Origin of the sequence: Pseudomonas trivialis, assembly GCF_001439805.1 — a bacterium.
GTDB classification, from domain to species: domain Bacteria; phylum Pseudomonadota; class Gammaproteobacteria; order Pseudomonadales; family Pseudomonadaceae; genus Aquipseudomonas; species Aquipseudomonas trivialis.
The window spans coordinates 679623-735854 of sequence record NZ_JYLK01000001.1; the positions used below are offsets into that span (position 1 = coordinate 679623).

At 60.5% G+C, this 56232-nt stretch carries 53 protein-coding genes, 1 tRNA gene and 1 pseudogene (2 of these 55 running past the window's edge); 19 read left to right on the forward strand and 36 right to left on the reverse strand.

The window, feature by feature from the left end; translation table 11 throughout:
* From TU79_RS03110 to TU79_RS03135, 6 genes are all read right to left on the reverse strand, one after another.
* A protein-coding gene (locus tag TU79_RS03110; RefSeq protein ID WP_057006655.1) for a carbon-nitrogen hydrolase family protein crosses the window boundary here: on the reverse strand, positions 1–159 show its start. Its footprint begins 636 nt before the window's first position; the window shows 159 of its 795 coding nt (coding positions 1–159); the start codon lies at positions 157–159; its stop codon lies off the left edge, out of view.
* 24 nt (positions 160–183) lie between these two features.
* Positions 184–1887 carry a flavin monoamine oxidase family protein gene (locus TU79_RS03115; RefSeq protein WP_057006656.1) on the reverse strand — a complete coding sequence of 568 codons (1704 nt, stop codon included), beginning with the start codon at positions 1885–1887 and terminating at the stop codon, positions 184–186.
* A 146-nt stretch (positions 1888–2033) separates the two neighbouring features.
* A complete protein-coding gene (locus tag TU79_RS03120; protein WP_057006657.1) occupies positions 2034–2480 on the reverse strand; it encodes an Lrp/AsnC family transcriptional regulator in 447 nt (148 codons plus the stop codon).
* Between the two features lie 82 nt (positions 2481–2562).
* A complete protein-coding gene (locus TU79_RS03125) occupies positions 2563–3282 on the reverse strand; it encodes a glutamine amidotransferase-related protein (protein WP_057006658.1) in 720 nt (239 codons plus the stop codon).
* The gene (locus TU79_RS03130; RefSeq protein WP_057006659.1) at positions 3279–4184 is read right to left on the reverse strand and encodes a dihydrodipicolinate synthase family protein; all 906 of its coding nucleotides are present in this window, start codon (positions 4182–4184) and stop codon (positions 3279–3281) included. The genes TU79_RS03125 and TU79_RS03130 overlap by 4 nt, the downstream gene beginning before the upstream one ends.
* Positions 4185–4225: 41 nt before the next feature.
* Positions 4226–5008 (reverse strand): aldolase, encoded by a 783-nt coding sequence (locus tag TU79_RS03135; protein WP_057006660.1) that lies wholly within the window; start codon positions 5006–5008, stop codon positions 4226–4228.
* 133 nt (positions 5009–5141) lie between these two features.
* On the opposite strand from TU79_RS03135, the gene TU79_RS03140 reads away from it, so the two are divergent.
* The gene (locus TU79_RS03140) at positions 5142–5678 is read left to right on the forward strand and encodes a helix-turn-helix domain-containing protein (RefSeq protein WP_057006661.1); all 537 of its coding nucleotides are present in this window, start codon (positions 5142–5144) and stop codon (positions 5676–5678) included.
* 218 nt (positions 5679–5896) lie between these two features.
* Here the strand turns inward: TU79_RS03140 and TU79_RS26785 are convergent, their stop codons facing one another.
* Together TU79_RS26785 and TU79_RS25945 are read right to left on the reverse strand one after the other, a co-directional pair.
* A complete protein-coding gene (locus TU79_RS26785) occupies positions 5897–6058 on the reverse strand; it encodes a cupin domain-containing protein (protein ID WP_331716182.1) in 162 nt (53 codons plus the stop codon).
* Positions 6059–6360: 302 nt separating this feature from the next.
* Complete coding sequence (locus TU79_RS25945; protein ID WP_139136737.1) at positions 6361–7254, reverse strand: hypothetical protein; 894 nt, start codon at positions 7252–7254, stop codon at positions 6361–6363.
* Between the two features lie 149 nt (positions 7255–7403).
* Between TU79_RS25945 and TU79_RS25000 the strand changes: the two are divergent.
* Positions 7404–7682: pseudogene (locus tag TU79_RS25000) on the forward strand (tyrosine-type recombinase/integrase); the annotation flags it as partial.
* Between the two features lie 161 nt (positions 7683–7843).
* Here TU79_RS25000 and TU79_RS03150 read toward each other — a convergent pair.
* The 5 genes from TU79_RS03150 to rpsU all read right to left on the reverse strand — a co-directional run bounded on the left by TU79_RS03150 (position 7844) and on the right by rpsU (position 16363).
* A tRNA-Ile gene (locus tag TU79_RS03150) sits at positions 7844–7920 on the reverse strand.
* Between the two features lie 15 nt (positions 7921–7935).
* Positions 7936–11679: an EAL domain-containing protein gene (locus tag TU79_RS03155; RefSeq protein ID WP_057006662.1), complete on the reverse strand. Its 3744-nt coding sequence runs from the start codon at positions 11677–11679 to the stop codon at positions 7936–7938.
* Between the two features lie 135 nt (positions 11680–11814).
* On the reverse strand, positions 11815–13665 hold the full coding sequence (gene rpoD / locus TU79_RS03160; protein ID WP_057006663.1) for an RNA polymerase sigma factor RpoD: 1851 nt from the start codon (positions 13663–13665) through the stop codon (positions 11815–11817).
* A gap of 67 nt (positions 13666–13732) precedes the next feature.
* Complete coding sequence (gene dnaG / locus TU79_RS03165) at positions 13733–15703, reverse strand: DNA primase (protein ID WP_057006723.1); 1971 nt, start codon at positions 15701–15703, stop codon at positions 13733–13735.
* 444 nt (positions 15704–16147) lie between these two features.
* Positions 16148–16363, reverse strand: a complete 216-nt coding sequence (rpsU, locus tag TU79_RS25005) for a 30S ribosomal protein S21 (protein ID WP_002551877.1) — start codon at positions 16361–16363, stop codon at positions 16148–16150.
* A gap of 203 nt (positions 16364–16566) precedes the next feature.
* Here rpsU and tsaD point away from each other — a divergent pair, with 203 nt between their 5' ends.
* Positions 16567–17592: a tRNA (adenosine(37)-N6)-threonylcarbamoyltransferase complex transferase subunit TsaD gene (gene tsaD / locus TU79_RS03175; protein ID WP_057006664.1), complete on the forward strand. Its 1026-nt coding sequence runs from the start codon at positions 16567–16569 to the stop codon at positions 17590–17592.
* A 33-nt stretch (positions 17593–17625) separates the two neighbouring features.
* Here the strand turns inward: tsaD and plsY are convergent, their stop codons facing one another.
* Positions 17626–18195 (reverse strand): glycerol-3-phosphate 1-O-acyltransferase PlsY, encoded by a 570-nt coding sequence (gene plsY / locus TU79_RS03180; RefSeq protein ID WP_057006665.1) that lies wholly within the window; start codon positions 18193–18195, stop codon positions 17626–17628.
* A 74-nt stretch (positions 18196–18269) separates the two neighbouring features.
* Here plsY and folB point away from each other — a divergent pair, with 74 nt between their 5' ends.
* Entirely contained in the window at positions 18270–18623 is a 354-nt protein-coding gene (gene folB, locus TU79_RS03185) for a dihydroneopterin aldolase (protein WP_057006666.1), read from the forward strand.
* On the forward strand, positions 18614–19138 hold the full coding sequence (folK, locus tag TU79_RS03190) for a 2-amino-4-hydroxy-6-hydroxymethyldihydropteridine diphosphokinase (protein WP_057006667.1): 525 nt from the start codon (positions 18614–18616) through the stop codon (positions 19136–19138). Before folB ends, folK begins: the two co-directional genes overlap by 10 nt.
* Before the next feature lie 6 nt (positions 19139–19144).
* Here the strand turns inward: folK and TU79_RS03195 are convergent, their stop codons facing one another.
* The 11 genes from TU79_RS03195 to TU79_RS03245 form a co-directional block, all read right to left on the reverse strand.
* Positions 19145–20371 carry a multifunctional CCA addition/repair protein gene (locus TU79_RS03195; RefSeq protein ID WP_057006668.1) on the reverse strand — a complete coding sequence of 409 codons (1227 nt, stop codon included), beginning with the start codon at positions 20369–20371 and terminating at the stop codon, positions 19145–19147.
* Between the two features lie 63 nt (positions 20372–20434).
* Positions 20435–22000, reverse strand: coding sequence for a SpoVR family protein (locus TU79_RS03200; RefSeq protein WP_057006669.1), 1566 nt, complete (start codon positions 21998–22000; stop codon positions 20435–20437).
* The gene (locus TU79_RS03205) at positions 21997–23268 is read right to left on the reverse strand and encodes a YeaH/YhbH family protein (protein ID WP_057006670.1); all 1272 of its coding nucleotides are present in this window, start codon (positions 23266–23268) and stop codon (positions 21997–21999) included. Before TU79_RS03205 ends, TU79_RS03200 begins: the two co-directional genes overlap by 4 nt.
* Positions 23269–23372: 104 nt before the next feature.
* Entirely contained in the window at positions 23373–25295 is a 1923-nt protein-coding gene (locus TU79_RS03210; protein ID WP_003232611.1) for a PrkA family serine protein kinase, read from the reverse strand.
* Between the two features lie 284 nt (positions 25296–25579).
* Positions 25580–25909 (reverse strand): thiosulfate sulfurtransferase GlpE, encoded by a 330-nt coding sequence (gene glpE, locus TU79_RS03215; protein ID WP_057006671.1) that lies wholly within the window; start codon positions 25907–25909, stop codon positions 25580–25582.
* 9 nt (positions 25910–25918) lie between these two features.
* Positions 25919–26761 (reverse strand): symmetrical bis(5'-nucleosyl)-tetraphosphatase, encoded by an 843-nt coding sequence (locus TU79_RS03220; RefSeq protein ID WP_057006672.1) that lies wholly within the window; start codon positions 26759–26761, stop codon positions 25919–25921.
* Positions 26761–27141 carry a Co2+/Mg2+ efflux protein ApaG gene (gene apaG / locus TU79_RS03225; RefSeq protein ID WP_057006673.1) on the reverse strand — a complete coding sequence of 127 codons (381 nt, stop codon included), beginning with the start codon at positions 27139–27141 and terminating at the stop codon, positions 26761–26763. The genes TU79_RS03220 and apaG overlap by 1 nt, the downstream gene beginning before the upstream one ends.
* A gap of 178 nt (positions 27142–27319) precedes the next feature.
* On the reverse strand, positions 27320–28132 hold the full coding sequence (rsmA, locus tag TU79_RS03230) for a 16S rRNA (adenine(1518)-N(6)/adenine(1519)-N(6))-dimethyltransferase RsmA (RefSeq protein ID WP_057006674.1): 813 nt from the start codon (positions 28130–28132) through the stop codon (positions 27320–27322).
* A complete protein-coding gene (pdxA, locus tag TU79_RS03235; protein WP_057006675.1) occupies positions 28129–29118 on the reverse strand; it encodes a 4-hydroxythreonine-4-phosphate dehydrogenase PdxA in 990 nt (329 codons plus the stop codon). The genes rsmA and pdxA overlap by 4 nt, the downstream gene beginning before the upstream one ends.
* Positions 29115–30449: a peptidylprolyl isomerase gene (locus TU79_RS03240; RefSeq protein WP_057006676.1), complete on the reverse strand. Its 1335-nt coding sequence runs from the start codon at positions 30447–30449 to the stop codon at positions 29115–29117. The genes pdxA and TU79_RS03240 overlap by 4 nt, the downstream gene beginning before the upstream one ends.
* Positions 30430–33207, reverse strand: a complete 2778-nt coding sequence (locus TU79_RS03245) for an LPS-assembly protein LptD (RefSeq protein ID WP_057006677.1) — start codon at positions 33205–33207, stop codon at positions 30430–30432. Before TU79_RS03245 ends, TU79_RS03240 begins: the two co-directional genes overlap by 20 nt.
* Before the next feature lie 130 nt (positions 33208–33337).
* Here TU79_RS03245 and TU79_RS03250 point away from each other — a divergent pair, with 130 nt between their 5' ends.
* From TU79_RS03250 to TU79_RS03260, 3 genes are read left to right on the forward strand one after another with little or no spacing between them, the layout of a single operon-like run.
* Positions 33338–34363 (forward strand): aminoglycoside phosphotransferase family protein, encoded by a 1026-nt coding sequence (locus TU79_RS03250; protein ID WP_057006678.1) that lies wholly within the window; start codon positions 33338–33340, stop codon positions 34361–34363.
* Complete coding sequence (gene murU, locus TU79_RS03255; protein WP_057006679.1) at positions 34360–35034, forward strand: N-acetylmuramate alpha-1-phosphate uridylyltransferase MurU; 675 nt, start codon at positions 34360–34362, stop codon at positions 35032–35034. The genes TU79_RS03250 and murU overlap by 4 nt, the downstream gene beginning before the upstream one ends.
* A 1-nt stretch (position 35035) precedes the next feature.
* Complete coding sequence (locus TU79_RS03260) at positions 35036–35803, forward strand: TerB family tellurite resistance protein (RefSeq protein ID WP_057006680.1); 768 nt, start codon at positions 35036–35038, stop codon at positions 35801–35803.
* 143 nt (positions 35804–35946) lie between these two features.
* Here the strand turns inward: TU79_RS03260 and TU79_RS03265 are convergent, their stop codons facing one another.
* Positions 35947–36921 (reverse strand): alpha/beta hydrolase family protein, encoded by a 975-nt coding sequence (locus tag TU79_RS03265; protein ID WP_057006681.1) that lies wholly within the window; start codon positions 36919–36921, stop codon positions 35947–35949.
* 252 nt (positions 36922–37173) lie between these two features.
* Between TU79_RS03265 and TU79_RS03270 the strand changes: the two genes are divergently transcribed.
* The 4 genes from TU79_RS03270 to trpE all read left to right on the forward strand — a co-directional run bounded on the left by TU79_RS03270 (position 37174) and on the right by trpE (position 41448).
* Complete coding sequence (locus TU79_RS03270; protein ID WP_057006682.1) at positions 37174–38322, forward strand: iron-containing alcohol dehydrogenase; 1149 nt, start codon at positions 37174–37176, stop codon at positions 38320–38322.
* Between the two features lie 84 nt (positions 38323–38406).
* Positions 38407–39081 (forward strand): ribulose-phosphate 3-epimerase, encoded by a 675-nt coding sequence (gene rpe, locus TU79_RS03275; RefSeq protein WP_057006683.1) that lies wholly within the window; start codon positions 38407–38409, stop codon positions 39079–39081.
* The gene (locus TU79_RS03280) at positions 39078–39896 is read left to right on the forward strand and encodes a phosphoglycolate phosphatase (RefSeq protein WP_057006684.1); all 819 of its coding nucleotides are present in this window, start codon (positions 39078–39080) and stop codon (positions 39894–39896) included. Before rpe ends, TU79_RS03280 begins: the two co-directional genes overlap by 4 nt.
* 70 nt (positions 39897–39966) lie before the next feature.
* Positions 39967–41448: an anthranilate synthase component I gene (trpE, locus tag TU79_RS03285; protein WP_057006685.1), complete on the forward strand. Its 1482-nt coding sequence runs from the start codon at positions 39967–39969 to the stop codon at positions 41446–41448.
* 76 nt (positions 41449–41524) lie between these two features.
* Here trpE and estP read toward each other — a convergent pair whose 3' ends face one another.
* On the reverse strand, positions 41525–43447 hold the full coding sequence (gene estP, locus TU79_RS03290; RefSeq protein WP_057006686.1) for an esterase EstP: 1923 nt from the start codon (positions 43445–43447) through the stop codon (positions 41525–41527).
* Between the two features lie 418 nt (positions 43448–43865).
* Between estP and TU79_RS03295 the strand changes: the two genes are divergently transcribed.
* The 4 genes from TU79_RS03295 to TU79_RS03310 all read left to right on the forward strand — a co-directional run bounded on the left by TU79_RS03295 (position 43866) and on the right by TU79_RS03310 (position 47185).
* Positions 43866–44459 (forward strand): aminodeoxychorismate/anthranilate synthase component II, encoded by a 594-nt coding sequence (locus TU79_RS03295; protein ID WP_057006687.1) that lies wholly within the window; start codon positions 43866–43868, stop codon positions 44457–44459.
* A gap of 9 nt (positions 44460–44468) precedes the next feature.
* Positions 44469–45518 carry an anthranilate phosphoribosyltransferase gene (gene trpD, locus TU79_RS03300; RefSeq protein ID WP_057006688.1) on the forward strand — a complete coding sequence of 350 codons (1050 nt, stop codon included), beginning with the start codon at positions 44469–44471 and terminating at the stop codon, positions 45516–45518.
* Positions 45515–46351, forward strand: coding sequence for an indole-3-glycerol phosphate synthase TrpC (gene trpC / locus TU79_RS03305; RefSeq protein WP_057006689.1), 837 nt, complete (start codon positions 45515–45517; stop codon positions 46349–46351). Before trpD ends, trpC begins: the two co-directional genes overlap by 4 nt.
* Positions 46352–46489: 138 nt before the next feature.
* Positions 46490–47185: a lipoyl protein ligase domain-containing protein gene (locus TU79_RS03310; RefSeq protein WP_057006690.1), complete on the forward strand. Its 696-nt coding sequence runs from the start codon at positions 46490–46492 to the stop codon at positions 47183–47185.
* Here TU79_RS03310 and crp read toward each other — a convergent pair.
* The gene (gene crp / locus TU79_RS03315; protein WP_057006691.1) at positions 47182–47826 is read right to left on the reverse strand and encodes a cAMP-activated global transcriptional regulator CRP; all 645 of its coding nucleotides are present in this window, start codon (positions 47824–47826) and stop codon (positions 47182–47184) included. The two genes, TU79_RS03310 and crp, sit on opposite strands and share 4 nt — an antisense overlap.
* A gap of 216 nt (positions 47827–48042) precedes the next feature.
* Here crp and TU79_RS03320 point away from each other — a divergent pair, with 216 nt between their 5' ends.
* Positions 48043–48465, forward strand: a complete 423-nt coding sequence (locus tag TU79_RS03320; protein WP_003210947.1) for an OsmC family protein — start codon at positions 48043–48045, stop codon at positions 48463–48465.
* Positions 48466–48494: 29 nt separating this feature from the next.
* On the opposite strand, the gene coq7 is transcribed toward TU79_RS03320, so the two are convergent.
* The 6 genes from coq7 to hemJ form a co-directional block, all read right to left on the reverse strand.
* Positions 48495–49142 (reverse strand): 2-polyprenyl-3-methyl-6-methoxy-1,4-benzoquinone monooxygenase, encoded by a 648-nt coding sequence (gene coq7, locus TU79_RS03325; protein WP_057006692.1) that lies wholly within the window; start codon positions 49140–49142, stop codon positions 48495–48497.
* Positions 49143–49260: 118 nt separating this feature from the next.
* Positions 49261–49599: a histidine triad nucleotide-binding protein gene (locus tag TU79_RS03330; RefSeq protein WP_057006693.1), complete on the reverse strand. Its 339-nt coding sequence runs from the start codon at positions 49597–49599 to the stop codon at positions 49261–49263.
* 45 nt (positions 49600–49644) lie between these two features.
* On the reverse strand, positions 49645–50433 hold the full coding sequence (locus TU79_RS03335) for an SDR family NAD(P)-dependent oxidoreductase (protein WP_057006694.1): 789 nt from the start codon (positions 50431–50433) through the stop codon (positions 49645–49647).
* Between the two features lie 61 nt (positions 50434–50494).
* Positions 50495–51451, reverse strand: a complete 957-nt coding sequence (locus TU79_RS03340) for a DUF805 domain-containing protein (protein ID WP_057006695.1) — start codon at positions 51449–51451, stop codon at positions 50495–50497.
* Between the two features lie 69 nt (positions 51452–51520).
* Positions 51521–52471 (reverse strand): NAD(P)H-dependent flavin oxidoreductase, encoded by a 951-nt coding sequence (locus TU79_RS03345; protein WP_057006696.1) that lies wholly within the window; start codon positions 52469–52471, stop codon positions 51521–51523.
* A gap of 24 nt (positions 52472–52495) precedes the next feature.
* Positions 52496–52924, reverse strand: a complete 429-nt coding sequence (hemJ, locus tag TU79_RS03350; RefSeq protein ID WP_003232547.1) for a protoporphyrinogen oxidase HemJ — start codon at positions 52922–52924, stop codon at positions 52496–52498.
* A 134-nt stretch (positions 52925–53058) separates the two neighbouring features.
* On the opposite strand from hemJ, the gene argC reads away from it, so the two are divergent.
* Both argC and erpA read left to right on the forward strand, forming a co-directional pair.
* Entirely contained in the window at positions 53059–54093 is a 1035-nt protein-coding gene (gene argC / locus TU79_RS03355) for an N-acetyl-gamma-glutamyl-phosphate reductase (protein ID WP_057006697.1), read from the forward strand.
* Positions 54094–54257: 164 nt separating this feature from the next.
* Positions 54258–54608, forward strand: coding sequence for an iron-sulfur cluster insertion protein ErpA (erpA, locus tag TU79_RS03360; RefSeq protein ID WP_003176443.1), 351 nt, complete (start codon positions 54258–54260; stop codon positions 54606–54608).
* A gap of 90 nt (positions 54609–54698) precedes the next feature.
* Here erpA and TU79_RS03365 read toward each other — a convergent pair whose 3' ends face one another.
* Positions 54699–55790: an anhydro-N-acetylmuramic acid kinase gene (locus TU79_RS03365; RefSeq protein ID WP_057006698.1), complete on the reverse strand. Its 1092-nt coding sequence runs from the start codon at positions 55788–55790 to the stop codon at positions 54699–54701.
* A 3-nt stretch (positions 55791–55793) separates the two neighbouring features.
* Positions 55794–56232 carry the 3' end of a peptidoglycan DD-metalloendopeptidase family protein gene (locus tag TU79_RS03370; RefSeq protein WP_057006699.1) on the reverse strand. The gene runs 971 nt beyond the window's last position, so the window shows 439 of its 1410 coding nt (coding positions 972–1410); its start codon lies off the right edge, out of view; its stop codon occupies positions 55794–55796.

A 56232-nucleotide genomic window follows, 5' to 3' on the forward strand; every position in this document is an offset into this window, starting at 1 on the left:
GCCTGCCGCTTCGACGCCAATGTTGTAGCCGCTGAGGAACATCTCCGGCAGCACCAGCACATCGGCGCCGGCCGCCTCTTGCGCCACCTGGTGCAGGCGCTTGAGGTTACCGGCCACATCCAGCGGCAGCGGCGGGCATTGATACAGGGCGACACGCATGACGCAGCTCCTTGATTCGGGCAGTTATTCAGGCAGGGCAATCGGTCCGATTTCAGCGAACACGTCACCCGGCCCCGGGTTCTCGGGATGAGTGCTGCCACCAAAGTGATTCATGATGCCCCACACCGCATTGAGGGACGTTTGCACCGCGCCCTCGACCCACGCAGGCGTCCAGGACACATCGTCGCCGGCAATGAAAATCCCACGCTGTTCGGCGGGCATGTCCTTCTGCATGAAATGCGCGTACATCCGCTGGTTGTAGCGATAGTGGCCTGGCAATGCGCCCTTGAAGGCACCGAGGAAGTGCGGGTCGGCTTCCCAGGACACGGTGATCGGATCGCCGATGATGCGCGCCTTGATGTCGACTTTCGGATAGATCTTGTTCAGTGCGTCCAGCGCCAGCTTCACGCGTTTGTCGATGGGCTGCGGCAGCATTTTCAGCGCATCGCTCATCCACGAGTACGACAGGCAGATGACGCCCGGCTTGTCGTCGCCATTGTCGAACAGGTAAGTGCCACGGGTCAGGCGGTCAGTGAGGGTCATGCTCATCAGGTCGCGGCCGGTTTCCGGGTCCTTGTCCTTCCAGAACGGGCGGTCGACCATCACGAAGGTTTTCGACGACTGCATGTAGCGCGTGCGGTCCAGGGCCATCCACATCTTTTGTGAGAACAGGGTTTCGTCGCATTCGATCTGCGTGGTCAGCAGCCAGCTCTGGCAGGTGGTGAGCACCGCAGCGTATTCGCGGGTGTCGCCGTAATTGTCGGTGACCGCGAAACGACCACCCGCCGCATGGGCGATGCGCTTGACCCCGGCCCGTGGTGCGCCGCAGTGCAGCGAGCTGAGGCTGGTGCCGGCTGGCCAGTGGGCGCAACGCTCCGGCACATGGCGCCAGATGCCCATGGGCACCTGCGCCACACCGCCGACCACCAGGTGCTGGTGATCGTCGCAGTTGGTCATGACCACGCGGAAGATTTCCAGCATCGAGTTGGGGAAGTCCGAGTCCCAGCCGCCGGTACCGAAACCCACCTGGCCAAACACTTCGCGGTGGTGGAACGACAACTTGGCGAACGCCTTCGAGGTGGCCACGAAGTCATAGAAGGTGCGGTCGTCCCACAGAGGCACCAGCTTGTTCCACAGCGCTTTCAGACGCGGCACATCGCGGTCGCGGATGGCCTGCTGGATATCGCCGAACTGCGAACCAGCCTCCAGGGCATCGGCCCACGCGTCGGCCACCTCCTGGAACAGCGCCGGCAAGTCCGAGAGTTTCTGCGCGTAATGGGTTTCGCCTTCCAGATCAATCACCGTGCTGCCGGAGGCCGGCGTCAGCGGGTTGGGAAACGGTTTGGTCTCCAGCCCCAGCTTGTCCACATAGTGATAGAACGCCGTGGACGACACCGGAAACCGCATGCCACCCAGCTCCGCAATGATGCCCTCGGCGCCTTCAAACGCCTGGGAGCGCAAGCGGCCGCCCATTTTCGAGGCTTCGTACACCACCGGCTTGAGACCCAGCTTCATCAGTTCATAGGCCGCGACCAGCCCGGCAATCCCCGCGCCGACAATCGCCACCTCGGCGCCATGGTTGGCGGCAGGAATACTGCCCAGGCCCGCCGGATGCTCGATCCAGTCATCAAAGGCAAACGGAAAGTCCGGGCCGAAGATAGTGATTGGTTTTTTACCGTCGGCAGGGTGGCGAATGGTCTTGCTGAGGGTGCTGGACGGAATGCTCATGGCTGACCTTGTTGACGACTCGACGGGAAGCGACCCGCTGAGTATAGGAAAAGATGGTAGCCAGTTTAGGGAGCGCAGAGGTCATTAATAAGACGCAATGTGTCGTCATATTGAGTTAGTTTTAGTCATTATGACGAGTAAAGCGATCAGATTGGTTGTGCGCGATCCAGTTTGTTGCTGAGGATGATCGACGTGGTGGTTTTTTCAACGCCGTCGACACCGCCGATCTGGTCGAGCAACTGGTCGAGTTGCTCGGGGGAATCGGTGCGCAGCCAGGCTACATAATCGAATTCGCCGCTCACTGCGCAGAGTTGCTGTACCTGGGCCATGGCGCTGAGTTTGCGCAGCACTTCCTTGCCGGAGCGCGGTTGCACGGTGATGCCAACATACGCCTGCAAACCCCCATCGGCGACGCGTTGACTGAGGCGCACGCCGTAACCGGTGATCACCTGGGTTTTCTCCAGCCGCGCAAGGCGGGAAGTGACCGTAGTGCGCGCGATGCCGAGCTGGCGGGCGAGCATGGCCACGCTTTCGCGGGCGTTGAGTTGCAGCGCGGCGATGAGTTGGCGGTCGATTTCGTCTAGGGTGGCCAAGGGGGCTCCGGGATGGGGGGCGGTTGGGGGCCATGTTACAGGCTTGGGCGGGCCAGTCAGCCGGAAGGCGCCCCGTTGATCGTTACCCGGCGTTGTAGTCGGCGACAAGTTTATCCAGGAATACCCAGAGCTTGTGGTTCATTTCATCATAATCGTTGGTCCGCAGCGCTGCAGCCTGCTGCACGAAGCGACGGTCTGCGAGCGTTATCAGTTCCGCCTGCGATGCGTGGATCAGCAACTCCACCACGTCCTTGGTGAGTTCCATATGACATTGAAAGCCATAAACCAGAGCGCTGTACTCAATGATCTGGCGCGGGCAGCCCTCGCTGTAAGCGATGATTTTGGCGTCTTGAGTGAGCCCTGGCATGTCATTGTGCCAATGGCCGACTTCCAGGGTTTCCCCAAAGTGCGAAAATTTCGGATTAGCCATACCCTCCTGGGTTAAGGAAATGGGGAATTTGCCTATTTCCTTCTCCGGGCTGTGATCGAAGCCGGCACCCAACGCTTCACCGATCAGCTGTGAACCCAGGCAAACCCCAACCACGGCCCGCCCTGCAATGATGGCTTTGCTGATGAGTTCGCATTCGGCCAACGCATTGAAGTGCGCGCATTGCTCGAGCGTCGTCGCCGGATCTTGCGGGCCTCCCAGCACCACCAAAAGATCGAACGCCTCTGCGCTCTCTGGAAGAACATCCTGTTGGTAGACGCGAGAATAGCTGGCCTGATAACCGCGAGCGGTCACCCAGCACTCAAATGCGCCCGGTGCTTCGAAGGCTTCATGCATCACGAAATGGACGTTCAAGGTGTTACCCCCGGCGTCGGTGCCAGCTCGTCGAGCCGTTGCTGGAGCAAGGTGCAACCGTCGGCATCGAGCGGTTGAAGTGGAAGACGCGGACCTCCGACGTCAAGCCCTTGCAGCTTCAGTCCGGCCTTGATGGTCGTCGGCAGGCCACGACGCGTGATGTATTCCAGCATGTCGTATTGGCGATAAAACAACGTCCGCGCCTGTTCCATCTGGCCATTCTGAACCGCGTCCCACAGAGCCAGATTCAGGTCGGGGATAAGGTTGGGCGCGGCGGTACACCACCCCGCTGCCCCCGCAATCAATGCCTCAAGTGCCAATGGATTACAGCCGTTATAGAAGGCCACCTTGCCATTTGTTGCCTTGAACAGACGGTGCATGCGCTGAATGTCGCCCGTACTTTCCTTGACCATGGTGACGTTCTTGACATCGTCGAGAATCCGCAGGATCAGGTCGACCGACAGGTCGGTACCGCTGGTGGCTGGGTTGTTGTACAGCATGATCGGGATGTTGATCGCGGCACCGACCGCCTTGAAGTGATCGACGATTTCCGTGTCGGTCAGCTTCCAGTACGAGGCCGCAAGCACCATTACCGCCGTGGCGCCGCAGGACTCGGCCAGTCGAGCACGCTGGACAGTGCGCGCAGTGGTCAGGTCCGACACGCTGACCACAGTTGGAACACGACCGGCCACCTGCTGTTGGCTGAATCGCACAACCGACTCCCATTCAGCGTCGCTCAGGTAGGCGCCTTCTCCGGTGCTTCCCAGTGGGGCGATGGCGTGCACGCCGGAGGCGATCAACTTGTCGATCGACCGCCCCAACGCAGGCAGATCCAATGAACCATCGACTGCAAATGGCGTGATGGTATAGCCGATAACGCCGCGAATTACGCGAGTGGACATGCAGGCACCTCTGTCGTTTCGATGAATGAGTGTGGGGCAGATCAGGCCAGGCAGTCGCCATGGGCACGCAGGGCGCGCCGCGAGTAGTAGCTGAAGGCAGCACCGTGACGTTTGGGGGTGCTGATCCAGGCGTGCGCCTCTTTGCCCAGGGCTTCGGGAATAGGGCGAATATCCCCCGCGCTCATGGCCAGCAATTGCATCCGGGCTGCTCGTTCGAATAGCAGCGCGAGCACGCACGCTTCTTCAATCGAGCCACCGGCGATCAGCAAACCATGATGAGAGAGCAGAATGGCACGCTTGTCGCCGATGGCCCTGGAGATCAGCTCGCCTTCTTCATTGCCCACGGGAATGCCCGGCCAGTCCTTGAGAAAGGCGCAGTCGTCGAACAGCGGGCAGATGTCCATATGGGACACCACGAGCGGCACTTCCAGCATTGACAGCGTGGCGCTGTGCAGAGGGTGGGTATGAATGATGCAATTCACATCCGGACGTGCGCGGTACAGCCAGCTGTGAAAGCGATTGGCGGGGTTCGCCATGCCCTCGCCCTTGAGGACCTTGAGGTCCTCATCGACCACCAGCAGATTCGATGCACAAATCTCGTCAAAGCCCAGGCCCAGGCGCTGCGTATAATACGTGCCCGGCGTTTCGGCACGGGCGGTGATCTGCCCGGCCAGGCCTGAGTCGTGGCCACCGTCAAAAAGAATGCGGCAGGTGAGTGCTAGCTTCTGTCTCGGCGTATATTCGTTATCGATCAGCGCCGTCATCATTTGCTTTTCAGCGAGAGCGACGAGTTGATCCTTGGGGGTCAGTAGGGTCGTGGTCACGGTCAATACCTGGTCGAAAACAGTTTGAATTGCCGGAAGCCGCCACCACGGCTATCCAGGACACATGGCAATCATAATGACACGTTGTGTCATATTCAAGTCGAATGACACACTTTTCAAGGAACGGTGTTGGATGGCGGTACAGCTCAGAATTTTGCGCAAGAAGATGGGGATAACCCTGGAGCAGTTGGCCGGGCAAACCGGCTTGACCAAAAGCTACCTGTCGAAGGTTGAACGGGGAGTGAGCTCGCCTTCCATCGCGGTAGCGCTGAAACTGGCCAAGGCACTGAATGCCCAGGCTGAAGAATTATTCAGCAGCGAAGCATTGCCGTCCGAAGGCTACAGCCTGGTGCGCCGCCAGCAGCGCGAGGCCAATGCTGGCGGCGTCCCTGTGGCACACGTGCCGTTGGCGCGCCATATCGGTGATCGGGCATTGCTGCCGTTTCTGGTCTATCCATCACGCTCGTTTGGCCATTCCGCCTTCAAGGAACACTTGGGGGAAGAGTTCATCTACGTTGTGCGTGGCCGAGTGGAAGTCGATTTCGGCAACGAACGGCAAACCCTGGATGAGGGCGATGCCCTTCATTTCAATGCGCAAAAATCCCATCGCTTGCGAACAGTGTCTGACGAGCAGGCGGAATTGCTAGTCGTGGTGCATAGCTCGGAGTAGAGGCGAAATACGTTTGCGAATGTTGAGCTGCTTCCCTGCGCCGTGAGGTAACGGGGTTTATATACCTTCGCTGCGGCGGGGTCGTTCGGCACTAACGAGTCCGGTGCGCCAGGCTTGAGCACCACGCAGCCACGCCTGGTCATCAATCAGATACCAGCGATGCCCGAGCCGGTATTGTCTTTGGTCACCATCACTTCATCGGGATGCAACGTAAACCTTTAGCCACTCCGGGTGGCAAATGCCAGCGTGCCCGAGAGCGAAATGACGTACTGCGGCTCCGGCTCTTTGTGCCAGCCGTAAGAGGTATGCGCTGCAGTTTGTTTGAAGTGAATGGAGGTAACGTCGGTGCGCATGGTTTGGTCGATGCTGCCTTCCAGCACGTGTGACGCGTTGTCTGCAACGGTACAGCGCTTGAGGCTTTGATCGTGGCCGTGGTGGGCGGTGCGGCGTACGCGCAGTTGAGGGTTGCGAGGGCGCTGCTGAGGGTGCGGATGGAGGCGCAGAGGACAATTAACATTTTTATTGCGCAACACATGGCGGCGGCATACGCACCGCATCCAGAGCCAGGCCGAAGACTGGCATCGAACTGTAATGCCGGGCCCAATACCCTATGGGTGATCCAATATTACTCAAGTAGTTGTTGCTTGAGCCGCTGGCCCGGCAGTCTAAATATAATACCTGTCTATTTCGGATAGTATCGATAGTAAGATTCCACTGCGTCCTTCCACAGGCATTTGAAAATGGATGTGTTTTCAGAGACGAAGTCTAAGTACGCTTGTCGGTTTTCAGGAGGGCGCCCAGTATATATTTTTTTTACTGCCAAACTATCTAATTCGACGCTCCAGCGATTCCCGTTGTGGTCGAATTCAACATTGGGTACTTCATCCGGGCTGGCGCAGAAGCAACTTGCCATAGGTATTTCGAACGGTTTTGGGTTTCCCCAGAGACTATTTAGCTTGCTTGTCAATTCCGCAGGCGCTGGATGTATGCCCGATGCCAATAGCTCTGGACGTCCATGCCGCTCAAAGTCAAAAGGCGTGTATACCCCGTCAGCCAACCCCTCGACAGCTGAAATGCATGCCGGCTCTATAGGTCCCACGTGGACATACCAAGTGCTTTCCTTCGTTTTCAGGCCTTGCGCCATTTTAAGAATTTCTGTTCTAGACAGATCTATCAATTCTGGAAATAGCCCGCGCGCGCCTAACGACTTACCGAATGAAGGCGATTCATCCAGGTATTTGCTAAACTCCAAAAAAGGTATCAGTCCACCCGCTTGGGGTTTCTTTTTATTAAATTTTCTAAGTTGATCAGTGTCAATTATTATTTTTATCGCTCTCTTATTATGACTGCTATTGTTTTTAGGTTTTTCACCACTTTTCAACATTGCTTCCAGTTGAGCTTTGCTAAAGTCGGAGCCATCAGGTATGCCGTGACCATTTGCGTTGCCGCTGCTCGTAAGCCATATGACCACCGAATCCAAACGGCCGCCATACTCTGTATGATAATTCCCTATGATGAAACCTCTTATAAATATACTTCTCGCAAGCGTGAATGATGTGTAGTGATTAAGCTTCATTCTGGCTCCTTATATTATGTAACTGTCGTGCCGTATGTTTCCTGCCGTAACTTCAACATCCCGGTAGAAATGCCGTGTAGGTGGATGTTATCTCTACTGGTTCCTGTAATCACTTATCGCGATCATAACGTACCGCAACCCCTCGAGTAATGACCTATCCTGCACAAAGTGGAAGACGAAATTCAACAGGGGTCAATAGTGGCATCTCTGACGCCGTCTACAAACGCTTGAAGAAGGCTCTACCGTTCAAACCCTCCTACGATGCCTTTCGGCGTGCCATTGATACGGTCGGACTCGATCTGCCGCCTGGACAGTTGACGCATGTGCTACGTCATACCTTCGCCAGCCATTACATGATGAAAGGCGGGGACATCCCCACACTGCAAAAAGTGTCGGGTCACTCGACATTGGCGATGACTCAAAAGTGCGCGCACTTCAGTCCTGCGCACATGGCTGACGTCGTAAATCTCAACCCGCTGGCAAATCGAACTGGACACTTTTTGGACACTTTGGCAATTTCAGCGAAAATTCACGCTAAAAATCCAGAGGCCAAAAACGACGAAAGCCGCGCAATGCGCGGCTTTCAAGGTGGTGGGCCCAGTAGGACTCGAACCTACGACCAAGGGATTATGAGTCCCCTGCTCTAACCAACTGAGCTATAGGCCCTCAGTAGGTCGCGGATTATAACGACGGTTTCTTCACTGTGCCATCCGTAAAATTCTCAATCTTCGTACGAAGAAACGCTTCGGCAAAAAGCTCCGGCGGTAATGGCAGGCTCACGATGTAGCCCTGCATCTGTTCACACCCTTCTGCCGCCAGGAAATCCTGCTGCGCTGCATTCTCCACACCCTCGGCGATGATGGTGAATTGCATGCTGTGGCCCAGGGCGATGATGGCGCGGACGATGGCGGCGTCGTGGGGGTCGTCGGGGAGGCCGCGGACGAAGGACTGGTCGATTTTCAGGAAGTCCAGCGGCAGGCGCTTGAGGTAGCTGAGGGAGGAGTAGCCTGTGCCGAAGTCGTCGATTGCCAGTTGCACGCCGAGGTGTTTGAGCTGATGCAGCACGCCCAGGGCTTCTTCGGTCTGGCTCATGATGAAGTTTTCGGTGATCTCCAGTTGCAGGCAGTCCGGCTTGAGGTGGTAGTCGTGCAGCAGTTGTTCGATACGCGCCAGCAGGTTGGGGCTGCGCAGTTGTGCGCCGGCGAGGTTAACTGACAGCGGGCCGAATGTGTCGAAGGTGCCCTGCCAGGCGTGCAGTTGCTGGCAGGCTTGCTCCAGCACCCAGTCGCCGATCTGCAGGATGGTGCCGTTTTCTTCGGCCAGGGCGATGAAGTGTTCGGGCGGCACGTCGCCAAAGGTGGGGTGGTGCCAGCGGATCAGGGCTTCGGCGCCGATCAGCTGCTGGCTCGCCAGGCTCAGCTTGGGTTGGTAATACAGGCTCAGTTCGTCACGTTCGATGGCGCGGCGCAGTTCGTGTTCCAGTGCCACGCGTTCGCTGGCCTGGGTGGTCAGGTCGCTGGTGTAGCTTTCGACCCGGTTGCGGCCTTTTGCTTTGGAGCGGTACATGGCGGCGTCGGCATTCTTGACCAGGGTGGCGACGTCGGTGCCGTCCTCGGGGTACAGGCTGGTGCCGATGCTGGCGCTGATGAAGAATTCATGTTCGCCCGCCTGGAACGGCTGGGTGAAGCAAGCGAGCAGCTTGTTGGCCAGATAGTCGGCGTCGCTGGCGTTTTGCAGGCCGGGCAGCAGGATGATGAATTCATCGCCGCCCAGGCGTGCCACTGTGTCGATGTCGCGCAATTGTTCTTTGAGGCGCACGGCGATGCCTTTGAGCAGCAGGTCGCCGATAGGGTGGCCGAGGCTGTCGTTGATGTGTTTGAAACGGTCCAGGTCGAGGAATAGAACAGCGCCTTGCTGGCCGGTTTCCTGATGGCCGTTGAGAGCGGCCTGCAGACGGCTTTCAAACAGGGTGCGGTTGGGCAGGCCGGTGAGCGGATCGTGGTGCGCCTGGTAATCGAGGCGGGCCTGGGCAAGTTTGAGGCTGGAGATATCGGCGAACACGGCAACGAAATGGGTGATCACGTCGTCGCGATTACGCACGGCGTTGATGGTTAGCCAACTGGGGTACACCTCGCCATCCTTGCGACGGTTGGCGATCTCACCCTGCCAATGCCCGTGGGCGGCCAACTGGTGCCACATCGCAGCGAAAAATGCGCTGTCGTGTTGGCCAGAGGCGAGCAGGCGCGGGGTTTGGCCGAGGGCTTCGGCCTCACTGTAGCCGGTGATTTCGCTGAAGGCGCGGTTGACTGCGCTGATGTTCTGCGAGGTGTCGGTGATCAGCACGCCTTCGGCGGTGCTCTCGAACACGGTCGCGGCCTGTTGCAGTTTCTCCTGCATCAGTTGGCGTTCGGTGATGTCGCGGGCGATGGTCAGTATGCAGGCGTCATCACCGATGGGCAGGGGTCGGCTGGACACTTCGCAGAGCCGGATCTCTCCGTCGCTGCGCCGTATGTGGCAAATGAAGTCACGCACGAAGCCATCGCGTCGTATCAGCTCCAGCATGTGTTTACGTTCATTGAGGTCGACCCAGATGCCCAGCTCCATGGCTGAGTGTTCCAGAGACGTGGCGGAAGTGTAGCCGGTGAGACGGCTGAAGCCTTCGTTGACCTCAATCAACAGGCCGTCTCGCTGGCGACTCAGCAACAGGCCGTCGGGCGAGGCATGGAAGGCCTTGGCGAACTTCTCTTCGGAGGTCTGCAGTTGTTGCTGGGTTTCCTTGAGTTGGGTGATATCGCGCACCACGACGACGATGGCTTCGGTGGTATCGAGCAGGAACGGTTCGGCGGAAATCAGCCCGATAAAAGCCTGGCCATTGTTGCGCCGAAAGGGCAGCTCGAGGTTGCGGATACTGGTGGTCTGGACGCGTTGCAGCAACTCCGATCCGATGCCTGGAATGCCCCAGATGTCCAGCTCTGTGCCGGCCTTGCCGAGCACTTGCTCGGCATTCAGGCCGATCTGGTCTTCGAAGGCTTTGTTCACCTCCAGCAGGCAGCCGTCGGAAAGGCGCGCGATCACCAGGATGTCCGGGCATTGCTGGAACACCGAGGCGAATTTCTGTTCGGAACGCTGCAGGGCTTCTTCCGTGCGCTTGGCTTCGCTGATATCGATCATCAACCCGCGCAGCACGGGTTCGTGCCCGTGTTCGATCAGGCTCACGATGTCACGCACCCACAGGCAACGGCCGTCAGCGGTGATAACCCGGTAATCAATGCTGTGGTCACGGTTGGCGCGCGTTTCACGGTTGCAATAGGCTTCGGCGCGGATCAGGTCGGCGGGGTGGATGATGTTGCGCCAGAACCCCGGGATCAGCCAATGGGCGCGGGGGTAGCCGAGCAAGTCTTCAGCGTGGGGCGACACGTAGCTGTAGGTGAAGTCGGTAATACTGGCTTCCCAGGCGATGGCGGACAGGCTCTCCACCAGGCCGCGGTAGTGGTATTCGCTGCTGCGCAGTTCCTGTTCGAGGGCGACGCGGCGGGAAATTTCCGAGCTGAGCCGGCGATTGATCTGAATTACGATGGCCAATACGGTGATCAACACCAGCACGGCGGGCAAGCCATAGGTCAACAGGTCTTTCCAGAAGGTACGGTGATCGTTGATGCCGCCTACCCAGCGTTCCTGGATGGCTTCTGTTTCGCCTGGGGTGAGGTCGGCGAGCACCTTATCGAGGATGCCTACCAGGATTTTGTGGTCGCGCGGCACACCCATCGCCAGTTGATAGCGGTAGGGCGTTTCGCCACTGACGTACAGGCCTTCGAGCTTGAGTTGGCGCAGGCTCCAGACGCTGGAAGCCAGATCGCCGACTACCGCATCCACCTCGTCCGTGGCCAGTGCTTGCAAGGTCGAGCTGACATTGGGCATGGCCACCAGATTGAGGTCGGGATGCTGGGTGCGCAGCAGCTCATGGGGTGCGTAGTTTTCTACCACGGCGATCTTCAGCCCGTACAGGTCCTGAAGATTACGCGGCTTGGCGCCGCCCTCGTGGGCCAGGATGACGATGGGGAAGTCGAGGTAGGGCCGCGTGAACGCGATGAAGCTCTGACGCTCGGGGGTGGACATGACGCTGGGCAGCAGGTCGAGCTGACTGTCTTTCGTCTGCTCAAGCACCGCCCCCCAGCCTCCGGGCTCGATCAATTCGACCCTGACGCCCAGGCGATCCTGAACCAGGCGGACATAATCAGCCGCCAGGCCTTGGTAGCGGCCATTTTCATCACGGTATTCAAACGGTGGCCATGAAGGGTCCACACCGAGTTTCAGCTCCTGATGGTCCGACAGCCAGCCACGCTCTTCATCAGTAAGCGTCAACGCGCCAGCCGTTGCGGTCCAGGTCAGCAGCGACAGCAGTATCACGGTCGGCAATCTGGGCATAACGGTCTCGTTATGGCACGGGGAATGTTCCGAGTGTAGACGGGCAATGCGGGGGGAGGGAGGTGGGAGGCGGTTAATCTGTAGAAAGAAATGTACAGAAAGCAAAACCCCCGGCCTGGGCCGGGGGTTCTGGTATCACTCGTCGAGGAAGGAGCGCAGGTGCTCGCTTCTCGTCGGGTGGCGCAACTTGCGCAGCGCCTTGGCTTCGATCTGACGGATCCGCTCGCGGGTCACGTCAAACTGCTTACCGACTTCCTCAAGGGTGTGGTCGGTATTCATGTCGATGCCGAAACGCATGCGCAGTACCTTGGCTTCACGGGCAGTGAGGCCGGAGAGTACGTCGCGAGTCGCTTCCTTAAGGCTCTCAACGGTGGCGACATCGATTGGCGACTGCATGGTCGAGTCTTCGATGAAGTCACCCAGATGGGAGTCTTCGTCATCACCAATCGGGGTTTCCATGGAGATCGGCTCTTTGGCGATCTTCAATACCTTGCGGATTTTATCCTCTGGCATTTCCATGCGTTCGCCCAGCTCTTCCGGGGTCGGTTCGCGACCCATCTCCTGCAACATCTGCCGGGAAATGCGGTTGAGCTTGTTGATCGTCTCGATCATGTGCACCGGAATACGGATGGTGCGTGCCTGGTCGGCGATCGAGCGAGTGATCGCCTGACGGATCCACCAGGTGGCATAGGTCGAGAACTTGTAACCGCGACGGTATTCGAACTTGTCCACAGCCTTCATCAAGCCGATGTTGCCTTCCTGGATCAGATCGAGGAATTGCAGACCGCGGTTGGTGTACTTCTTGGCGATGGAGATCACCAGACGCAAGTTGGCTTCAACCATTTCTTTCTTCGCGCGGCGGGCCTTGGCCTCACCGATCGACATGCGACGGTTGATGTCCTTGATCTCGGCAATCGTCAGACCGGTCTCGGTCTCAAGCGCGGTCAGCTTCTGCTGGCAACGGATGATATCGGGCTGCAGGCGACCAATGGCTTCGGCGTATTTCGCCTTGCCCTTGGCCAGCGCATCGGTCCAGCTCTCGTCAACTTCGTTGCCCGGGAACTGGCGCAGGAAGTCGGTGCGCGGCATGCGTGCATCACGCACACACAGCTGCATGATTGCGCGCTCTTGTGCACGCAGACGCTCAAGGGCGCTGCGAACGCGCTCAACCAGGCCTTCGAATTGCTTGGGTACCAGCTTGATCGGCATGAACAGCTCAGCCAGGGCCAACAGCTCGGCAATTGCCTGCTTGTTGGAACGACCATGCTTCTTCAAGGCCTTGCGGGTGATTTCCATTTGATCGGAAACCGCACCGAAACGCTGGGCCGCGATGACCGGATCCGGGCCGCTTTCGACTTCGTCTTCGTCGTCGCTGCTGCCTTCAGTCTCTTCGTCGTCGGTCTCGTCGTCCGCTTTAGGGGCTTTCGGATCGACCGGCGGCGGTACTTCGGCGGCAGGCGGCGCAATGCCGTCGTCCGGGTCGATATAACCGCTCAGAACGTCGGACAGGCGGCCACCTTCGGTGGTGACGCGAGTGTACTCGGAGAGAATGTGGTCAACCGTGCCAGGGAAGTGCGCGATTGCGCCCATCACTTCACGGATACCCTCTTCAATGCGCTTGGCGATTTCGATTTCGCCTTCACGCGTCAGCAACTCGACGGTGCCCATTTCACGCATATACATGCGCACAGGGTCAGTCGTGCGACCGATGTCGGTCTCCACCGCAGCCAGCGCGGCAGCGGCTTCTTCAGCGGCTGCCTCGTCGGTATCGGCGTCGGCCAACATAAGGGCGTCCGCATCCGGAGCACTCTCGTGTACGGGGATCCCCATGTCATTGATCATGCGGATGATGTCTTCCACCTGCTCGGGATCTGAAATATCCTCAGGCAGGTGGTCGTTGACCTCTGCGTAAGTCAGATACTTCTGCTCACGACCAAGGGTGATCAACTCTTTGATACGAGACTGCTGTTGCGCTTTTCCGGACATAACACCCTATCCACTGAAGGTCTTGGCGGGCAAAAAACAAGCCGAGGATTATACCCGAGCTATGACCTCACACGCCAGCTGAGGTCGGGTTTGATGCTGAAACATTCTGTTTTAATAGGTCGCGCATCTGTTTTGCTATCTGAATTTGCTCTTCAGCCGACAATCCTGGCTGCCTTGCTCTCTTGATGAGCTCATCGAGGGTCTGCGTGTGCTGACCCGCGGATAACCTAGTAATGGTGTCTAAAAACTGTTGTTCAAGGTTATCGCCGTCAATTAGCCACTCCTTTTCTGCGAGTGCTTTCAACAAACGGCCTTGTTCGGTGCCATGCCAACGAGCCATCAACTGGATGGAGTTTAGCTTAGGATTTTTCTGCACGGCTTCGATCAGGGCAATCAGTACCTGAGCGTAGGTGTTGCTCTCATTGGCAAAATGCTCGGCACTTTCGACCCTGCCCGCCAGTTCCGGGTGGTGGATGAGCGTGCGCAGGGCAATCAGTGTGGGGGCTTCGACGGCGACCGGTGTGCGCGGGGCATAAGCCTCGTCACGATCACCGCGCTTGAAATTCTTGCTCCAGGGTTTCTTTTCCCATTTCTTGCCGCCGGCGCCGGGCTTTTTTGGCGTCCAGTCCTGCTGCGGCGCATAGGCGTCCTGCGGCTGGTGAAAGTCGGCGTAGTCCGGCATGGCATCGTAGTCCATGCCCGGATCATAGGCCGGTGGTGCGTTCTGCGGCGCGCTGTGCACCAGCTGGCTGACGGCCTCGCCACTCAACCCGGTAATTTCCAGCAGACGCTGGCGCATCAGGGTGCGCAGGTTGGCGCCGGGCACCTTGTCGATCAGTGGTGCGGCGAGGGTGGCCATGTGGGCCTTGCCCTCAAGGGAGCGCGGGTCGGCTTCCTCGGTCAGTTGCTGGAAGAAATAATCCGCCAGCGGCTGTGCATGCTGGTTGATGCGCGCACGAAATGCGTCAGTGCCTTCGGCGCGTACCAGGGTGTCCGGGTCTTCGCCTTCGGGCAGGAACAGGAAGCGCGCGCGGCGCCCGTCCTGCAGGCTCGATAACGTGGCTTCGAGGGCGCGCCAGGCGGCGTTGCGGCCGGCCTGGTCACCATCGAAACAGAACAGCACACTGGGTACCACGCGAAACAGGCGTTTGAGGTGCTCTTCGCTGGTGGCGGTGCCGAGGGTCGCCACGGCGTTGCGCAAACCTTGCTGGGCCAGGGCGATCACGTCCATATAGCCTTCAACCACGATGATCTCATCAAGGTTGCGATTGTTCTTGCGCGCTTCATACAGGCCATAGAGTTCCTGGCCCTTGTGGAACACTGCGGTTTCCGGTGAGTTCAGGTACTTGGGTTTGTCGTCGCCCAGCACGCGCCCACCAAAGGCAATGATGCGGCCACGGCTGTCGCGAATGGGGAACATCACGCGGTCGCGGAAGCGGTCGTAGCGCTTGCCGGTCTCGGCGTTTTCCACCAGCAGGCCGGCATCGATCATGGCTTTTTGCTGGAGCGTGTCGCTGCTCAGGTGCTTGTACAGGTTGTCCCAGCCGGGCGGCGCGAAACCCAGGCCAAAGTCACGGGCGATTTCGCCGGTGAGGCCGCGGCCCTTGAGGTAGTCCACGGCCGCCTTGCGCTGCGGATGGCTCTTGAGCGCCTGACGATAAAAGTCGGCGGCAGCGGTCAGCAGCGGGTACAGCGGCGAATCGGTGGGCTGACGCGGTTTGTGCGGGCGGCCACTCTCTTCGCGGGGGACTTCCATGCCGGCCGCTTTGGCCAGGTCCTCGATTGCCTGGGGGAAGTCCAGGTTGTCGTGGTCCATGAGGAAGCCGAGGGCGTTGCCGCCTGCGCCGCAGCCGAAGCAATAGTAGAACTGCTTGTCGGGGCTGACGCTGAACGACGGGGTCTTTTCCTTGTGGAACGGGCAGCAGGCGGTGTAGTTTTTGCCGGCTTTTTTCAATTGCACGCGTGAGCTGACAACATCGACGATGTCGGTGCGGTTCAGAAGGTCGTCAATAAAGCTCTGGGGAATCAGCCCGGCCATGGCGTTCTCGTCATCACTGCGTGTCAATCGGGGTCCATGAAGTGCTCAAGCGCAGCTATCGAGTGCTCGACCAGCTTGCGTCTGCATGGATTGTCAGGAAGTGTATCTGCCGAACATTCTCTGACGTTAGGTTTCTATCAGGAGTCGGCATGGAAATGTTGCCCCGGTATCCGGTCTCGGCCTGTGGGCGGCCTCGGAACTCGTCAATGGGCACAGCCGACACGGTTGATCGCCTGTTTGAAGAATAAGTGTGCTCGTCAGTAGCCTTGTTAGGCTCGTCAGAAGAGACGCGCACCGCTGGCAAAAGAGCCAGTCCTGACGTGTGAAGCGGTTGTATCGGTCGCGTGTGCGGCGTCAACAGTGAAGCATCAAGCGATATCCGCAAATGCCAACAGCCCGGCTGAGGGCCGGGCTTGGCAGAAGCTTGCTACGAACGTCTGTGTATTAGTACAGACGAACGGCGCGGCGCTGTTCGCGCTGAACTTTCTTGGCGTGACGCTTAACAGCGGCTGCTGCCTTGCGCTTACGCTCAGAAGTTGGCTTCTCATAAAATTCGCGGCTACGAACTTCAGCCAGAACACCGGCTTTTTCGCAGGAGCGCTTGAAACGACGCAGAGCTACGTCGAAGGGTTCGTTCTCTTTTACTTTGACGGCTGGCATCCAGAGCTACCTTCTTTCATTACCGGGATTCAACGTTCTCGTCGCAAAAAATTCGCGGCTGAGGTCGTCGGTTTTTAAGGGTTGCGGATGTTAACCCCTCATTGCCCGGAATGCAAAGCCTCTGATCGAAAACCGCTAGGCGGGAGGGGGAGTGGCGACTATTATGCGCGCCTTCGAATTCAGCCTCTACAAGGCGCAAACCCATGCTAGTACTGGGACTTGAAACCTCCTGCGACGAAACCGGTGTCGCACTTTACGACAGTGAACGCGGGCTTTTGGCCGATGCACTGTTCAGTCAGATCGACCTGCACCGTGCCTATGGCGGCGTGGTGCCGGAGCTCGCCAGCCGTGATCACGTCAAGCGCATGCTGCCGTTGATCCGCCAGGTTCTGGACGAGGCCGGCTGTGTGCCGACCGAGATCGATGCCATCGCCTACACCGCCGGCCCCGGATTGGTTGGAGCCCTTCTGGTTGGGGCTTCTTGCGCCCAGGCGCTGGCGTTTGCCTGGGGCATTCCGGCCCTCGGCGTGCACCATATGGAAGGCCATTTACTGGCACCCATGCTGGAAAAAACACCGCCGCAGTTCCCGTTCGTCGCTTTGTTGGTATCAGGCGGCCATACGCAGCTGGTTCAGGTCGTTGGGATCGGTCAATACACCCTGTTGGGCGAGTCCCTGGACGATGCTGCCGGTGAGGCATTCGACAAGACCGCGAAGATGATGGGGCTCAATTATCCTGGTGGCCCGGAAATCGCGCGTCTTGCCGAAAAGGGTGTGGCCGGTCGCTACACCTTCCCGCGTCCGATGTGTGATCGTCCGGGGCTGATGTTCAGCTTCAGCGGCTTGAAAACCTCGGCACTCAATACCTGGCAACACAGCGTCAACGCCGGGGACGACAGTGAACAAGCCCGTTGCGACATCGCTCTGGCGTTCCAGCAGGCCGTGGTGGAGACTTTGACCATCAAGTGCAAGCGCGCGCTCAAGCAGGCGGGCATGCAGCGGCTGGTGATCGCTGGCGGCGTCAGCGCCAACAAGGCCTTGCGCGCCTCGCTGGAAAAAATGCTCGCAGACATGAAGGGCGATGTGTTCTACGCACGTGCCGAGTTCTGCACCGACAACGGTGCGATGATCGCCTACGCTGGCTGCCAGCGCCTGCAGGCCGGGCAGCATGAAAGCCTGGCGATCAGCGTGCAGGCGCGCTGGCCGATGGAGCAGTTGTCACCGTTGTAAGGCTTGCGCGTTAGCCGGGTTTAGCGGGCGTGTTTAAAAATGCCGTTCGCGCCCGGCAAACAGGTCGCGTAGATTGCCGCGGTGGCGCCAGACGATCAGCAACGTCAGCACGCTCATCGGCAACAACGCTGCCGGTGCCTGCCAGGCCAGCAGCGGCAGGGTGAGCGGCGTGGCGATCAGCGCGGCCAGGGAGCTGGTGCGGGTCAGGTAGAACGCCAGTAGCCAGGCCGCGATGGCCAGCAATGCCGCTGGAGGGTAGATTCCCAGCAGCATGCCGGCCGCGGTGGCGACGCCTTTGCCGCCGCGAAAGCGAAAGTACAGGGGAAACAGATGGCCCAGGACGGCGCATACGCCCACCCAGGCCTGCTGTTGCAGAGGCAAACCGGCGAGGCTGGCGATCAGCACGGGCACCAGCCCCTTGCAGACGTCGCCCAGCAGGGTCAATACGGCAAGTTTCTTGCCGGCCAGGCGCAGCATGTTGGTGGCGCCGGCATTGCCTGAGCCACTCATTCGCGGATCGGGATTTCCCGTCAGGCGGCTGAGCAAAATGGCGAAGGACAGCGAGCCGAGCAGGTAGGCGAAAGGCGCCAGTGACCAAAACATGCTAACTATTCCGGGCGAGTACGCCCTGATTCTAACGGGGCATCGCGCCCTTGTCGTGCTGCGGAGAAGAGTGCTTGGACAGAGTGTTTATCGAAGGCCTGGAAGTCGACACGGTGATCGGCGCCTACGACTGGGAGCGCGGCATCAAGCAATGCCTGCGCCTGGACCTGAGTTTTGCCTGGGACAATCGCCCGGCTGCGGCCAGTGACGACCTGACCCTGGCGCTGGATTACGCCAGCGTGTCCGCGCGCATCCAGGCCTTTGCCGACGAGTCCCGGTACCAATTGGTGGAAACCTTCGCCGAACGCCTGGCGCAAGTTCTGATGAATGAGTTCCAGATTCCCTGGTTGCACCTCAAGTTGACCAAGCCAGGCGCCGTACCGGCCGCCACGGGCGTGGGCGTGGAGATCGAGCGCGGATGTCGCTGACTCAGGTTTACCTCGGCCTTGGCAGTAATATCGAGCGTGAGCCTCGTTTGCGCGCCGGGCTGGATGCATTGGCGGGTTTTCTGACCGAGATGCGCTGCTCGGCGGTGTTCGAAAGCCAGCCGGTTGGCATCAAGAGCGGGCCGTTTTTCAATCTGGTGGTGTCGGGGTATACCGACCTGCCGCTGATGGAGCTGGACCGCAGACTGAAATTCATCGAGGCCGAAAACGGTCGCTATGCACCCGACCGCAAAGGTCTGCCGCTGGATATCGATGTGCTGTTGTACGGCGAGCTGGTGGGTGATTTTGACGGCTTGATCCTGCCACGCGCAGAGATACTGACCAACGCGTTCGTGCTTTGGCCACTGTCGATGATGGCGCCGGATCGTGTGCACCCGCAGGCCCGCAAGACCATGGCCGAGCTGTGGCGTGACGCACAGATCGACCAGGTGCTGGCACCCGTCGGGTTCGAATGGCAGGGCCAGCCACTCACGCCCACTACCCTCCTGCAGGCGTGAGCAAGCTCAGGCCTGCAGTGATTTGTAGGTCTGCAATACTTTGAGCCGTTCGCGCTTCAATGCCTCGCCCAGTTCCGGGCCTTTGAAGCCCTTTTCCAGTAACGGCGCCACTGGCACCTCGCGCGCCGCCTTCGCTGCGCCGCGTAAATAATCCGCCTGTGGATAACTTCTCTGTTCCAGTCCCTTGCGGCCACGCGCATCCATTTCGCAGCTCACCACAAACTCTTCAAAGCGTTGCGGCCGACGATACACATCAAAGCTTTGCAGCAACTCCAGCAATGTCGAGGCCTTCAGCTCCAGTGCCCGGTGGCCATGGGTGTGATATTGGCCAACCAACAGGGCCAGCTCCTGGCAGTCCTTTGGCGCCTTGAAGCGTTCGTTCACCGCCTTGATCAGCTTCAAACCCCGCTGTTCGTGGGCAATATGCTGCGGCAACTTATCCACAGGCGTTGTGCCCTTGCCCAGGTCGTGCAGCAGGCAGGCCCAGCGCACCGTTAGCGGTTGCCGATGCACGGCGGCTTGTTCCAGCACGCTCAAGGTGTGCACGCCGGTGTCGATTTCCGGATGGTGGACTTCGGGTTGCGGCACACCAAACAGGGCGTCCACTTCCGGCATCAGGGTTTTCAGCGCGTTGCAGTCGCGTAACACCTGAATAAATACCTGGGGCTGATCCTCCATCAGCGCGCGGGAGATTTCTTTCCAGCTGCGTTCGGGTGTCAGCGCTTCCAGTTCGCCGGACTCACTGAGTTGGCGCATCAGTTCCAGGGTCTGCGGCGCCACAGTAAAACCCAGGTGCGCATAACGTGCGGCAAAGCGTGCCACACGCAGCACACGCAACGGATCTTCGGCGAACGCGGGTGAAACGTGGCGAAGAACACGTGCTTCGAGGTCGTCCTGGCCGTGATACGGATCAATGATGTTGCCGTCATCGTCCTCTGCCATGGCGTTGATCGTCAGGTCGCGGCGGATCAGGTCTTCTTCCAGCGTTACCTCGGGGCTGGCGTGAAACACAAAGCCGCCATAACCCCGGCCGCTTTTGCGTTCGGTGCGGGCGAGGGCGTATTCGTCGCCGTTGTTCGGGTCGAGGAATACCGGGAAGTCTGCGCCCACCGGTTTGTAGCCCTTGGCGAGCATTTCCTCGGCGCTCACGCCGACCACCATGCGGTCGATGTCGGTGACCTTGATGCCCAGCAAGCGGTCGCGTACGGCGCCGCCGACTTTGTAGATTTTCATGAAAAAGCCTCCATTAGCGCCACAGGATACCGCCTGTGCCTGGCCAATGGAGGCTTTGCCGTTTCAGAGATGGACCACGGCCAAATCCAGACGGCCATAGTCGCTGTCACCGTGATCGCTGCGTGGTGGCACGTGATGGGTTTTCATCACCTGATCGCCCTGCAGGGTTTCCAGGTGAATGTCGAACCCCCACAGCCGATGCAAATGCTTGAGTACTTCTTCGGTGGACTCGCCCAAGGGTTTGCGGTCGTGCTGCTGGTGACGCAGGGTCAGCGAACGATCACCGCGCACATCGATGCTGTAGATCTGCACGTTGGGCTCGCGATTGCCCAGGTTGTACTGCGCGGCCAGGGTTTCGCGGATGGTCCGGTAACCCGGTTCATCGTGGATCGCCGGCACCACCAGATCGTCCTTGAGATCGTCATCCATGATGCTGAACAGCTTCAGATCGCGGATCACCTGGGGCGACAGGTACTGCAGGATAAAACTCTCGTCCTTGAAGCTGCTCATGGCGAACTTGATGGTCGACAGCCAGTCGCTGCCGGCGATTTCCGGGAACCAGCGACGATCCTCCTCGGTGGGGTGTTCGCACATTCGCCGTATGTCACGGTACATCGCGAAGCCCAGGGCATAGGGATTAATGCCGCTGTAATAGGGGCTGTCGAAGCCGGGTTGGAACACCACGCTGGTATGGGAGGTGAGGAACTCCATCATGAAGCCGTCCGTGACCAGGCCTTCGTCGTACAGGTCGTTCATCAGGGTGTAGTGCCAGAAGGTTGCCCAGCCTTCATTCATCACCTGAGTCTGGCGCTGTGGATAAAAATACTGGGCGATCTTGCGCACGATGCGCACGATTTCGCGCTGCCAGGGTTCAAGCAGTGGCGCGTGTTTTTCCAGAAAATAGAGGATGTTTTCCTGAGGTTCGGCGGGAAAGCGTGCATTGTCCTTTTCGCTGTTTTTACCGGCCTTTTTGGGGATGGTGCGCCACAGGTCGTTGATCTGCTTTTGCAGATGCTCTTCGCGTTCCGCTTGGCGCAGGCGTTCTTCTTCAGCAGAAATCGGATAAGGGCGTTTGTAGCGGTCGACCCCGTAGTTCATCAATGCATGGCAGGAATCGAGCAGGTCTTCCACCGCATCGATGCCGTGGCGCTCCTCGCACTGCATGATGTACTGCTTGGCGAACACCAGGTAATCGATGATCGAACTGGCATCGGTCCAGGTGCGGAACAGGTAGTTTCCCTTGAAGAAGCTGTTGTGCCCGTAGCAGGCATGGGCCACCACCAGCGCCTGCATGCAGATAGTATTTTCTTCCATCAGATAGGCGATGCACGGGTCCGAGTTGATCACGATCTCGTAGGCCAGGCCCATCTGGCCCCGCGTATAGGATTTCTCGGTGCTGAGGAAATGTTTGCCATAGGACCAATGGTGGTATCCCAGCGGCATGCCCACCGAGGCATAGGCATCCATCATCTGTTCGGCGGTGATCACTTCGATCTGGTTGGGGTAAGTGTCCAGCGCATAACCGGCCGCAATGCGGCTAATTTCCCGGTCATAGGCCTGGATCAGTTCAAAGGTCCACTCGGATCCGGTGGAAAGAGGTTGGCGCCTAGTCTCTTTTTTGGCGGTCATGTCACTAACCTGCGCTGGAAGAGTTCACGGAAGACCGGGTAAATATCGCCGGCCGAGACCAGTTGCTGTTGGGCGAATGTGTCGGCAAAGGCTTCGCCGATGCGCTCATATTCGAACCACAGGGCCTGGTGCTCACGGGGGGTAATTTCGACGTAGGTGTAGTACTGCACGAACGGCATGATCTGGTTGATCAGGATATCGCGGCAGATCGGCGAGTCATCATTCCAGTTGTCACCGTCGGAAGCCTGGGCCGCATAGATGTTCCACTCATTGGCCGGATAGCGCTCGGCCATGATCTCCTGCATCAACTTCAACGCGCTGGACACGATGGTGCCGCCGGTTTCCCGCGAGTAGAAGAACTCCTCTTCGTCGACTTCCCGGGCACTGGTGTGATGGCGGATGAACACCACGTCGATCTTGTCGTAGTTCCGCTTCAGGAACAGGTACAGCAGGATAAAGAAGCGCTTGGCAATGTCCTTGGTGGCCTGGGTCATGGAGCCGGACACATCCATCAGGCAAAACATCACGGCCTTGGAGCTGGGGTTGGGCTGCTTGACCAGCAGGTTGTATTTCAAGTCGAAGGTGTCGAGAAACGGCACGCGATGAATACGCGCGCTGAGTTTCTCGATTTCCGCCTCGATCTGCTGGATATCGCCGAAATTGTCCGGTTCTTCGCGCTTGAGCCGCGCCAGTTCTTCCTTGGCCTCCCTCAGTTTGGCGCGGCTGCTGCCGGAGAGGGCGATGCGCCGCGCATGGGCTGAGCGCAGGGTGCGGATGATATTGATGCGCGACGGGTTGCCCTCGTTGCTGATACCCGCGCGCACGGTCTTGAAGGTGTCGGTGCCGGTGAGGTTGCGCTTGACCAGATTGGGCAGTTCCAAATCCTCGAACATGAACTCGAGGAATTCTTCCTGAGTGATCTGGAACACGAACTCGTCCATCCCTTCGCCGGAGTTACCGGCCTTTCCCGCACCCTTGCCGCCACCGCCACCCTGAGGCCGCTGGATGTGTTCGCCGGTGGTGAACTCCTTGTTGCCGGGGTGCACGACCGTCTGTTTGCCGCCACGGCCGTGATGCAGCACCGGTTCGTCGATGTCACGGCCGGGAATGCTGATCTGCTCGCCATGTTCCATATCGGTAATGGAGCGGCGGCTCACCGCTTCTTCCACGGCCTTTTTGATGTGGTCACGGTAACGCCGCAGGAAACGCTGGCGGTTTACCGTGCTCTTGTTCTTGCCATTGAGGCGTCGGTCGATCACATAGCTCATGGGGCCCCTCCGGGGAGCTTCAAGTCGTAAGCTGCAAGCGGCAAGTGACGCTCGGGGTTTGTTCACCTGCCGCTTGAAGCTAGAAGCTTGCAGCTACTTCTCTTTCACTGCGATTTCCGGACCCGTAGGTACCATTCCGACAGCAGTCGTACCTGTTTGTCGGTATAGCCTCGCTCGACCATGCGTGTGACGAAGTCGTTGTGTTTTTGCTGATCCTCCTTGCTGGCCTTGGCATTGAAACTGATGACCGGCAACAGGTCCTCGGTGTTGGAGAACATTTTCTTCTCGATGACCACGCGCAGCTTCTCGTAGCTGAGCCAGGTGGGGTTCTTGCCGTTGTTGTTGGCGCGGGCGCGCAGCACGAAGTTGACGATTTCGTTGCGGAAATCCTTCGGATTGCTGATGCCGGCCGGTTTTTCGATTTTTTCCAGTTCCTCGTTGAGGGCCACGCGGTTGAGGATTTCGCCGGTTTCCGGGTCGCGGTATTCCTGATCCTGGATCCAGAAGTCGGCGTACAGCACGTAGCGGTCGAAGATGTTCTGGCCGTACTCGCTGTAGGACTCGAGATACGCGGTCTGGATTTCCTTGCCGATGAATTCGATATAGCGCGGCGCCAGGTATTCCTTGAGAAAGCGCAGGTAGCGCTCACGGGTTTCGGCCTGGAATTGCTCCTGTTCGATCTGCTGTTCGAGCACATAGAGCAGGTGCACCGGGTTGGCGGCGATTTCGTGGGGGTCAAAGTTGAAGACCTTGGACAAAATCTTGAACGCAAACCGCGTCGACAGACCGTTCATGCCCTCGTCCACGCCCGCCGTGTCGCGGTATTCCTGGATCGATTTGGCCTTTGGGTCGGTGTCCTTGAGGTTTTCGCCGTCGTACACACGCATCTTCGAATAGATATTCGAGTTTTCCGGCTCCTTGAGGCGCGACAGCACGGTGAACTGCGCGAGCATCTTCAAGGTGTCCGGCGCGCAATGGGCCTTGGACAGGGAGCTGTTGAACAGCAGCTTGTCGTAGATCTTGATTTCGTCGCTGACGCGCAGGCAGTACGGCACCTTGACGATGTAGATCCGGTCGATGAAGGCTTCGTTGTTCTTGTTGTTACGGAAGGTGTGCCATTCCGATTCGTTGGAGTGGGCCAGCAGAATGCCATTGAACGGAATCGCCCCCAGGCCCTCGGTGCTGTTGTAGTTACCTTCCTGGGTGGCGGTGAGCAAGGGGTGCAGCACCTTGATCGGCGCCTTGAACATCTCCACGAATTCCATCAGGCCCTGGTTGGCCCGGCACAGCGCGCCGGAGTAGCTGTAGGCATCGGCGTCGTTCTGCGGGAATTCCTCGAGTTTACGGATATCGACCTTGCCCACCAGTGCCGAAATATCCTGGTTGTTTTCATCGCCGGGCTCGGTCTTGGCCACCCCGATCTGGTTGAGGATCGACGGGTAGAGCTTGACCACGCGGAACTGGCTGATATCACCACCGAACTCGGCCAGGCGCTTGGTGGCCCAGGGCGACATGATGGTGTTGAGGTAACGCCGTGGGATGCCGAAGTCTTCTTCGAGGATCGCGCCATCTTCCGTGGCGTTGAACAACCCCAGGGGGGATTCGAATACCGGCGAGCCCTTGATGGCGTAGAAGGGGACCTTTTCGATCAGTTGTTTGAGCTTTTCGGCGAGGGAGGATTTACCGCCGCCCACCGGGCCGAGCAGGTAGAGAATCTGTTTCTTCTCTTCCAGGCCTTGGGCGGCGTGGCGGAAATAGGAGACGATCTGGTCAATGCATTCTTCCATTCCGTGGAAGTCTTCAAAGGCCGGATAGCGACGGATCACCTTGTTGGAGAATATGCGCGACAGGCGCGAATTGTTCGCGGTCTCCACCAGCTCCGGCTCGCCGATCGCCAATAGCAGGCGCTCGGCGGCCGACGCGTAGGTGCTGCGGTCCTGTTTGCACAGCTCCAGATACTCTTGAAGCGTGAGTTCTTCCTGCTGTGTGGACGCAAAGCGTTGTTGGAAGTGGCTAAAGATACTCATGACGTCGTCACCTCGCTCGATACGTGGAGCCGACGCCGGATCAATCAGTCGATGCTGGCAACCATTGGCAGACACCAATGGCTGTTTCCCCCCAGAACACCCTGAAACGCTACCGATGACCCGTGCGCCGGTGTACCGGCTCTCCCCTGATTTGGATGGCCTGCGCTTAAGGATAGTTCGGAATCGTGGAGGTCAAGGTGTGATGCGTAATTAGTTTGCCCGCGCCGTTCGTCAGAAACGGCGCAAGCCCAAGCATCACGCGGGGTAGCGGGGTGTGAAAAAAATTATTGCGGGTCGCCCGAGGAAATTTCTTCGGGATAGGTCGCACGCCATAGCTCAAAGCCGCCGTCCAGGCTATAGACGTCGGAGAACCCCTGGCTGACCAGGTAAGCGGCGGCGCTCTGGCTGGAATTGCCGTGGTAGCAGGCCACGATCAGTGGTGCGTCCAGATCGGCAGCGCGGATAAAGTCCTGAATATTGATGTTGTCCAGATGCCGGGCGCCGCTGATGTGCGCGGCGGCGTAGGTTGGCTGGTCGCGAATATCCACGACCACGGCGCCTTGCTCGCGCAGGGCCTGGGCTTGTTCAGGGGGGATACGTTTGAATTCGCTCATGGCGGGCTCCTAGGGTTGGGCGGCGGCCGTTTGTGTGGGAGATGGGCACTGGCAACTGAAACGCTCGCCAGTGTCGATGTTCATCAGGGTCATGGCGCCGCCCCACACGCAGCCGGTGTCGAGGGCGAACACTCCGGGTTCTGTGCATTTACCCTCAAGGGCAGCCCAATGACCGAAGATGATCTTCGTATCACGGGTCTTGCGTTCCTGATGCGCGAACCATGGCAGGTAACCGGGCAGTGCGCTGTCGGCGCCTTCCTTGCTTTTGAGGTCCAGCTTGCCGTCGGCGGTGCAGAAGCGCATGCGCGTGAAGTAATTGGTGATCACCCGCAGGCGTGGGACGCCGGTGAGGTCGTTGTCCCACTTGACCGGTTCATTGCCGTACATGCCGTCGAGGTAGGCGGTGTAAAGGTTATCGTCGGCCAGGGCGATTTCGACTTCGGCGGCGCACTTGAGGGCTTTCTTCAGCGTCCACTGCGGCGCAATGCCCGCATGCACCAGCGCCATGTTGCGCGCTTGGTCGTAATGCATGATTTTTTGCCGGCGCACCCATTCCAGCAGCTCTGTGCGATCCGGCGCGTCAAGGATTTCACGCAGGGTGTCGCCCTTTTTCAGACGCTCGATGTTACGGCCAGCCGCCAGCAGGTGCAGGTCATGGTTGCCCAGCACGCACACCAGCGAGTCACGCAGACCATAGAGATAGCGCAGGGTTTCCAGGGACTGCGGGCCCCGGTTGACGAGGTCGCCCACCAGCCACAGGCGATCCTGCGCCGGGTTAAAGGCGACGCGCTCAAGCAGACACTTGAGAGGCTCCAGGCAGCCCTGCAGGTCGCCGACGGCATACGTCGCCATCAGTGCAACGCACCGGGCACGGCGAGGCGAAACGGCTTGATGATGGCGTCGAACAACTGGCCGTCGGTGGCTTTCATCTGATACGAGCCCTGCATGGTGCCGACCCTGGAGGTCATCACCGTGCCGCTGCTGTAGGTGTGGCTGGCGCCGCTGTCGATCAATGGCTGCTGGCCAACCACGCCCGCGCCGCGTACTTCCTCGACCTGGCCGTCGCCGTCGGTAATCACCCAATGGCGCGACAGCAGCTTGGCCGGCACCAGGCCGTTGTTCTTGATTGTGATGGTGTAGGCAAAGGCGAAGCGGTTGTGCTCGGGTTGGGATTGGTCCGCCAGGAAGCGGGTGACGACGCTGACGTCGATCTGGTAGCGAGGATCGGACATGCAAGAGGCCTTAAAAGCAAAAGCGGAGGACAGCAGATGTGGGTCAGTCTAGGCCAAGAGATGGGCACTAGGCCAGACATGCTGTCCGGGGGCTTTGAGCAACAGTTGGCATCACTGGATTCAATTGTGGGAGGGAGCAAGCCCCCTCCCACATTTGCATTGTGTCGAGGTTTGAGCCTTATTCCACTGCTGGCGCAGGCTGGATCGCCAACTGGTCGGCCAGGCGCACGAACGCGGCCAGGTCCAGTTGCTCTGGGCGCAGGCTGCCGTCAACACCGGCGGCTTCGATTTCGGCATTGCTCAGCAGGGCCTTGAGCGTGTTGCGCAGGGTCTTGCGGCGCTGGTTGAACGCCTCACGCACCACGCGCTCCAGCAGTTTGTGATCCTTGGCCGGGTGCGGCAGCACGGCGTGGGGCACCAGGCGCACGATGGCCGAGTCGACCTTCGGCGGCGGGTTGAACGCGCCGGGGCCGACGTTGAACAAGTGCTCCACGCGACAATGGTACTGAACCATGATCGATAGCCGGCCCCAATCACCACCGCCAGGGCCTGCCGCCAGACGCTCGACCACTTCCTTTTGCAGCATGAAGTGCATGTCGCGGATGATCGAGGCGTTGTTGAGCAGATGAAAGATCAGCGGGGTGGAGATGTTGTAAGGCAGGTTGCCCACTACTCGCAGGCTGTTGGGCGCGGCATTGAGGCTGTTGAAGTCGAACTTCAACGCGTCGCCCTGGTGCAGGTTGAAGTTGGTCTTGCCGGCGAACTGCTGGTTGAGGATCGGAATCAGGTCCTTGTCCAGCTCAACCACGTCGAGCTGGCCGCCGCTGGCCAGCAGGCCCTGGGTCAGCGCGCCCTGGCCCGGGCCGATTTCCAGCAGGCGATCTTCTGGCTTGGCATGGATGGAGCGCAGGATGCGGTCGATCACGCCGGCGTCGTGCAGGAAGTTTTGCCCGAAGCGCTTGCGCGCCCGGTGTTGGTAATGCTCGGTCATATACGGGTCTCGGCCATCTGATAGGCGGTTTCCAGGGCCACGTGCAGGCTGCCGGTATCGATTTTGCCGCTGCCCGCGAGGTCCAGGGCGGTGCCATGGTCGACGGAGGTGCGGATGATCGGCAGGCCCAGTGTCACGTTGACGGCGGCGCCGAAGCCTTTGTACTTCAGCACGGGCAGTCCCTGGTCGTGGTACATCGCCAGCACTGCGTCGCAGTGCTCCAGATACTTGGGGGTAAACAGAGTGTCCGCCGGCAGTGGGCCGCGCAGGTCCATGCCTTCTTGGCGCAGACGCTCCAGGGTGGGTTCGATGATGTCGATTTCTTCATGGCCCAGGTGGCCGCCTTCGCCGGCGTGTGGGTTGAGCCCACAGACCAGGATGCGGGGCCGGGCAATGCCGAATTTGTGTTGCAGGTCGGCGTGCAGGATGCGCATTACGCGCTCCACCCGCTCAGCGGTGATGGCGTCGGCGACGTCCCGCAGTGGCAGGTGCGTGGTGACCAGGGCGACGCGCAGGCCACGGGTGGCCAGCATCATTACCACTTGTTCGGTATGGGTCAGTTCGGCGAGGAATTCGGTATGCCCGGAAAAGGCAATGCCGGATTCATTGATCACGCCCTTGTGCACCGGGGCGGTGATCATGCCGGCGAAGTCACCGTTAAGGCAGCCAAGGCCTGCGCGGGTGAGGGTTTCGAGTACGAAGGCCGCATTGGCCTTGTCGAGCTGACCGGCAACGACCCTGGCCTGCAAGGGCGTGTCCCACACGTACAGGCTGCCCGCGGGGGCCGGCAGCTCGGGCCAGTTGCCCGGCGCCACGTCCAGCAGTGTGACAGCCACACCCAGCTGCGCGGCCCGCTCAAGGAGCAGGTCGCGGCTGGTAATGGCGATCAGGGGATGCGGCTGGGCGTGCGAGGCGAGCAGCAGGCACAGGTCTGGACCAATGCCGGCCGGCTCGCCGGGTGTCACTGCGAAACGCTGTGGTTTCACTGAGTTGCCTGGTCGGTGCCTGTTTGCTCGGCGCCTGGCAGCTTGTTTTCCACGTAGGCTTCGTCACGGATCTGACGCAACCAGGTTTGCAGCTCTTCGTCGTACTTGCGGTTACGCAGCACGGTCAGCGCTTGTTGTTCGCGGGCCTGGTTGGTGTTGTCGGTAGCGCGACGGCCGAGGACTTCCAGTACGTGCCAGCCGTATTGAGTCTTGAACGGCTTGGACAGTACGCCTTGCGGGGTCTTGGCCATTACGTCCTGGAACTCCGGTACCAGCGCACGCGGGTCGATCCAGTTGAGGTCGCCGCCGTTGAGGGCAGAACCCGGGTCTTCCGAGAAGCTCTTGGCCAGGGTAGCGAAGTCTTCACCGCTTTCGATGCGGTCATAGATCTTCTGGGCCAGTTCCTTGGTTTGCGCCTCGGTGCGGATTTCGCTTGGTTTGACCAGGATGTGGCGCACATGCACTTCGTCTTTGAGCGAAGTCTCGCCGCCACGACGCTCCAGCAGCTTCAGGATAATGAAGCCACCCGGGGTACGGGCCGGCTGAGTAATGCCACCGACTTGCATGGCGCTCAGCTCACGGTCGAACGGAGGTGGCAGTTGCGCGGCTTTACGCCAGCCCATGTCACCCCCCTCGAGGGCGTTATCGCTGCCGGATTGGGCAATGGCCATTTGCGCAAAGTCGGCACCGGCTTTCAGGCGATCATAGATAGCCTGGGTTTTCGCGGCGGCAGCGTTGAGCTGCTCGGAGTTGGCGCTGTCCGGGGTCGGGATCAGGATATTGGCCAGGTGCAGTTCTTCGGAAAGCTGCATCTTGCCCAGGTCCGACGCGAGGAAGTTCTTCACTTCCTGCTCGGACACCTGAACGCGTTCGGCCACCCGGCGCTGGCGTACACGGCTGATGATCATCTCGCGGCGGATCTGGTCACGGGCGTCATCATAGGAAAGACCGTCGTGGGCCAGGGCTGCACGGAACTGGTCGATGCTCATGTTGTTGCGCTGGGCAATGGTGCCGACAGCCTGGTTCAGTTCTTCGTCCGAAATACGGATGCCGGAACGCTCGCCGATCTGCAGTTGCAGGTTTTCGACGATCAGGCGTTCCAGTACCTGCTGATCCAGCACGCTGGTCGGCGGCACACCACCGCCACGCTTGGCGATGGTTTGCTGGACTTCCTTGACGCGCTGGTCCAGTTGGCTCTGCATGATCACGTCGTTGTCGACGATGGCCACGACCTTGTCCAGCTGTTGAACCGCAGCGTGCGCCGATGCAGCACCCAGGAACAGCGCGCCCAGCAGGAGCGGGCGCACACAATCAGAAAGCTTGATCTTCACGTTGACGATAACCTTGAATGCCTTTGTCGAGGAAGCTCTCTACCTTGGCGCCGGTCAGGCCGCCGAGTCCTTTGAGGACGATCTGGAAGAAGAGCCCGTGGTCACCCTTTTCGTTAAGCGGGGCGATCTGCGTGTATTCGTCGTTGGAAACCCAGTAACGGTTGATGACGCGCAGTTTCCAGCAGCAGTTGTCGTACTCGAAACCACCGAAGGCTTCCAGAGTGCGGTTGCGGGCGTAGTCATACTGCCAGCGGGTGATCAGGTTCCACTGAGGAATGATCGGCCACATCATCGAGAAGTCGTGTTGCTGGATTTTGTAGTAATCCTTCACGTAGTTCGCGGTGTCTGAAGGGACGCTGTAGTCACCACCAAACTGCCATTTGCCGGTCAGCTGGTTGTAGACCACTTGGTCGTTGCGATACCGATACCCTAGGTTGATGATCTTGTTCGGGTTGTCTTCCGGCTGGTAGTGGAACATGGCGCTGCCCGAGCGTGGAGCACGGCTCACTGGGTCCCAGTTGTAGTCGGCTGTGGCACGCCAGTCGCGGTTGAAGCGGAACTCGTAATCCAGCGCGATTGGCGATACATCGGTCTTGGCGTCGTCACGGTCGGCAGCCAGGATGCCTGGCAGTTGAACCTTGCGATCCTTGAAGTACAGGGCCTGGCCGATGGCCACGCGCTGACGCTCAAAGCCGTTTTCTTCGATCCAGCGGCTGGTCACGCCCAGGGACAGCTTGTTTTCATCGCCGATCCGGTCACTGCCGCTGAAGCGGTTGTCGCGGAACAGCGAGGAGTAGCTGAATGTATTTTCGCTGGTGTCAAAGACCGGGATGTCACTCTGGTCTCTGTTCGGTACGTACAAGTAGTAAGCGCGGGGCTCAAGTGTCTGGTTGTACTCTTTGCCAAACCAATTGGTCTTGCGGTCGAAGAACAGGCCGCTGTCGATGCTGGCAATTGGTACAGCGCGGTCTTGAGAGCTTTTGAACTCATCCCCTGCAGCAAGGCTGTTCTTGCCGATGGTGTCCAGATCAAGATCGTACTTCGTATAGACGTACTTGAGCTTTGGCGTAATAAACCCGTAGGTCCAGTTCATCGGATAGTCGACGGCCGGTGCCGCGTTCAGGCGGGTACCGTTTGCACGGGTCAGGCCAGTAACAAACCTGTCCAGCCGAGTCGTTGTCACACCGTTTTCATCAGTGAACGTGCCGTTCTGCAGATCCCGATCAAAACGCACCGCTTCGGTTTCATAAGTAAAGTTCAGCCCGCCCGGATGGTATGGAAGAGCACCATTGAAGGTGATCTGCGGCAACCGGTCATACGGCGTGATCTGCGAGATGGTCGCCAGCTGATAGGCCTGGAGATTCAGGCGCGCTTGATAAGAGTCGCCCCTGTATGTCAAGGAACCCTGCTGGTTCAGGTAGTCACGGCTTTCAACGCCTTCCTCATACGACTTCAAATCCTGGAAGTAGTAAGGGTCGCTGATCCGTGTGTAGTCCACCTGACTGGTCAAGCGTGAATCCAACCCACCCCTATGCTGCCAATTGACCATATAGCGGGTTTTTTCGTAATCGGTCTGCTTGCTGCGCTCGTCGTTGTCGTCGTTCAGGTACGCGCCGCCGAACTGGCCTTCGCTGGACTTGGTGAGGTAGCGGAATTCGCCTTCCATCATCATGCCGCGCTTGGTCATGTATTGCGGGTACAACGTGGCGTCGTAGTTCGGCGCCAGGTTGAAGTAGTAAGGCGTTACCAAGGTAAAGCCCGTCTCGCTACCGGTGCTGAAGCTCGGCGGCAGGAAGCCGGATTGACGACGGTCGTCGATCGGGAAGTAGATGTATGGGGTGTACAGGATCGGGATGTTCTTGACCCGCAACGTCGCGTTGGTGGCCGTACCGAAACCGGTGGCCGGGTTCAACGTGATGTTGTTGCCGCGCAGTTGCCAGGCGTTGCTGTCCGGCTCGCAGGTGGTGTACGTACCGTCCTTGAGGCGGATGATCGCGTTTTCGGCACGCTTGGCGTACAGCGCGTTACCGCGGATACGCGACTTGTGCATCACGTACTCGGCGTTGTCGATTTGCGCAGCACCGGTGTCCAGCTGGACCTCGGCATGATCGCCGACGATCAGCGCGCCATTGTCACGCAGGCGCACGTTACCGTTCAGCTCGCCACGGTTTTCGGCCTGGTACAGGCTGGCTTCCTGGGATTCGAGCTGCATGCTGCCCTGGCGCATGACCACGTCACCGGCGAGGGTCGCGACCTGCGACTCCTGCTCGTAACGGGAAGCCTTGGCGCCGATGAAGGTGGGCGCATCGCTCTTGTCCGTCTTGTCGTTCATGCCAGGACGGATCGGTTCGATGTACGCACCACCGCAGTACGGGCCGGTTTCGGCCAGTTGGGCTGCGGTCAGCTTGTCGCGCGGCACCCAGTCCAGGTGGCTGTAGTCGGCGCTGCGCGAACGCAGGCCACGGCCCTTGGATTCGGTGACCAGCGCCGTCTTCGGCTCGGCCTCGGCAGTGCCACCGGCAGCGGCCTGGGCCGTGCTGTTGGCCGAGCTGACGGCGGCGCCGTCATGCACCGGGCGCGGTGGCAATGGGGCAGCGGCGGTTTTCGGCGCGCAATCCCAGGCACCCGAAGCAGAGACTGAGCAGTCATACTGTTCCGCGGCGACCACGAATGAGGTGGCGAAAGGTTGCATGGCCAGCAGACTGCCGGTTACCAGCAACGGAAATTTTCTACGAAACGCGGGGGATTTCAATGCCATCTTATTAGTCCGGGCTTCCTGCGTGCCATCTGCCCGCGGTTTGGGCCGCACGCCTCTCGATGGTCTGAAAAAGATGCGTGATAATAAAGCATGCCCCGCTTGACGGCTAGCGCCGTCGGAGACCCTTGTAATGCCCGAGCACGATCTACGTTTACAACAGCTGGAAGTCTGGCTGGATGAGCAGTTGCCGATCCTTTTCAACGCTCAGGACTGGGGCCCCGTACCCCCGGCCACATTGACCGCGGCCAGCAGCGACGCGAGTTTCAGACGCTACTTCCGTTGGGAGGGGGGCGGTCGCACGTTGGTCGTGATGGACGCGCCCCCCCCCCAGGAAAACTGCAAACCTTTCGTCGATATCGCTCATTTGCTGGCTAAATCAGGAATAAATGTCCCAAAAATTTATGCAGAAGATCTGCCGCGCGGCTTTCTTTTGCTCAATGACCTGGGCACAAAGACCTTCCTTGACGTGATCGACACGCAAAATGCCGACCCTTTGTTCGCCGACGCTATCAATGCCTTGCTGGCTTTTCAGCAGTTGCCGATGGACGAGCCGCTGCCCAGTTACGACGTTGCCTTGCTGCGCCGCGAGCTGGAATTGTTCCCCGAGTGGTACGTGCGTCGGCACCTGGGTCTGGAACTGGACCCGCAGCAGCAGGCTCTCTGGCAGCGCGCCAGCGATTTGCTGATCGACAGCGCCCTGGCCCAGCCCAAGGTGTTGGTGCACCGCGACTACATGCCGCGCAACCTCATGCTCAGCACGCCCAACCCCGGCGTGCTCGACTTCCAGGACGCAGTCTACGGCCCGGTGACCTACGACATTACCTGCCTGTTCAAGGATGCCTTCCTCAGTTGGCCCCAGGCCCGCGTGCGTGAATGGCAGCGCGGTTACTGGGAGCGCGCCGTACAACTGGGTATCCCGGTGCAGGCGGATTTCGACGAGTTCCTGCGCGCCAGCGACCTGATGGGCGTGCAGCGTCACCTCAAGGTCATCGGCATCTTCTCGCGTATCTGCCACCGCGACGGCAAGCCGCGTTACCTGGCCGATGTGCCGCGGTTCTTTGCTTATATAGACGCCGTGCTCGCCGAGCGCCCCGAACTCGATGCGCTGGGTGAGCTGCTTTGCAGCCTGCGCCAGCCGGCCGAGGCCGTGTTATGAAGGCGATGATCCTGGCGGCCGGCAAGGGCGAACGCATGCGCCCGCTCACCCTGCACACGCCCAAGCCGCTGGTGCAGGCCGGCGGCAAGCGCTTGATCGAATATCACCTGGAGGCGCTGGCCAGGGCCGGCTTTACCGACATCGTGATCAACCATGCCTGGCTCGGCCAACAGATCGAGCGCGACCTCGGCGACGGCGCGCAGTTCGGTGTGCGCATCCGGTATTCCGCCGAGGGCGAGCCGCTGGAAACCGGCGGCGGGATTTTCCAGGCCTTGCCGCTGCTGGGGGATGAGCCGTTTCTGGTGGTCAATGGCGATATCTGGACCGACTACGACTTTATCCGTCTCAAGCAGCCGATCCAGGGCCTGGCCCACCTGGTGATGGTAGACAACCCGGCGCATCACCCTTCGGGCGGGGATTTTCGCCTGGATGGCGGCCTGCTTCATGATGCGGCGCCCGGTGCCGATAACCTGACCTTCAGTGGCATTTCAGTGCTCGACCCACGTTTGTTCGCGGGTTGCAGCGCTGGCGCCTTCAAACTCGCGCCGCTGTTGCGCGAGGCGATGGCCAGGGATCAGGTAACGGGAGAGCACATGACGGGACGCTGGATTGATGTCGGCACGCTGGAGCGTCTGGCGCAGGTCGAAACCCTGCTGACAGCGGGGCACTAGCATGTTGTGGCCAGGGACGCTGATCGGCGCCGGGGCTGGCTATGCCATTGCCAGTATTCCGGGGGCTTTGTTGGGCGCATTGCTGGGGCAGGCGCTGGACCGCCGCCTGCAACTGCAAAGCTGGGAGCAGTTGCGTGAACGCCTGGGCGGTCGCCCGGTGTTGCGCAACGACGAATTGTTGTTTGTGCTGCTGGGCCGTCTGGCCAAGAGCAACGGCCGCGTGGTGGATGGGCATATCCAGCAGGCGCGCCAGGAAATGCGCGCGCTGGACATGAGCGAGCCGGCCCGGCACCGGGCAATTGCTGCGTTTAACCGGGGCAAGTCTGGCTCCGACCGGGTGCGCACCTATTTGCGCGTGCTCAAGGCCCAGCCCCATGCGGCGGAGGGTGTGCTGCGCGCCTGCTGGCGCATGGCCTGGGCGGACGGCAAGGCGGACAACGCCGAGCGCGACCTCATTGATCTGTGGGGCAAATGGCTGGGCTGGACCCCGCAACAACTACAGGCGCTGGCGTCCGACTATGCACCGGAGCGCAAGCCGGTGGCCAACCGGGGCGGCGCCTATCAAGACGCTTTGCGCATTCTGGGGGTGACCGCGACGAGCGAACCGTCCGTGATCAAACGCGCGTACCGTCGCCTGCTCAGCCGCCATCACCCGGATAAAATCGCCGGCTCAGGCGCCAGCCCCGCGCAAGTGCGCGAGGCCACCGAACGTACCCGGGAGTTGCACAATGCGTATGCGTTGATTCGCGAGCGACGGGATTTTCGCTGAGAGTGTCCAAATGACAACCCAATCAGTGTGGGAGGGGGCTTGCTCCCGATGCGGTACATCAGCCGATACATAAGTGACTGATCCGCCGCCATCGGGAGCAAGCCCCCTCCCACAAGGTATTGTGGTGTGGTTGAGCAGCAAGGTCAGTCGGCGCTGCCCTGCGGACTCAGCCAGCCGCGAACCCTGCGGTACAACTGCTCCTGCTCGGCGGCGCTGTTGCCGGGCAGTGTCTTGAGCGACACCTGTTTATAACCCTCATTTTTCGCACGCTTGGCGGCCTGACTGCGCGCCAGGGCGTTTTTGCTGGCGGCTGCGCTGTCTTGATAAAAGACGTCCGCCGTCGGCAGTTTCAGCGCCGGTGCCAGTTGCAGCAGGTCCGGCTGGCGGGCCGGCGGGGTCTTGCCGGCCACCATCACCAGTTTCTGCACCTGGGCCGGTTGTTTCTCGCTCAGGTAACGCGCGGCCCACCAGGCACCGGTGCCATGGCCGAGCAGTACCACGCTACGCGCGCTCTGGGCCTGAGCGAAGGCGACGGCGGCGTCGATACGGTCGAAGATGCGCTTGGCGTCGGTCTTGTCCTGTTCATCTGCGCCGGGCACCACGGCCGGGTCGGTGCCTTCGGCCTCGGCGCTGGCGGCCTGTTCGATAGGCTTGGCGGCGGTGCTGCCGTCCTTGCTGCTGGTGTCGACGGCAGCCTTGGGCGATTCGATCACCCGAGGCGGCAGGGTGTCGAGGTTCACGTCCGGGAGCGACAGACTGAGCGTGCCCCAATTGGCGTCCGGCAATTTACTGCGCAGCGGCGCAACTGCCTGCGGCCAGTCCGCCGTTTCTCCGGCGCCCGGCACGATAATCACCACCCCTTCGGGTTCGGCGCTGTTGGCCGGCTTCCACAGGGCCAGGAATGACTCACTGCCGGCCTGCAACTGTTGTTGCTCGCCGCGCGGGATCTGGCGCTCGAGGGCGGCGGACTCTTCCTGGCTGCGCTCCACCAGAGGCTGACGCTCGGCCGGTTTTTCGGCGGCGGGCGCGGGGGCGTCGGCGGCCTGGACAGAAAAGGTGCTGGTAAATAACAGCGACAGGCACAATGCTGGCACTGCTGAGCGGTTGTGTGATGGCATCGTTGCTTCCCGGCCGGAATGATTCCAGCAGCCTAATGGGTTGGTCAGTATTTGTCAGTGACGTGAGACGTGATCATGGGTTTTCGCGGCCGATTACCTGCACAGCACTGCCCCCAGCCTCAACCTGCAAGGCGTGCCCATGGAACGCCAGGACCTACATTTGAATTGGGTGCATTCAGGTGCTGAATGGCAGACAACTCCCAGCTGTCAGCTATCCTTGTGCCAGCCCATCACCGATAAGAGGCCGCGCACATGAGTACTTCCTCATTCAAGATCGCCCACAAACTGCTCACCGGCGCTGGCGCCATCGAGCAACTCGCCGCCGAACTCACGCGCCTGGATGTGGATAACCCGCTGATCGTCACCGATGCCGCGCTGGTCAAGTCCGGCACCGTGGCGCTGGCGCTCGAACACCTGGGCGGACGCACCTATGAGATTTTCGACCGTGTGCTGCCCGACCCGGAAATCGCCATCGTCGAAGACTGCATGCAGGTCTATCGCGACGGTGGGCACGACGGGCTGATCGGCCTGGGCGGCGGCAGCGCCATCGATATCGCCAAGAGCGTGGCCGCTTACGCCGGCTACCATGGCGCCCTGGCGGATTTGTTCGGCGTCGACCAGGTGCCGCGCAAGGGGCCGCCGCTGATCGCCATCCCCACCACGGCCGGCACCGGTTCGGAGGTGACCAATGTGGCGATCCTCTCCGACAAGGCGGCGCAATTGAAGAAGGGCATCGTCAGCGACTACCTGCTGCCGGATGTGGCGCTGATCAGCCCGCAAATGACCCTGACCTGCCCGCGCAGCGTCACCGCCGCCAGCGGTCTGGATGCGCTGGTGCATGCCATCGAATCCTATCTGTCGCTGAATGCGTCGCCAATTACCGATGCGCTGGCCATTGGCGCGGTCAAGCTGATCGCCAACGCGCTGCCCAAGGCGTATGCCAACCCGGCCAATCTCAAGGCCCGTGACGATATGGCCACCGCCAGCCTGATGGCCGGCATGGCGTTCGGCAATGCCGGGGTGGGCGCGGTGCATGCGTTGGCGTACCCACTGGGCGGGCGCTTCAATATCGCCCATGGCGTGAGCAATGCGCTGTTGCTGCCTTACGTGATGCACTGGAACAAATTGGCCTGTGTCGAGCGCATGCAGGACATTGCCCAGGCCATGGGCGTGAATGTCACCGGGCTGAGCGCCAATGACGCCGCCGACCAGGCTGTCGAGGCGATGACGCGCCTGTGCGCCGCCGTCGAAATCCCCGCCGGGCTGCACAGTTTCGGGGTGCCCGAAGACGCGATCCCGGCCATGGCGGTGGAAGCGGCGGGCATCGAGCGTCTGATGCGCAACAACCCGCGCAAGCTCAGTGCGGCGGATATCGAGAAAATCTACCGGGCCGCGTTCTGATCCTTGAGCGAGGTCACGGTGCGCGCGGCAAAGCATGAGGTATACAATGCGCGCCATCGTGATTTAGCTCAGAAAAGGTGCGTCATGCAGCCCTTCGTCATTGCTCCATCGATTCTCTCCGCCGACTTCGCCCGCCTGGGTGAAGAAGTGGACAAGGTGTTGGCCGCCGGTGCCGACTTCGTGCACTTCGATGTCATGGACAACCACTACGTACCCAACCTGACCATCGGCCCGATGGTCTGCGCGGCGCTGCGCAAGTACGGCATCACCGCGCCGATCGACGCGCACCTGATGGTCAGCCCGGTCGACCGCATTATCGGTGATTTCATCGAGGCCGGCGCCACTTACATCACCTTCCACCCGGAAGCCACGCTGCACGTCGACCGCACCCTGCAACTGATCCGCGAAGGCGGCTGCAAGGCGGGCCTGGTGTTCAACCCGGCCACGCCCCTGAACGTGCTCGAGTACGTGATGGACAAGGTCGACATGGTGCTGCTGATGAGCGTCAACCCGGGCTTCGGCGGGCAGAAGTTCATCCCCGGCACCCTGAACAAGCTGCGCGAAGCGCGGGCGCTGATCGACGCTTCGGGCCGGGATATCCGCCTGGAGATCGACGGCGGGGTGAACGTCAACAATATCCGCGACATCGCCGCCGCCGGTGCCGACACCTTTGTGGCCGGCTCGGCGATCTTCAATGCGCCGAACTACCAGGACGTCATCGACAAGATGCGCGCCGAACTGGCGCTGACGCGTCCATGAGCGGCTTCGAGCAGCTGTTCCCCGGCAAGTTGCCACGGCTGGTGATGTTCGATCTGGACGGTACGTTGATCGATTCGGTGCCCGACCTGGCGGCGGCGGTGGACACCATGCTGCTCAAACTGGGGCGCAAGCCGGCAGGGATCGAGGCGGTGCGTGACTGGGTGGGTAATGGTGCGCCGATGCTGGTGCGCCGGGCCCTGGCCAACCATATCGACGCCACGGGTGTCGACGAGGTGGAGGCCGAGCACGCTCTGGAGCTGTTCAATGCGGCCTATGAAAGCAGCCATGAATTGACGGTGGTGTACCCCGGCGTGCGCGACACCCTCAAGTGGCTGCACAAAAAGGGCGTGGAAATGGCCTTGATCACCAACAAGCCGGAACGCTTTGTCGCGCCGCTGCTGGACCAGATGAAAATCGGCCGCTATTTCCGCTGGATCATCGGCGGCGATACCTTGCCGCAGAAAAAGCCCGACCCGGCGGCGCTGTTTTTCGTGATGAAAATGGCCAATATTCCGGCGTCCCAGTCGTTGTTCGTCGGCGATTCGCGCAGCGATGTGCAGGCCGCGAAAGCCGCAGGCGTGCAGTGCGTGGCCTTGAGTTATGGCTACAACCATGGCCGACCGATTGCCGAAGAATCGCCGGCGCTGGTGATTGATGATCTGCGCCTGTTAATCCCCGGTTGCCTGGGAGCGGGCGCTGGGATAACGTTGCCCGACATCGACCCGTCCCCTTCTGGAAATGCCATCGTGGTGGTTACCCGCAAACTTTGGATGAAAGTCATCAAGGCCCTGGCCCGCTGGCGTTGGCGCGCCTGACTGCTCCTGGCCGCACCCTGCGGCACGTTTGCCTACCCGACCGCTAGACCCTCATGCCACGAGGCACATCATGACCCGCGAAGAATTCCTGCGTTTGGCCGCTGCCGGCTATAACCGTATTCCCCTGGCCTGCGACACCCTGGCCGACTTCGACACGCCGCTGTCGATCTACCTGAAACTGGCCGACGAGCCCAACTCCTACCTGCTCGAATCGGTTCAGGGCGGCGAAAAGTGGGGCCGTTATTCGATCATCGGCCTGCCGTGCCGCACGGTAATGCGGGTGCATGATCACCACGTGAGCATCACCCACGATGGTGTCGAGATCGAAAGCCATGACGTGGAAGACCCGCTGGCCTTCGTCGAAAGCTTCAAGGCGCGCTACAACGTGCCGACCATCCCGGGCCTGCCGCGTTTCAACGGCGGCCTGGTGGGGTATTTCGGCTACGACTGCGTGCGCTATGTGGAAAAGCGCCTGGGCAAATGCCCGAACCCGGACCCGCTGGGCGTGCCGGACATTCTGCTGATGGTCTCCGATGCGGTGGTGGTGTTCGACAACCTGGCCGGCAAGATGCACGCCATCGTGCTCGCCGACCCGGCTCAGGCCGATGCGTTCGAGCAGGGCCTGGCCAGCCTCGAAGCCTTGCTGGACAAACTGCGCCAGCCGATCACCCCGCGTCGCGGCCTTGACCTCAGTCGTCCGCCGGCCGCCGATCCGGTCTTTCGTTCAAGCTTCACTCAGGATGACTACGAGCGCGCAGTCGATACCATCAAGGAATATATCCTCGCCGGTGACTGCATGCAGGTGGTGCCGTCGCAGCGCATGTCCATTGACTTCAAGGCTGCGCCCATCGACCTGTATCGCGCACTGCGCTGCTTCAACCCGACGCCGTACATGTACTTTTTCAACTTTGGCGACTTCCACGTAGTGGGCAGTTCGCCGGAAGTGCTGGTGCGTGTCGAGGACAACCTGATCACCGTGCGCCCGATTGCCGGCACGCGCCCCCGTGGCGCGACCGAAGAAGCCGACCTGGCGCTGGAAGAAGACCTGCTGAGCGACGACAAGGAAATCGCCGAGCACCTGATGCTGATCGACCTGGGCCGTAACGATACCGGGCGTGTCTCGGAAATCGGTTCGGTGAAGTTGACCGAGAAGATGGTGATCGAGCGCTATTCCAACGTGATGCACATCGTCTCCAACGTTACCGGCGAGCTCAAGGCCGGGCTGACTGCCATGGACGCGCTGCGCGCGATTTTGCCGGCGGGCACCTTGTCGGGCGCGCCGAAGATTCGCGCGATGGAAATCATTGATGAGCTGGAGCCGGTCAAGCGCGGTGTCTACGGCGGTGCCGTGGGGTATTTTGCGTGGAACGGCAACATGGACACGGCGATTGCGATTCGCACGGCGGTGATCAAGGACGGCGAACTGCATGTGCAGGCGGGTGGCGGGATTGTCGCCGACTCGGTGCCGGCCCTTGAGTGGGAAGAAACCCTGAACAAGCGCCGCGCCATGTTCCGTGCGGTGGCGTTGGCCGAGCAAACGCCGCAAAGCTAAAGGCTGGCATTGAACAAAAATGTGGGGGCTGGCAAGCCAGCTCCCACATTTGTTTTGTAGCGCTCTCAGGACTGCATCAGAAATCCAGACTCACCCCAACGCTGACGCCTTGCTGGGTCAAACTGTCATCCTTCCTCACGTTATACGCCGCCCGTAGCGCCAGCTCCTGAGTCAGCTTGTGGCTGACGCCCAAGCTCAGGCGATCCGAATTGCTGCGTGGCGTGTAGCCGTCCAGCTTGAAGTCGATGCCCTGCACGCTGTTGAGCGACATGTTCACCTTCTGCGTGTCATTTTCGAACTCATGCTCATGGGCGACTTCGCCGTACACCTGGGTCTGCGGTGTTACCCGATAGCTGCCTTGCAGGCCCGCGCCCAGGCGTTTGGAGTCGCGCTGCTGATCATCAAAGGTCAGCGCGGTGGAGCGGTTGTCTTGCTCCGAGTAGCCGTTGACTTCGACCCGTGCGTAATCGGCGCTGATGAACGGTGACAGATGCCAGTCGCTGCCCGGCGCGGCAATGTCATAGCCTACGCGGCTGCTCAAGGCCCACAGCCAGCCGTCGGTGTCGCCTTTTTCGGAGCCTTCGCTGACGCCCAGGGCGAACTTGCGCTTGAGGCTGTCGAAGTCCAGCTTGCCGCCGGTCAACGCCGCGTCGGCCCACCAGTGGTTTTGCTGATATTGGGCGAAGGCGGTGCCAATGTAGCTGTTGAGCTTGTAGTCCGAATCGTTGGCGCCGACTTCCAGGGTCTGGCGGTACAGACCGGTCGCCACGCCCACGCGCCAGTCGTCGTTGAGCCGGTAGCTGCCGCCGACATTCAGGTTGTAGCCAGTGCCGTCGCCACTCGCGGCGCTGTCCTGGTGGTTGAAATCCACATGCTGGCCGCCGCCGGCCACAATCGCGCGCCATTGGCCAACCGCCTGCCAACGGCCGTTATCGGCCTGCCATTGGTTGCGCAATTCATCCTGGTGGGCGCGCAAGGTGCCTTGGGCCATTTCGGGCAGCAGGGTCAGTTCCCAGGGCGCCGACAACAGTGAATAGGCGTAGTCGGCAATCAGGCGTTGCCCGGCGATGGTGGGGTGCACGGCGTCGTTGTAGATCAGTTTGGTCGGATCCGGGGTGGTGCCGCCGATGCCGTAGGTCGGGTTGGCGGTGCAGCCGTTACCGCTGAAGCAGGTGCCGGTGAGGTTCTGCCCGGTGGCCAGGCCGAAGCGGCCGGGGTTGGCGAAGGTTTCATTGAGCAGCAGCGGAATGTTCAGCGGGATGATCTGGGCGTCGATCTGCGACAGCCGCTGCACCAGCGACTGGTTGAACAGACTGCTGAGGGCCGTACTCGGTGCCTGCAGCAGTGTGCCGTTGATGGCCGGAGTGAGTCCCAGGTCGGGCAGCATCCACACCATGATGTAGCGGGCGCCGGCCTGTTGGAGGGCCTGGGCGCTGTCTGCCAGGCGACCGCCGGCAGCGACGGCCTGGCCCGCGCTGAGTACGCGGCCTTGAATGAAGTCGTTACCGCCGCCGGAGAGAAAATACAGCGCGTTTGGATCCGCTCGCCCGCCGTTGGCTGGCAGGTAGCCCTGGCGACTGCGCAATACCGTGCCGCCGCCGGGGTTGTTGGGCGGGATCGTGGCGTTGGAGACCGAGTTGATCGAGTCCAGAATGTTGTCGGTACGGTAGCCGCCGACCGCCCAGTTGTTGCCGTCGGGCAAGCCTTGAGCAGCGCGAACCGGCGAGGTGGAGGCGTTCAGGTCGTTGGGCGCAACGCCCAGCCGGGTACCGAGCAAGGTCGATGAGACCAGGCCGAAGTCATCCTGGAAGTTCGGCCCGGTGCGGTTGGTAAAGCGCAACGTTGACCCGGCATTGCCGTCCGGGAACTGGCCAGCGTCGGCCAGGCTGTCACCGAACACCACCATGGTTGAATAGGGCGAGGAGGCTGCAAGCGCCTGGGCACAGGCCAGGGACAACAGGCAGCCGGCGAGCGGGGCGAGAAGGGCGGGTTTTTGCATGACAAAGTCCATTTGGTTTTGTTGTACCGGAAGCGAAACATTAACCAGACATTGAGAATGTTCTTCAAGTGAAAACAGGTTTTTCCGATAAACCAATGCACGCTTGCCCGTGTATTTGCGCGACGATATTGCACCGCTTGCGAGGCTAGGCTACTGTGCCCCAACGTATGAACGAGACCCTCCCCGTGTTGATCATCAGCAAACTCTTGATGCGCGTCATCAAGGCTCACGCCCGTTGGCGTTGGCGCGCCTGACTGTTCCCTGCCGGCCCCGCCGGACCTGTACCGATTTGCCTTCTTCACCCTTTGTCTGACGCCCCGTGTCGGCTCGGCCGGCCACTGGAACGTGCGTTCGACAGCGGGTCACGCCCTGGAAGGCGGACACTCGAAATCAGTGAATTCAAGAGGTTTGAACCCACATGTTGCTGATGATTGATAACTACGATTCCTTTACCTACAACGTCGTGCAGTACCTGGGCGAACTCGGTGCCGAGGTCAAGGTGGTGCGCAACGACGAGCTGAGCGTGGCGCAGATCGCGGCGCTGAACCCGGAACGCATTGTGGTTTCGCCTGGCCCCTGCACCCCGACCGAGGCGGGCATCTCCCTCGAAGCCATTCAATATTTCGCCGGCAAGCTGCCGATTCTGGGCGTATGCCTGGGCCATCAGTCCATCGGCCAGGCCTTCGGCGGTGACGTAGTGCGTGCGCGCCAGGTGATGCACGGCAAGACCAGCCCGGTATTCCACAGGGAACTTGGCGTCTTTCAGGGGTTGAACAATCCGGTAACAGTGACCCGCTACCATTCCCTGGTGGTCAAGCGTGAAACCCTGCCCGAATGCCTGGAACCGACCGCCTGGACCCAGCTGGAAGACGGCTCGGTCGACGAGATCATGGGCCTGCGCCACAAGACGCTGAATATCGAAGGGGTGCAATTTCACCCTGAGTCGATCCTGACCGAGCAGGGTTACGAGCTGTTCGCCAACTTTCTCAAGCAGAGCGGCGGCACGCGCTAAGGACTTTTCATGGATATCAAAACTGCCCTGGGCCGTATCGTCGGCCATCTGGACCTGAGCACCGCGGAAATGAGCGATGTGATGCGCGAGATCATGACCGGTCAATGTACCGACGCACAGATCGGTGCGTTCATGATGGCCATGCGCATGAAGAGCGAGAGCATCGACGAGATCGTTGGCGCTGTGTCGGTGATGCGCGAGCTGGCGGACAAGGTTGAACTCAAGACCCTTGACGGCGTGGTCGACGTGGTCGGCACCGGCGGCGATGGCGCGAATATTTTCAACGTATCCACGGCGTCTTCGTTTGTGGTTGCGGCGGCGGGCTGCACGGTGGCCAAGCACGGTAACCGTGCGGTGTCCGGCAAAAGCGGCAGTGCCGATCTGCTGGAAGCGGCGGGCATTTACCTGAACCTCACGCCCGTCCAAGTGGCGCGCTGCATCGACAGCGTCGGCATCGGCTTCATGTTTGCCCAGTCCCACCACGGCGCGATGAAGCACGCTGCCGGCCCACGCAAGGACCTTGGCCTGCGCACCCTGTTCAACATGCTCGGCCCGCTTACGAATCCGGCCGGTGTGAAGCATCAAGTGGTGGGCGTGTTCAGCGAAGCCCTGTGCCGGCCGCTGGCCGAAGTGTTGCAACGCATGGGCAGCAAGCATGTGCTGGTGGTGCATTCCAAGGATGGCCTGGACGAATTCAGCCTGGCGGCGCCGACGTTTGTGGCGGAACTCAAGCACGACCAGATCACCGAATATTGGGTCGAACCTGAAGACCTCGGCATGAAGAGCCAGAGCCTGCATGGCCTGGCGGTGGAAAGCCCGGCTGCGTCCCTGGAGTTGATCCGCGATGCCCTCGGGCGTCGCAAGACCGAGAACGGTCAAAAAGCGGCTGAGATGATTGTTCTGAATGCTGGCGCGGCACTTTACGCCGCCGACCATGCCTATAGTCTTAAAGAGGGTGTCGCCTTGGCTCACGATGCACTTCACACCGGTCTGGCTCGCGAAAAACTCGAGGAGCTGGGAGCATTCACTGCGGTATTCAAGATGGAGAATGAAGGATGAGTGTGCCAACCGTTCTACAAAAGATTCTGGCCCGCAAGGCAGAGGAAGTCGCTGAGCGCCGCGCGCGCGTCAGCCTGGCCGAGCTGGAGGCGCAGGCGAAAGTTGCCGATGCCCCGCGCGGTTTTGCCAATGCCTTGATCGCCCAGGCCAAGCTCAAGCAGCCTGCGGTGATCGCCGAGGTGAAAAAGGCCTCGCCGAGCAAGGGCGTGATTCGTGAGCACTTCGTTCCGTCCGACATTGCCGCCAGTTACGAGAAGGGCGGGGCGACCTGCCTGTCTGTGCTGACCGACGTCGACTACTTCCAGGGCTCCGACCTATTTCTGCAGCAGGCGCGCGCGGCGTGCAAGCTGCCAGTGATCCGCAAGGATTTCATGGTTGACCCGTACCAGATCATCGAAGCCCGTGCCCTGGGCGCTGACTGTGTACTGCTGATCGTCTCCGCGCTGGATGACGTGAAGCTGGCCGAACTGGCGGCGGTGGCCAAGAGTGTCGGCCTCGACGTGTTGGTTGAAGTGCACGACGGCGATGAACTGGAGCGCGCATTGAAAACCGTCGACACGCGGTTGGTGGGGGTGAACAACCGCAACCTGCACACCTTCGACGTCAGCCTGGAGACCACCCTCGACCTGCTGCCGCGCATTCCGCGTGACCGCCTGGTGATCACCGAAAGTGGCATCGCCAACCGTGCCGATGTGGAACTGATGGAAATCAATGGCGTGTATTCGTTCCTGGTGGGCGAGACGTTCATGCGCGCCGAGCACCCGGGGGCGGAGTTGCAACGTCTGTTCTTCCCGGAGCGTGGCGTGCCGGTCGGCGGCTCGACACTGGACTGATTGAAACACGGTCAACCTGTGGGAGGGGGCTTGCTCCCGATGGCGTTCGTTCAGTTGATGGGTATTTCGACTGATACTCCGCTATCGGGAGCAAGCCCCCTCCCACATTGGGTTTGGGGTGTTCAGGGAGGGGGGCGCATGATTCAACCGATGGCGATGACTGTTGAGGCTGGCCTTGCCGCCGAACAGGATGTGCTGGCTGCCGTTTGCGCAGGCGAGCAGGCATTCGGGTTGCTGTTCTGGCAGCCCACTGACCAGGCACTGGTGATGCCGCGTCGCTTGAGCCGGTTGCCGGCGTTCGAGGCGGCGAGCGAGGTGTCGGCGCAGGCCGGTTGGCCGGTGCTGCTGCGCGAAACCGGCGGCGAGCCGGTGCCGCAGTCGGGCGCCACGGTGAATATCGCGCTGGTCTACGCGCCGCCTCGCAGCGAAGGTGATCAGGGGCGGATCGAAACCGGTTATCAGCGTCTGTGCCAGCCGATCTGTGATTGGCTGATTGAGCTGGGCGGCGATGCCAGTGTGGGTGAAATCGACGGCGCCTTTTGCGACGGGCGTTACAACGTCAACCTCAATGGCCGCAAGATGGTTGGCACCGCCCAGCGCTGGCGGCAAAGCGGCGGTCGCCCGGTGGGATTGGTGCATGGCGCGTTGTTACTGGATGACGATCGCGAGGCATTGATTGCGGCGGTCAACCGGTTCAATCAAGCCTGTGGCCTGGAGCAACGGGTGCGCGCCGACAGCCATATCGCGTTGCATGAAGCCTTCGCCGCGCCGGATGCCATCTCCAGGCTCGACACGTTGTACCGTCAGATGCTTGCCGGTTTCATGCCTGCTTAACGCGTGCCGAACACCACCATCGTCTTGCCTTTTACGTTCACGAGGTTGCGCTCTTCCAGATCCTTGAGTACGCGGCCGACCATTTCCCGTGAGCAGCCGACAATGCGTCCGATCTCCTGGCGCGTGACTTTGATCTGCATGCCATCCGGGTGGGTCATGGCATCGGGTTGTTTGCACAGCTCCAGCAGGCAGCGGGCCACGCGGCCGGTGACGTCGAAGAATGCCAGGTCGCCGACCTTGCGCGTGGTGTCGCGCAGACGCTGGGCGATCTGAGCACTCAGGGCATACAGAATGTCGGGGTCTTGCTGGGACAGTTCGCGAAACTGGGTGTAGCTGATCTCGGCCACTTCGCATTCGACCTTGGCGCGTACCCAGGCGCTGCGTTCCTGTTCCTTGCCGGCTTGTTCGAACAGGCCCAGCTCGCCGAAGAAGTCGCCGGTGTTGAGGTAGGCGATGATCATCTCGCGGCCGTCGTCGTCCTCGATCAGGATGGTGACCGAGCCTTTGATGATGAAAAACAGTGTTTCGGAGCGTTCGCCGGCGCAGATGATGTTGTGCTTGGCCGGATAGCGCCGGCGCTGGCAATGCATCAACAGCTTGTCGAGATTCTTGATCTTGGGTGTGGGAGTAAGGGCAACCATGGTTGTTTCCCGAAAGGCGACGCTAAGGAATTGGAGTGATGGTCTCCGAAGGTGGCAATGCGCCATCGAATTGGCGCCAGCTTAACAGACACATTCTGTCTCGATTAGCGAATTTATCGGGTAAACGCTTTTATTGATCGCGTTAGCGTCAAACGCTGCCGCTGCCGGGCCCTGTGCTAAGCTGGCGCCCCCTTTTTTAGCAGTGGAGTCTGGGCGATGAAGGCACGCATCCAATGGGCGGGCGAGGCCATGTTCCTCGGTGAATCGGGCAGCGGTCATGTGGTGGTGATGGACGGTCCGCCGGAAGCGGGCGGCCGCAACCTCGGCGTGCGGCCGATGGAAATGCTGCTGCTGGGCGTGGGCGGCTGCAGCAATTTCGACGTGGTCAGCATTCTGAAAAAGTCCCGTCAGGCGGTGGAGAGCTGCGAAGCGTTTCTGGAGGCCGAGCGCGCCACGGAAGATCCCAAGGTGTTTACCAGGATTCACATGCATTTTGTGGTGAAGGGGCGGGCGCTGAAGGAGGCCCAGGTCAAGCGGGCTATCGAGCTGTCGGCAGAGAAGTATTGCTCGGCGTCGATCATGCTGGGCGCGGCCGGCGTGGCCATCACCCATGATTACGAGATTATCGAGCTGGGCTGAGCGTCAGGCGCGAGCACGCTCGCATCCTGCTAGATGCGGTAGGTGCTTTTGGTCATCACCTTGGCCAGCAGGCCCATGCCGAACCGCACCGGCGCCGGGAAGCGGAAGCCACCGGCGTCCAGCGCGCTGTCTGCGTGATGGGCTTCATCAATGCGCATCTGTTCGAGGATTGCCCGGGACTTTTCATCTTCGGCCGGCAATTGTTCGAGGTGTTCATCCAGGTGTTTGCATACCTGATGTTCGGTGGCGGCGACAAACCCCAGGCTCACCTTGTCGCTGATCAGGCCGGCGGCAGCGCCGATGCCAAACGACAAACCATAAAACAGCGGATTGAGCACGCTGGGATGACTGCCCAGTTGGCGGATGCGTTGCTCGCACCAGGCCAGGTGGTCGACTTCTTCTTCGGCCGAGTGCTCCATCGCTGCGCGCACCTGCGGCAGCTTGGCGGTCAGGGCCTGGCCCTGGTACAGCGCCTGGGCACAGACTTCGCCGGTATGGTTGATGCGCATCAGGCCGGCAACATGGCGAGTCTCGGTCGCGCTCATCTGGGCATCGGGCTGCACGATGGCCGGCGAGGGGCGGTGAGGCTGGCCGCTGAAGGGCAGCAGCGTGCGCATGGCGGTGTCGGCTTGCAGCAGCAGGCGGTCAATCGGCGAGTAGTGACGTTGGGTAGTCATGCAGACCTCCGGGAAAAATCTCAGCGGCCAGTCTACCGCAAGAGAGGGCGAAGCGTTTGCATGCAGTCTGGGGCACGAGGTCGCGGCCAGCGGCCACGACCTCCCCGAACAGGCTGTTTCAGCCCGGCGGCCAGTTCATCTGGCGCTGACCCAGCACATGCATATGGATGTGATAAACGGTCTGGCCGCCCATCTCGTTGCAGTTCATGACTACCCGGAACCCTTCTTCACAACCCAGTTCCAGAGCGAGTCGCTGAGCCGTGAACAGGATATGGCCAGCCAGCGCCTTGTCGTCCTCGGTCAGGTCGTTCAGGGTACGCACGGGTTTTTTTGGAATTACCAGAAAATGTACCGGCGCCTGCGGTGCAATATCGTGGAAGGCCAGAACCTGGTCATCCTCGTAGATGATGTTGGCCGGTATTTCTCTGTTGATGATCTTGGTGAACAGAGTATCCACAGCTGTTTCTCCCTTATTGATGTGCGAGTGAGTGTAACCAGCCGGTCAGCGCGGGCAATAGGCCTTATTGATTGCGCCGGCAAGCTTGCGCGTCAGCCAGCGCGGGCTTAGACGCGAGCTGAACGTCAGCCAGCGATTGCGTCGACCGGGAATGATGATGGCTTTGTTTTTTTCCAGGGCGCGCACGGTGTACAGCGCAACTTCTTCGGGGCTCATCAGTTGCTGGCTGCGGTCGAGCCTGGCGGTGTCCATTTGCGCAGTGCCGAAGAATGCAGTGCGCGTGGGGCCGGGGCACAGTACGGACACTTTGATGCCGCAGGTTTTGAGTTCTTCGCGCAGGCCTTCGGAGAAGTGCAGCACATAGGCCTTGCTGGCGTAATAGCTGCTCATCCACGGGCCGGGTTGGAACGCCGCGACGGAGGCCACGTTCAGAATTTGCCCGCCACCTTGTAGCGCCATGGCGTTGCCCAGTGAGTGACACAGGCGGGTGAGGGCGAGGATGTTGACTTCGATGAGGTCCTGCTCGGTCATCCAGTCCTGGGCCAGGAACGGCCCGCTGGTGCCGATGCCGGCGCAGTTGACCAGCAGGTCGATCTGCCGCTCGCCTTCTTCCAGTTCCAGCAAAAAGCCGGACAAGCGCAATGGCTCGCCGAGATCGCAGGCTCGAAACAGCACCTCGACGCCAAAGCGTTGAGTCAATTCGAGTGCAATGCTTTCCAACTGATCACGCTGGCGGGCCACCAGAATCAAGCTGCGGCCGCGCCGCGCCAGGGCTTCGGCCAGGGCCAGACCGATGCCGCTGGAGGCACCGGTGATCAGAGCGTAACGGGTCATGCCTTTCTCCATCGCAACGCCGCCGCCTGTGACGGAGGCGTCACAGGCGGCGGGCGTTTCTTTACTGTTCCGGAGAGTCTACAGGTTCGCCTGCGTCGTCAGCACTTTGCGCGTCTTCATCCTCCATGATGACGGTTTGGTCGCCGGCTTCATCGGTGGTAATCGAACTGCTTTCATAGCTGCTGTCCATGTTGGCTTCGAGCTGATCGAGGTAGCCGTTCATGCCCAAGGTCACCACGATAGCCAGCATCACCGGAATGAACGCCAGCCACAGGGTCGCGAGCACTTTGACCGCAGTGGAGTTGCGCGGCGGCGGGGCGCCATATTGGTTGGCGCCTGCGTTACCTGGCAGTACCAGCATCAGCAGCGGGAATACGCTGTTGACCAGCGGCACCAGGTTGAGCAGATACAGCCAGCCGGACCAGCCCAGGTCGTGCAGGCGCTGCACACCGATCTGCACGCTGACCACGACCAGTGCGACAAACAGCGCAAAACCCAGCACACCACCGAGAATGATGGCTGCTGTGGGCGAGGCGGTCGCCACGGCGAAACTGGCGGTACTGATGATGCCGCCGGCCACCAGCATGGCGAGAGTTAGCACCAGCGTCCAGGCCAGGTAGCGCAGACGCCCGATGCGGCCATTGATGGTGAACACCTTCAGGTCGGCGAATTCCGGCAGGTCATCACCGACGGCGGCGCGGGGTGGCGCATAGGGTGAAGCGCCAGGGCGGGAGAAATCTGCAGAGCCGGTTTCATGGGTTTCAGCCAGGCTGAAAGCAACGGGTTGCTCGGCCTCGATACGGGCATCGACCCCGGCGTTCTTCAGGGCGGTGAGGTAGGTCTCGGCATCGGCGCGCGACAGGTCGCGCTTGAGCGCAACCGGGCGGCCGGTGAAGAGCTTCTCGATCGCGGCCACATCGCTCTTGAACAGCTCGGCCAGATTCAGTTTGGCAGTGGTGCTTTCGACACCCGGGAGCAGGGCTCCGTCAAACACAATCTTGAAACGGTTGTCGCTCATGCGGGCATCCTTGTCAGTGGTAAGGGAGGGTGGGGTCGGCCTGCTTTATCGGCGGGCCCGGCGAGTGTATCAGCGTGGCCAGCGCAACTGTGCGGCCTGCTCGCGCGCCGTGCGGTATTCGGCATCCAGGCGCGCAACGAGTTCATCGACGCCGGGCAGGTCATTGATCTGGCCGACACCCTGACCGGCGGACCATACGGTCTTCCAGGCCTTGGCCTCATCGCTCAGCGGCTTGAGCGTGGAACCGCCTTTGCCTGGCAGGGCCGCGAGGTCGAAACCGGCGTTTTCCAGGCTCTGGCGCATGAAGCTTGCGGGCACACCGGAAACAGCCGGAGTGTGCACGATGTCGGCGGCGTGTGATGTGAGCAGCATCTCTTTATAGGCAGCCGGAGCTTGGCTTTCGGTGGTGCCGATAAAGCGTGTGCCGAAATAGGCCAGGTCCGCGCCGAGCATTTGTGCGGCGAGCAGCTCGTGCCCGTGGTTGAGGCAGCCGGCCAGCAGCAGGGTTTTGTTGAAGAACTGCCGAATTTCGGCAATCAGCGCGAAAGGACTCCAGGTGCCGGCATGGCCTCCGGCGCCTGCAGCCACGGCGATCAAACCATCGACACCCGCTTCGGCGGCCTTTTCGGCATGGCGCCGGGTGGTGACGTCGTGGAACACCAGGCCGCCGTAGCTGTGCACGGCGTCCACCAGCTCCTTTACCGCACCGAGGCTGGTGATGACGATGGGGACCTTGTGTTCGACGCAGATCGCGAGGTCGGCCTGCAGCCGTGGGTTGCTGTTGTGCACGATCAGGTTCACGGCGTACGGTGCGGGGTTATCCAACTGCGCCAGGCCCGCTTCTATTTCCTCCAGCCAGGCCTTGAAGCCGCTGCTTTCGCGCTGGTTGAGCGCCGGGAAACTGCCCACCACCCCGTTGCGACAACACGCCAGTACCAGTTGCGGGTTGGAGATCAGGAACATCGGCGCTACCACCAGGGGCAGGTGCAGACGCTGTTCGAGCAAAGCGGGCAGTGACATTGGCGCAACTCCGAGTGATTGAAGTTAGAACGGTTTGACCACGACCAGAATTACGATGGCCAGCAACATCAGCACAGGCACTTCGTTGAACCAGCGATAAAACACGTGGCTGCGGGTATTTTCACCACGAGCGAAGCGCTTTACCTGCGCGCCGCACATATGGTGATAGCCGATCAGCAGCACTACCAGGGTCAGCTTGGCGTGGATCCAGCCGCCGGATTGAAAGATGCCCGGGTTGAGGACGATCAGCCAGATGCCAAAGACCAGAGAGGCGATCATCGCCGGCCCCATGATGCCGCGGTACAACTTGCGCTCCATGACGCTGAAGCGTTCCTTGCTGACGGTGTCCTCGCTTTGAGCGTGGTAGACGAACAGGCGCGGCAGGTAGAACAGCCCGGCAAACCAGCAGACGATGCTGATGATGTGGAAGGCTTTGATCCATAGATAGAGCATTTCTAGTTATTCCCAGGTTCACGGTAGTGAGGATAGTAGTGGCTGATGCGCCCATACGTCACGTTGGCGGTTGTCGCAGGGCGATCCGCCCCCTATTATCGACGGCTTTCCAGTGGTTCGTTGAGGGCAGGGTTATGGTCAAGGTCGGTATCGTCGGCGGCACGGGTTACACCGGTGTCGAATTGCTGCGTCTGTTGGCTCAGCATCCGCAGGCTGAGGTGGTGGTCATCACCTCTCGATCCGAGGCCGGCCTGGCTGTGGCGGATATGTACCCTAACCTGCGCGGCCACTACGACGGCCTGGCGTTCAGCGTACCGGACGTCAACACTTTGGGCGCCTGTGACGTGGTGTTCTTCGCCACCCCTCACGGTGTTGCCCATGCGTTGGCCGGCGAACTGCTGGCTGCGGGCACCAAGGTCATCGACCTCTCAGCCGACTTCCGTCTGCAGGACGCCGATGAATGGGCCAAGTGGTACGGCCAGCCGCACGGTGCGCCGCAACTGCTGGAGGAGGCGGTGTATGGCCTGCCGGAAGTCAATCGTGAGCAGATCAAGCAGGCCCGCTTGATTGCAGTGCCAGGTTGCTACCCGACCGCAACCCAGCTGGGCTTTTTGCCGTTGTTGGAAGCCGGGCTGGCCGACGCCTCGCGCCTGATCGCGGACTGCAAGTCGGGTGTGAGCGGCGCCGGTCGCGGTGCGGCGGTAGGCTCGCTGTACTCCGAGACCGCAGAAAGCATGAAGGCTTATGCCGTTAAAGGTCATCGTCATTTGCCGGAAATCCGCCAGGGCCTGTGCCGTGCGGCGGGTAAGGACGTGGGCCTGACCTTTGTGCCGCACCTCGCGCCGATGATTCGCGGTATTCATTCCACGCTGTACGCAACCGTGGTCGATCGCTCGGTCGATCTGCAGGCGCTGTTTGAAAAGCGCTATGCCAATGAGCCGTTCGTCGATGTCATGCCGGCTGGCAGTCATCCGGAAACCCGCAGTGTGCGCGGTGCCAATGTGTGTCGGATTGCGGTACACCGTCCGCAGGATGGCGACCTGGTGGTGGTCCTTTCGGTGATCGACAATCTGGTCAAGGGTGCGTCGGGCCAGGCGGTGCAGAACATGAACATCCTGTTTGGTCTGGATGAGAAGTTGGGGCTTTCCCACGCGGGGATGTTGCCTTAGGGCATTTCCTGCAAATGCGCAAAGGCCCGTTAATCGGGCCTTTTGTGTTTTTATGGTCGCGTGGCCGATTGATATACCATAACAATAGTTGACCGCTTTTCTAGGAGAAGCGGATAATGCCGGTTATTACGCATATGACGGCGCTACGCCGGGAGATTATCAGCATGAGCGTTGAATCCTTCACCCCCACGGCTTTGCAATTCACCCACGGTGCTGCGCACAAGGTGAAGAGCCTGGTCGATGAAGAGGGTAATGATCGCTTGAAGCTGCGCGTATTCGTTACGGGCGGCGGTTGTTCAGGGTTTCAGTACGGTTTTACCTTCGATGAAGATGTGGCCGACGATGACACCATCGTTGAGCGCGAGGGCGTGAGCCTGGTCGTGGACCCGATGAGCTTCCAGTACCTGGCAGGTGCCGAGGTGGATTATCAGGAAGGTCTGGAAGGTTCGCGTTTCGTGATCAAGAACCCTAACGCGACGACAACCTGTGGTTGCGGGTCTTCGTTTTCGATCTGATCGATAAACGAGTCTGCATCGCGTACAAAAACGCCGCTTGGCTTTGATCGGCCAAGCGGCGTTTTGCTGTCTGTCGGTTTTGCGGGGCAGTCAGGCGGGGTAGATTGCGCCCAATACTCGCAACCCACGGGCGCCGGTGACGCTCGGGCGATTGGCGGCGATACCCTCCAGACAGCAGTGGGCCAGCCAGGCGAACGCCATGGCCTCCACCCAGTCCGGGTCGACGCCATAGACGGCAGTGCTGCTGACCTGAGTGGAGGGAAGCAGGGCGGCCAAGCGCTTCATCAGCGTGGCGTTATGGGCGCCGCCGCCGCAGATCAGCAGGGTTTCGGTCTGCTGTTGAGCTGCCTGCAGGGACTCGACAATGGTCAGAGCGGTCAACTCCAGCAACGTCGCCTGCACATCCTCGGGCTGGAAGGCGGGCAGTCGTGCCAGATGTTGTTGCAACCATGGCAGGTTGAATACTTCTCGACCGGTACTTTTCGGGCCTTGGGTCAGGAAGAACGGATCGCTGAGCAGCGCGCTGAGTAGCGCAGGCTCTACCTTGCCACTGGCTGCCCATTGGCCGTCACGGTCAAAGTGCTTGCCTTGTTGCTGGTGAATCCACGCATCCAGCAGCACATTTCCCGGGCCGCAGTCGAAACCGGCTACAGGTTTGCCCGTCTCGATCAGGCTGAGGTTGCTGAAGCCTCCCACATTCAACACCGCACGGTTGCCGCTGCGTTCGCCAAACAACGCTTCGTGGAACGCGGGGACGAGGGGGGCGCCCTGGCCGCCAGCAGCCACGTCACGGCTGCGGAAGTCGCCGACCACGGTGATGCCGGTAAGCTCGGTGAGCAGCGCCGGGTTGCCTATCTGTACGGTGAAGCCCCGTGCGGGTTCGTGACGAATGGTTTGCCCGTGGCTGCCAATCGCGCGGATATCCTGGGGTTTGAGGTTTTGCTGGTCCAGCAATGCGTGGATGCCCTGAGCGGCGAGTTCCACCCAGTGCTGTTGGGCGATGGCCGAGCGGGCGATTTCGTCCGGGCCACTGGCGCACAGGCTGAGCAGCTCGGCGCGCAGAGTGTCCGGCATTGGGATGTAGTGGGTGGCGATCAGGTTGATCGCCGAGTCCTGTTCGATCAGCGCGATATCCAGACCATCGAGGCTGGTCCCGGACATCACCCCTATATAGCGCGGCATACCTTAACGCTTCGCCGAGGCCAGCAAGGTGGTGCGTTCCTGATCCATGCGCGCCATCAGTGGCTGGCTCTGCTGCATGAAGCGCGCGCGCTCGGCCTTGGCGATCGGGTCGGCCATGGGCAGTTTCTGGCCCAATGGATCGACGTGCACGCCGTTGACCTGGAACTCATAGTGCAAGTGCGGGCCGGTGGACAGACCGGTAGTACCGATGTAGCCGATCACCTGTCCTTGTTTGACCGAACCGCCGGTCTTGACGCCTTTGGCGAAGCCTTGCATGTGGCCGTACAGGGTGCGGTAGGTGTTGCCGTGCTGGATGATCACGGTGTTGCCGTAGCCGCCACGACGTCCGGCCAGCAAGACCTTGCCGTCACCTGCCGCCTTGATGGGCGTGCCGCGGGGAGCCGCATAGTCGACACCTTTGTGCGCGCGGATTTTGTTCAGG

What these genes read in the sequence shown, in the direction of transcription:
- murU (WP_057006679.1), top strand. Translation starts at nt 34,360, where the DNA reads ATGAAGGCGATGATCCTGGCGGCCGGCAAGGGCGAACGCATGCGCCCG.
- estP (WP_057006686.1), bottom strand. Translation starts at nt 43,447, where the DNA reads ATGCAAAAACCCGCCCTTCTCGCCCCGCTCGCCGGCTGCCTGTTGTCC.
- crp (WP_057006691.1), bottom strand. Translation starts at nt 47,826, where the DNA reads ATGGTTGCCCTTACTCCCACACCCAAGATCAAGAATCTCGACAAGCTG.
- TU79_RS03205 (WP_057006670.1), bottom strand. Translation starts at nt 23,268, where the DNA reads ATGAGCTATGTGATCGACCGACGCCTCAATGGCAAGAACAAGAGCACG.
- TU79_RS03220 (WP_057006672.1), bottom strand. Translation starts at nt 26,761, where the DNA reads ATGGCGACGTATGCCGTCGGCGACCTGCAGGGCTGCCTGGAGCCTCTC.
- rpoD (WP_057006663.1), bottom strand. Translation starts at nt 13,665, where the DNA reads ATGTCCGGAAAAGCGCAACAGCAGTCTCGTATCAAAGAGTTGATCACC.
- TU79_RS03200 (WP_057006669.1), bottom strand. Translation starts at nt 22,000, where the DNA reads ATGACCGCCAAAAAAGAGACTAGGCGCCAACCTCTTTCCACCGGATCC.
- TU79_RS03195 (WP_057006668.1), bottom strand. Translation starts at nt 20,371, where the DNA reads ATGAAAATCTACAAAGTCGGCGGCGCCGTACGCGACCGCTTGCTGGGC.
- TU79_RS03250 (WP_057006678.1), top strand. Translation starts at nt 33,338, where the DNA reads ATGCCCGAGCACGATCTACGTTTACAACAGCTGGAAGTCTGGCTGGAT.
- coq7 (WP_057006692.1), bottom strand. Translation starts at nt 49,142, where the DNA reads ATGACTACCCAACGTCACTACTCGCCGATTGACCGCCTGCTGCTGCAA.
- TU79_RS03130 (WP_057006659.1), bottom strand. Translation starts at nt 4,184, where the DNA reads ATGTCCACTCGCGTAATTCGCGGCGTTATCGGCTATACCATCACGCCA.
- TU79_RS03115 (WP_057006656.1), bottom strand. Translation starts at nt 1,887, where the DNA reads ATGAGCATTCCGTCCAGCACCCTCAGCAAGACCATTCGCCACCCTGCC.
- rsmA (WP_057006674.1), bottom strand. Translation starts at nt 28,132, where the DNA reads ATGACCGAGCATTACCAACACCGGGCGCGCAAGCGCTTCGGGCAAAAC.
- TU79_RS03245 (WP_057006677.1), bottom strand. Translation starts at nt 33,207, where the DNA reads ATGGCATTGAAATCCCCCGCGTTTCGTAGAAAATTTCCGTTGCTGGTA.
- folK (WP_057006667.1), top strand. Translation starts at nt 18,614, where the DNA reads ATGTCGCTGACTCAGGTTTACCTCGGCCTTGGCAGTAATATCGAGCGT.
- trpC (WP_057006689.1), top strand. Translation starts at nt 45,515, where the DNA reads ATGAGTGTGCCAACCGTTCTACAAAAGATTCTGGCCCGCAAGGCAGAG.
- erpA (WP_003176443.1), top strand. Translation starts at nt 54,258, where the DNA reads ATGAGCGTTGAATCCTTCACCCCCACGGCTTTGCAATTCACCCACGGT.
- TU79_RS03340 (WP_057006695.1), bottom strand. Translation starts at nt 51,451, where the DNA reads ATGAGCGACAACCGTTTCAAGATTGTGTTTGACGGAGCCCTGCTCCCG.
- glpE (WP_057006671.1), bottom strand. Translation starts at nt 25,909, where the DNA reads ATGAGCGAATTCAAACGTATCCCCCCTGAACAAGCCCAGGCCCTGCGC.
- TU79_RS03155 (WP_057006662.1), bottom strand. Translation starts at nt 11,679, where the DNA reads ATGCCCAGATTGCCGACCGTGATACTGCTGTCGCTGCTGACCTGGACC.
- plsY (WP_057006665.1), bottom strand. Translation starts at nt 18,195, where the DNA reads ATGTTTTGGTCACTGGCGCCTTTCGCCTACCTGCTCGGCTCGCTGTCC.
- TU79_RS03210 (WP_003232611.1), bottom strand. Translation starts at nt 25,295, where the DNA reads ATGAGTATCTTTAGCCACTTCCAACAACGCTTTGCGTCCACACAGCAG.
- dnaG (WP_057006723.1), bottom strand. Translation starts at nt 15,703, where the DNA reads ATGGCCGGGCTGATTCCCCAGAGCTTTATTGACGACCTTCTGAACCGC.
- TU79_RS03345 (WP_057006696.1), bottom strand. Translation starts at nt 52,471, where the DNA reads ATGTCACTGCCCGCTTTGCTCGAACAGCGTCTGCACCTGCCCCTGGTG.
- TU79_RS03365 (WP_057006698.1), bottom strand. Translation starts at nt 55,790, where the DNA reads ATGCCGCGCTATATAGGGGTGATGTCCGGGACCAGCCTCGATGGTCTG.
- hemJ (WP_003232547.1), bottom strand. Translation starts at nt 52,924, where the DNA reads ATGCTCTATCTATGGATCAAAGCCTTCCACATCATCAGCATCGTCTGC.
- TU79_RS25945 (WP_139136737.1), bottom strand. Translation starts at nt 7,254, where the DNA reads ATGAAGCTTAATCACTACACATCATTCACGCTTGCGAGAAGTATATTT.
- TU79_RS03260 (WP_057006680.1), top strand. Translation starts at nt 35,036, where the DNA reads ATGTTGTGGCCAGGGACGCTGATCGGCGCCGGGGCTGGCTATGCCATT.
- TU79_RS03140 (WP_057006661.1), top strand. Translation starts at nt 5,142, where the DNA reads ATGGCGGTACAGCTCAGAATTTTGCGCAAGAAGATGGGGATAACCCTG.
- rpsU (WP_002551877.1), bottom strand. Translation starts at nt 16,363, where the DNA reads ATGCCAGCCGTCAAAGTAAAAGAGAACGAACCCTTCGACGTAGCTCTG.
- TU79_RS03280 (WP_057006684.1), top strand. Translation starts at nt 39,078, where the DNA reads ATGAGCGGCTTCGAGCAGCTGTTCCCCGGCAAGTTGCCACGGCTGGTG.
- argC (WP_057006697.1), top strand. Translation starts at nt 53,059, where the DNA reads ATGGTCAAGGTCGGTATCGTCGGCGGCACGGGTTACACCGGTGTCGAA.
- tsaD (WP_057006664.1), top strand. Translation starts at nt 16,567, where the DNA reads ATGCTAGTACTGGGACTTGAAACCTCCTGCGACGAAACCGGTGTCGCA.
- trpE (WP_057006685.1), top strand. Translation starts at nt 39,967, where the DNA reads ATGACCCGCGAAGAATTCCTGCGTTTGGCCGCTGCCGGCTATAACCGT.
- TU79_RS03270 (WP_057006682.1), top strand. Translation starts at nt 37,174, where the DNA reads ATGAGTACTTCCTCATTCAAGATCGCCCACAAACTGCTCACCGGCGCT.
- TU79_RS03310 (WP_057006690.1), top strand. Translation starts at nt 46,490, where the DNA reads ATGATTCAACCGATGGCGATGACTGTTGAGGCTGGCCTTGCCGCCGAA.
- rpe (WP_057006683.1), top strand. Translation starts at nt 38,407, where the DNA reads ATGCAGCCCTTCGTCATTGCTCCATCGATTCTCTCCGCCGACTTCGCC.
- TU79_RS03335 (WP_057006694.1), bottom strand. Translation starts at nt 50,433, where the DNA reads ATGACCCGTTACGCTCTGATCACCGGTGCCTCCAGCGGCATCGGTCTG.
- TU79_RS03265 (WP_057006681.1), bottom strand. Translation starts at nt 36,921, where the DNA reads ATGCCATCACACAACCGCTCAGCAGTGCCAGCATTGTGCCTGTCGCTG.
- trpD (WP_057006688.1), top strand. Translation starts at nt 44,469, where the DNA reads ATGGATATCAAAACTGCCCTGGGCCGTATCGTCGGCCATCTGGACCTG.
- TU79_RS03320 (WP_003210947.1), top strand. Translation starts at nt 48,043, where the DNA reads ATGAAGGCACGCATCCAATGGGCGGGCGAGGCCATGTTCCTCGGTGAA.
- apaG (WP_057006673.1), bottom strand. Translation starts at nt 27,141, where the DNA reads ATGTCCGATCCTCGCTACCAGATCGACGTCAGCGTCGTCACCCGCTTC.
- TU79_RS03295 (WP_057006687.1), top strand. Translation starts at nt 43,866, where the DNA reads ATGTTGCTGATGATTGATAACTACGATTCCTTTACCTACAACGTCGTG.